Source organism: Nocardia sp. JMUB6875 (genome assembly GCF_041154655.1).
Taxonomy (GTDB): Bacteria; Actinomycetota; Actinomycetes; order Mycobacteriales; family Mycobacteriaceae; genus Nocardia.
In genome coordinates this window covers 1-45,701 of record NZ_BAAFGR010000051.1, presented here as the reverse complement: position 1 = coordinate 45,701, position 45,701 = coordinate 1, and the positions used below count along the sequence as shown (strand labels likewise).

Here is a 45,701-nt window from a genome sequence, read left to right as displayed (position 1 = left end):
GTCTGAGAGGGATCGATCGAGGCAGGGGCGATCCAGCCGATGCGCCCGGCATGCTCGGAACCCGGTGGCATCACCACCGTCTTCCACTTGTCCGGGCCTTCCCCGATCAACGAGTGGCAGGAATCGCACGCCAAAGTCAGGTTTTCGATGTCGGTCGGCCCGCCTTTGGCCCAGTCGGTGACGTGGTGGACCTGGCAGAGGGTGGCGGGGGCGTCGCAGCCGGGGCGGGTGCAGCCACGCTCGGCCGCGATCAACGCACGCCGCTGGTCGGCGTGGGCGAGGCGGTGGGCCTTGGCGTGACCGAAATGCAGTGGGCGGCCGGCATGGTCGAAGATCGTGAGGAACGGACGCGACTGCTGCGCGAGCTGCAGGGCCTCTTCCATCGGCACCGTCCCACCGGAAGCGGTGGTCGCGACCCCGGCGGCGGCTTCGACCTCGGCCAGGCTCATGGTGATGATGGTGGCCACGGGCAGGCCGCGGTGCTGGCCCAGGTTGGCCGGACCCATCTCCGGGCGCAGCAACGCCACGAGGGCGTCATGCTGACGCTGGGCGGTCGAGCGGGTGTCACGGCGCGCGGCCGCTTGGAGGGTGTCGGGGTGGATTCCCTTGGCGCGCTGCGGGCTCTGCGGGTCGTCGGGGTTGCACATGCCGGGCTGGGCCAGGTCGGCGAAGATCGGATCCAACAACGCGCGCGCCGCCGGGGTGAGCTGACCGGTGATGGTGCTCATGCCGTCCACACCCTGCTTGCCCAGGATGATCCCGCGCCGCGCCTGGCGGTCGTCCTCGCTGACGAGCTTCCCGTCGGGGTCGAGGAACCCCAGGATGCGGTCGCCGAGCTTCGGGAGATCATCGGGGATGGAGCGGGTGGCGAAGTGCGCCAATTCCATTTCCACCTTACCGACCAATTCCGGGTCGGTGACGGCGGGGATACGGCGCACGATCTGCACGATCCGGCGCGCGTGATCGGCCGACACCAAGCCCTGTTCTTGGGCGGCGGCCACCCACGCCAGGTTCGGCTCCAACACCTGTCCCATGACCTGGCGCTGCCCGAGCTGCTCGGCGGCATTCACGCGCGCACCGGCTTCGGCGTGGCCGAGGCGCAGCACCTGCTGCAGGTACTTGCCGGTGTGATTCTTCCAGCCCGCCTTCTCCGGCAGGTTGCGGGTGCGGACTTCGCCGACGAAGCGGTGGTCGACCGCGGCCAGGCGACGCTTGGCGGCTTCGAATTCCTGCATTTGCGCGACGAATTCGGTGTCGGTGTATCCGCCGAAAGTTTGGCTGAGCAGGGTGTCGGTGATCTGCGACAGCAGCGCGATCGCGTGGGCGATCGTGCCGTTGTCGAGAATCCCTTCACCGCTGGTCATGCCTCCATTCTACGCTTCTCGATCATGTTTTCGAATCGAATTACCAAGTGATATAAGGGTTTTCAAACTAGACCCCCAATGCCGCCGCAAACAATGGCCACGAATCATGAACATCGTCCTGCCAATACGGCCAAGCGTGAGTTCCATTGCGGTAAGCGACCTGTGCCGGAATCCCAAGCGAAGCCAGCCGCCCCACAAGCGAATCCGTGCAATTACGCACCACCGATTCCATGATCCCGCCGACCGCCACCCGATCTGCGAGCCCCGGCACATTCCCGGCGATGGAGGCATCGCCGATCCCTTCGTGGATACCCGGCAGCCCATTCCCGGCGGAAATGTAGAGCGCCACTCCGCGGAGCAGTTCGGCGTTGAGGACCGGGTCATGGGCGTTCCAGGCCGGATTGTCGTCAGCGCCCCACATATTGGCCGCATTCGCGCCGAACAAACCCAGTTCGGAGCGGACGTAGCCGCGCGCCACGGCATCACTGGTGCGGGGGCAGCCGCTGTAGGAGCCGACTGCTTGGTACATGCCGGGGGCGTCGAGGGCCAGGTCGAGTGCGGAGGTTGCGGACATGGATGCGCCTGCCACCGCGTTCCGGCCGGTCATTTGGAAGCGCGATTCCAGGAGCGGCGGCAATTCGTGAATCAGGAAGGTGGACCATTTGTTTCGGCCCAGGGTCGGGTCGTCGGCCACCCAGTCGGTGTAGAAGCTGGCTCGGCCGCCGATCGGGGTGATGACGTTGACCGGTTTGTCGGCGAAGAAATGGGCCACATCGGTGCGGTTGGTCCAGGGGCCGCCGTCCTCGCCGCCGTCGACGGCATTGAGGAGGTAGAGGGCGGGGGCCGGGAAGTCCGGGTGTGAAACCCATACCGGGATGGTTCGGTTCATGGCGGCGGAGTAGACGGTCACCTCGTACTGGCGGCCGCCCAATGGGCGCATGCCGACGATTGCGGAGCCGTCGCCCGGGTCGGCGGATGCGGTGACGGGCACAAGGGCAGCAAATGTGGCGATCAGGGTAAGGAGGGCGCGTGATAGCCGATGCATGAGTGGAGTATCCCGCCGTTAGAGCCTATTTCCTGGAATCACCGCGCGTGTTCGTCGGCGGAATGTGCGCGCAGGGCGGTGATCTCACCCGCCTCCGACTCGGGTACGCGCATCCGTTCAGCTATCGACCAGCGGAGTTTGCGGGGGAGATCGGGGGCGAGCTGGGAGAAGTAGGCGTAGAGCCAGTCGGAGCGCGCGACGAGGAAGGGGAAGTCGGTGCTCATCATCGCGCGCAGGACCAGCATGGGCAGGGGTGAATCCAAGGGATGGAAGTCGCGGTCCCAGAGACCCGGGACGCTGCAGCCGGGGTAGAACTGGCCGAGCATCATGCCCTGGGACACCACCTCGGTTTTGCGGTCGCGATGGACGGCGTCGATCAGCTCGTAGCGGGTGAGGCCGGGGAAAACGGTGACCAGCGTCAGGCCTCGTGTCTCGGCTGGATTCTGTTGCCGCAGTTCGCGGTACAGTTCGAACGCGTCATCCACGATCAGGTTCATGCGCTCCACGGGCAGCTCGTCGCCGCCCTCCGCGAGCCCTGCCCAGAACAGCCGGCGGGTCAGGCTGTGGCGGACGAACGGGCAGACCGGGCCCGGTCGCCCGAGGTCTGGGTGCGGATGCATGAGATGCTCGCTCACCCACCGCGTGAGCGTCCCGGCCGCGTCGCCCTGCTGCTCCCACAGCTCCGGATCCTGATAGACGTTGAACCATCGCACGCCCGTGCGCGATCCAGCCCTCATCCGCGGTCCTCGCGGTCCAGGTGCGCGGCGAGAATCGGGCCGATGACGGCGACGACGTCGGCATTCGTGAGCTGCGCGTGGGTGGCGGCCACCGGGTGCTCGATGAGCTTGCCCGTGACGTACGGCCGCCAGAGTCCGGAATCCAGGGAGTCGGTCATGCCGCGCGTGGCGGAGAAGTAGAGCAGGTCCCCGTCGAACACGGACGGTCGGTACCGCGCGGAGAGCTGCACACCGTCGACGTAGCCGCGATGCAGCCGGGTGAGTTGGTCGGCGGTCAATCCCGATCCGAAAGACGCTGCGGACGTGGCCAATTCGGCGGCGGCCTGCTCGGCGGTGACATCGGGGAGCTCGTCCGCGTCCTCGGGCTCGTCGCCGAGCAGGTGTGTCAGCAGATCGCGCATGCGCGGGGTCGGTGGGGGAGGCATGTCATCGGGGAACACGATGCTGTCGAGCATGGCCAGCGTCGCCACCTCCGCACCCTCGGCGCGCAGCCGCACCGCGATGGCGTGCGCGATCTGCCCTCCGAGCGACCACCCCAGCAGGTGATACGGCCCCTCCGGCTGCACACGCCGGATCTCCCGGACATAGCCGACGGCGAGTTCGTCGATGCTGGTGGCGGATTGCACATCGCCGCTCGGGCTCAGTGCCTGCAATCCGTAGACCGGCCGGTCCTTGACGTACTGGGCGAGGCCCGCATAGCACCAGGCCAGCGGGACGGCTGAATGCACACAGAACAGGGGAGTGCGAGAACCGTTGCGGCGCAGGGTGAGTACCGCGCCCAAGGCGTCATCGCTGGCAGTGCTGCCGTCGTGGCTCGTCAGTCGCTCCGCCAGCTCGGCGACGGTGGGTGCGGTGTACAACCATCGGACCGTGACCGGCAGCCCGGTGGCCGCCGACAACTCGGCCGAAACCGCCACGCCCAGCAGGGAATTACCGCCCAGCTCGAAGAAGTCGTCGTCCAGTCCGACCTGCTCGGTCTCGGTCGCGGCGGCGAATTGTTCGGCCACCAAATGCTCCATCTCGCTTTCCGGTGCCCGGTACGGGTGGTGCACGGCGGGTGCCGGAGGCAGGGCGGCGCGGTCCACCTTGCCGTGCGTGGTAATCGGAAGACGGTCCAGCTCGACCAGCTGCGCTGGGACGAGCGCCGCGGGCAACAGCGTGCGGAGGCGGCGAACGAGGGCGGTGGTATCGAGTGGCACTCCCGGTGCGGCGACGACGTAGCCGATCAACCGCGCACCTGTCGGCGCCTCCTCCACGGTGACCACGGCCTGCGAGATCTCCGGCAGCGTCATGAGCGCCGCCGCCACCTCACCCGCCTCGATACGCCGCCCCCGCACTGCGAGTTGATCGTCGGCGCGACCCAGGAAGTCCAGGTTCCCGTCGACCTCCGCGACGACGAGATCGCCGGTCCGATAAAGCCTCTCACCCGAGCCGAACGGATCGGCGACGAACCGCTCAGCGGTGGCAGCGGGCCGATGCAGATAGCCCTGCGCCACACCGGGACCACCCAGATAGAGCTCGCCCCGGCCGCCGGGCGGCACCGGACGCAGCCGGGCATCCAGCACGAGCGCCCGCACCCCGGGCAGCGCCGGGCCGATCGTGACGGGGCGGTCGGCGGCCAACGCGGCCGACTGTGTTGCCATGACGGTGGTTTCGGTGGGGCCGTACCCGTTGAAAAGCCGCAGCGTCGTCGCCCAGCGCCGCACCAGATCGGCCGGGCATGCTTCCCCTCCGACGACCGCCACCCGCAAGGTCGGGACCTCGGACGGGGTCAGCGTCGCCAATACGGCCGGGGTCGTCAGGAAGTGGCTGATCCGTGCAGCATTCAGCAGCTTGGTCAGGTCGGCTCCGGCGACGACGCCCGTCGGCTCGACCACCAGCCGCGCCCCCGCCGCGAACGCGGCCAACAACTCCAGCAGATGGGCATCGAACGATGGTGCGTGCGCGTGCAGTACATGCGAATCCGCGCTCACCCCATAGTGTTCGACGATGTAGTCCGTGAGCGACCCGAGCCCGCGATGGGTGACCACGACGCCCTTCGGCGTCCCGGTCGTACCGGAGGTGTAGATCAGATAGGCAGGGTGCTCGGCGTGCAGTGGCCGGGTCCGGTCCGTGTCCCGCACGACCGCACCGGATCGCTTCCGAACCTTCGCGCCGAGGAGTGGATCATCGAGGTCCAGCCAGCGTGGCCCATCCGGCAGGTCCGCATGCACCGACGACACCGTGATCCCCACCCGCGCACCGGAATCCGCCGCGACCGTCTGCAACCGCCGCGCGGGATCGGTGGGATCCACCGGCACGAACGCCGCTCCCGACTTGGCGACCGCCCACACGGCCAGCACCGACTCGGCCGAGCGTGGCACCGCGACCAGGACGAATTCGCCTGGCCCGGCCCCGGATTCGATCAGCTCGCGCGCCCACTGCGACGACAGCTCGTCCAGTTCCCGATACGTCCACACGCGGCCGCCGTCCTGGAGGGCGACCGCCTCTCGATCACCGGCCCCAACGAGATTGGTGCGCAGCAGATCCGGAAGCAGCCGGAAGGCCTGTCGGGCCGCGGCGACCGGCGGCGTCTCCGGCAGCTCGACCCCGGGAACCTGCCGGTCGAGCCCGGCCAGGAACCGCCCGAGATACTCCAGGAACCGCTCGTGATGCCAAGCCAGCGTCTCCCGGCTGTACACCTCCGGATTCGCCTGCATATCAACGGTGATCGTGCGCTCGTCCGGCCCTAGCTGATACCCGTTGACCAGCAGATCCTCCACCGGCCCCAGCGACAGCAGCCGCACCTCCCCGCTCAACGGCCCCACCCGCGGCTGCTCGACGAACCGCAGCATGTTCACCACCGGCCCGAAACTGCCCCGGACCGTATGGCTTTCCCCGCTGTCGCGCAGCATGTCCTCGTACCGGTACCGCTGGTGCCGCAGCGCCCCGACCACCTTGGCCCGCACCTGCTCGATCACCTCGGCCCCGGTCGAGGCGCGGATCCCGGTCAGCCGCAACGGCACCACATTCGACACCGTCCCCGCCGAGCGCCGCAGCGCCGCGCTCGGCCGGGCGGGCACCGGCAGGGACAGCACGATCTCGTCCGAGCCGGTCATCCCGGCCAGATAGCAGGCGAAGGCCGCGATGGTCACCTCGGGAAACGCGATTCCCGACTCTTGCAGCAACTCTCGCAGCCGGTTCGCGATCGGCTCCGGCACCGCCGCGGCGACTCGATGCGGCCGAGGTGCCGGGACGGCGGGCGCTCCGGCCAGCCGAACCGGCTCGCGCATCCCGCTCATCTCCCGCGACCAGTACTCGCGATCAATGCGACACCGCGCGGACCCGAGATACTCCCGCTCGTCCTCGAGGATCTCGGCGACCGTCAGGAAGGACGGCTCATTCCTGGGCGCGGCCTCCGAATCGAGTGTGGCGCTGTACAACTCGGTGGTGCGCCGCAGCAACGCCGCCGCACCCAATCCATCCAGCACAATGTGATGGCTGCGCAGATACAGCAGATGCCGTTCGGCCCCGAGCCGATACACGGTGGCGACCGTCAGCGGATCCGTCAGCAGATCCAGCGGCGAACCGTAATCGGCCTCCATCAATTCCAGTGCGGCCCCGAGCGGATCCGTGTTGTCGCGCAGATCCACGAACGGCGCGGGCTCGAACGCCTCCGGATCCGCGTACTGCCGCGGCAGTCCGTCCACCAGCCGGAATCGCAGCAGCGGCGACTCCAGCTCCCGCGCCGCCCGCGCCCCGCACTCCTGCAGCAGCTCCCGCTCCAGCGCCCCGGTCAACTCCAGGTACAGCGCCACGGTGTTCGGCACGGCCGGGAACAGTTGCTGGGCCACCCACCACCGCAATTGCGCCGCAGACAGGGGCAGGTCAGTGCAGACCGCCGTACCGCCCTCGCCGCCGGCCCGCGTCACCGCGCCTCCTCGCCTCCCGAATCGCCTGCCAGGACACATTCGGTGGCAAACCTACGGCATCAGGCACCCGAACCGCCCGGAAGCAGGGCCGCCGGGCGTGGTTTCGATGTGATCGGATCCGGACGCGGTACGACGCGGCGGTATTTCAGATCATGGCGCGCAGCGGTCCCTCGGGCTCGACACCCATGATGGTCAATGCCGTTGAGTGGTACAGCGATCCGGGCGTGTGGATCGCATGCTGCAGCCCCACATGCGCGTCCCGCCAGAATCGCTGCATGACATTCGCCCGCCGCACCGCGTTCCCGCCCGAGCGCGCGAAGATCTCGTCCACCGCCGACACCGCCCGCCACGCGCAGCGAACTTGATTGCGGCGCACCAGGGAACGATCGGCGAAGCTGATTTCCTTACCCGCCTCGGCCTGGTCGTAGAGGCGGCTGACGCCATCCAGCAGCTGGGTGCGCGAGGCCGCGATATCGGCGGCCGCCTCGGAAATCGCCGACAGCACGTACGGGTCGTCCTTGATCCGGGTTCCCATCGCGGTGACCCGGTCGCGCTGGTAATCCAGGTGCGCGGCGAGCGCGCCCTCGGCGATGCCGACCACCGCCGCGGTGATCCCCAGCGGGAACATGGCCCAGAACGGCAGCTTGTAGACGGTATCGGTGCGGCCCGCCCGCTCGGCCGCGGTCTCGCCCTCGGCGACCGCATCGAATTCGATGGTCCGATACGACGGAATGAACGCGCCGTCGACGATGATGTCCTTGCTGCCCGTGCCTTGCAGCCCGATCACGTCCCACGAATCGTCCACGATCGTGTAGTCCTTGCGCGGCAGCACCACGTGCATGACCTTCGGCGGCATCAGCGGCTTGCCCTCGGCGTCACCGGTCATCGCGCCCAGGAAGATCCAATCGCAGTGATCGGTGCCCGACGAGAACTGCCATCGCCCGCGCAGGACGAACCCGCCGTCGACCGGAGTCGCCACCCCCATCGCCGCGTACGGCGAGGCGATCCAGGTGTCCGGGTTCTCGCCCCACACCTCGTTCTGCAGCCGCCGGTCCATGAGCGCCATCTCCCACGGATGCACCCCGCCCACACCGCACACCCACCCGGTGGATCCGCAATGCTTGGCCACCGCCATGACCGCCTCGGCGAAGTCCCGCGGATGGGCGGCGTACCCGCCGAAATCGGTCGGCTGCAGCAGCCGCATCACCCCGGCCTGGCGAATGAGTTTCACGCTCTCGTCGGAGAGTTTCCCCAGCCGCTCGGTCTCGTCGGCGGTCGCCGCCAACTGCCCCGACAGTTCCTCGACCCGGCTCACTACCTCGTGCGTCATCGCAACTCCAGTCCGCTATTAGAACGCGTTCTAGGGGACGGTAGCGCCAATCCGGCTGCCCGCGAGGGAGTTTCCCGGTGATTGGTACCGGGCCTTGTCGCGGTCGCGGCCCCGTGTGACGCACGAGACGCCTAGATAGATTGTGCACAATCTAATTGCGGGCTACGTTGTTGGATGTGACCGATGAGCAGGCGTTGGAGAACCAGCTGTGCTTCGCGCTCTACGCGGCGTCGAGGGCGATGACCACCATGTATCGCCCGAAACTCGACGCGCTCGGCATCACCTATCCGCAGTACCTGGTGCTGCTCGCGCTCTGGCAGCGCGACGGCCGCACCGTGGGCGATCTGTGCTCGGCCCTCGACCTGGATTCGGGCACGCTCTCGCCGCTGCTCAAACGGCTCGAATCGGCGGGCTTCGTGCAACGCCGCCGATCCGCCGCCGACGAGCGCCGCGTCGAGATCAGCCTGACCGACCGGGGGCGCGAATTGCGCTCCGCCGCATGCCACATCCCGGAGCAGTCGGCCGAGATCACCGGCATGTCCCTGGCGGAGCTGTCCGAGCTCCGGGAAACCCTGCACCGCCTCACCGCGGCGCTGACCAACCACACCCGATCGAAGGAGAACGACCGATGAGCGTGCTCTACACCGCCGCGGCCCTGGCCACCGGCGACGGCCGCAACGGCCACGTCCGCACCGATGACGGCAAAGTCGAATTCGACCTGTCGATCCCCAAGGAGATGGGGGGCAACGGCCTCGGCACCAATCCCGAGCAGCTCTTCGCCGCCGGCTACGCGGCCTGCTTCCACTCCGCGCTGCGCACCGTCGCCCGCGCCACCAAGGAGAATGTGGACGACTCGGCCGTCGGCGCCAAGGTCGGCATCGGCCCCAACGAGAACGGCGGCTTCGGCCTGACCGTCACCCTCGAGGTGTCGCTGCCGCACCTGCCCCTGGACGAGGCGCGGGCGCTGGCGGACAAGGCGCACCAGGTGTGCCCGTACTCCAATGCCACCCGCGGCAATATCCCCGTCGATGTCATCGTGGTCGAGGACTGAGGAGGATGAGCATGCGTGCGGTCGTCATCGAACAGTTCGGCGAGCCCAAGGATGTGCTGAAGGCGGGCGAGCGGCCCGTGCCCGAGCCCGGTCCGGGTGAGGTGCGCATCGCCACCACGCTGGCCCCGATCCACAATCACGACCTGGCCATTGTCCGCGGCGTCTACGGCTATCGGCCGGAGCTGCCCGCGATTCCGGGCACCGAGGCGGTCGGCGTGGTCGACGCGCTCGGCCCCGACGTCACCGGGCTGGAAGTCGGTCAGCGCGTGACGGTTTCGGGTGTGCAGGGCGCGTGGGCGGAGTACTTCGTCGCCAAGGCCGCCGGTGTGCTGCCGGTGCCGGACTCGGTGTCCGACGAGACCGCCAGTCAGCTGCTGGCCATGCCGCTGAGCTCGCTCATGCTGCTGGAAGACCTCAATGTCGAGGCCGGACAGTGGATCGCGATCAATGCGGCCAACGGTGCCGTCGGGCGGCTGGTGAACCTGCTCGCCCGGGCGCGCGGCGTCAATGTCCTGAATCTGGTGCGCAGTGCCGCGGCCGCGAAGTCCTTGCAGGAGCTGGGTTTCGAACCCGTCCTCGACACTGAGACCGAGGGTTGGCAGCAGCGCGCGGGCGAACTGACCGGCGGCGAGCCCATCGTGCGGGCCGTCGACCAGGTGGGCGGCCCGGCCGCCAATGACCTGCTGACCCTGCTCGGCGCGGGCGGTGAGCTCATCACCTTCGGCGCGCTCTCGGGCCAGCCGCTGGTCCTCAACCCCGGCCCGATCATCTTCAAACAGGCCGTGGTGAAGGGCTTCTGGGGTTCCAAGCGGGCCGAGGAGATCGGCGGCGAGCAGCGCCGCCGCCTCATCACCGAGCTGGTCACCCTGGCCGCCAAGGGCGTACTGGACCTGCCCATCGAGACGACCTACCCGCTCGAGGAAGCGGGCGAGGCGGCCGCGGCCACCGAGCGCCCCGGCCGCAACGCGAAGATCGCGCTCCGCGCCGCTTCCAACTAGGCCGCTATCCGGCGATCAGTACCGCGGCGAGAGTGATCGCGCCCGGAATCGCCTGGGCGAACAGGATCCGTCGGCTGGCGGTGGCGGCACCGTAGAGTCCGGCCACCACCACGCAGGCCGCGAAGAAGACCTTCGCGGCCTGCCCGACCGGATCCGAGGCGATCAGCCCCCAGATCAGTCCGGCGGCCAGAAAACCGTTGTAGAGCCCCTGATTCGCGGCCAGCACCTTGGTCGCCTCGGCGAATTCGGCCGTACTCCCGAAGCTCGCCCGCACCCGCGGCGTCGTCCACAGGAACATCTCCATGACCAGGATGTACACGTGTAAAGCGGCGAGCAATCCAACGAGAATCTCCGCGACCAACCGCATGACCCGACCCGCCTTTCCTGAGGTGCTAGCCGATTCCGAACACCTGTGCCGCGTTATCGTGACAGACCGCGCGCAGCCAGTCGTCGCCGAGGTCCAGACGTTCCAGGGCGAACAGGGCGTGCGCGTAGGGGTAGGGGATGTTGGGGAAGTCGCTGCCGAACAGGATGCGGTCGCCGAGGTCGCGGACGCGGGGGAGTTCGGCGGTGGGGAAGTCGGCGGCGTCGAAGAAGTCGGTGAAGCTCATGGTGGTGTCGAGCAGGACACCGGGATAGGACTCGGCGAGGTCTAGGAACTCGCTGTACTCGGGGGCGCCCATGTGGGCGATGATCGGGCGTAGTCGCGGGAAGCGCCGCAGTAGTGTCCGCATGGGGCCGGGACCGGTGAATTCGCCTGCGGCGGGGCCGGATCCGCAGTGCATGACCACCGGGATGTCCGCGTCCTGGATCATGCCCCACACCTCGTCGAGACGCGGGTCGGCCGGGTCGTAGTTGCCGACCTGGATGTGCAGCTTGAAGATTCGGGTGCCGCCCTCGATCGCGGCGCGCACGTAGGCGGGCGCGGACGGCTCGGGGTAGAAGGTGGAGGTGTGCAGGCAGTCGGGCGTGCGCGCGGCGAAGTCGGCGGACCAGTCGTTGAGCCACGCCGCCATGTCCGGCTTGTGCGGGTAGACCATCGAGGTGAACGCGCGAACTCCGAAGCAGCGCAGCGTTTTCAGCCGCACCTGTTCCTCGTCGCGGTAGGTGATCGGCCATTCGCGGTGGCCGATCAGCGGCCCGGCGGCGTCGAAGTAGCCCCAGACCTTGCGCAGCACCTGCTCGGGCATGAAATGCGTGTGGACGTCGATGATCCCGGGTAGACCCAGGCGCTCGCGGAAACCGCTGATGTAGTCCAGGTCCTGCTCGTCGGTCACCGGCCGGTCTCGCCCTCCGCGAACTGCGTCCGCGCGTAGTCGCCGACCCGACTGATCAGCCGGTCGAAGAACACCTCCGGATCGGTGGCGACCACGATGTCCGCGTTGGGTTCTCGCCCCCACATGCCCGCCCAGTCGGCCACGGTGGTGGCCCGGGTGATGGTCCCGACCAGTTCCACGTCCACGGTCGCGGGCTTGGTGATCGCGAGACTCGGATCCAGCGCGACCGCCGCCGCGAACGGATCGTGCATATGCGCCAGATAGCCCTGGTCGTAGAGCTTGTGGAAGTCGAAGTAGAAGCGGATCGCATCGGTCAGGAACCGAACCAGCGGGTTGCTCGCCGCCGACCGCGCTTCGGGCGGATCGTTCTCGGTCACCAGCTCCACCGGCGTGCTCGCGGCCCGTTCGGCCAGCAGCGCCAGGTGTTTGGGCTTCATCTCGATGGTCTCGGTGATGTCGAGCGCGCACACGATGGGCCGCCGGTCCGCGGGCGCGGCGGAGAAGGCGTCGAAGACCTCCTTGGCCGCCTCCGGATCCACGTGCACATTCCACTCGTTGGTCGGGGTGGTGTTGCCGGGATGGTTGAACGCGCCGCCCATGATCACCAGCCGCCGGAGCAGTTGCGGCAGTTGCGGTTCCATGCGCAGCGCCAGCGCCAGATTGGTGAGCGGGCCGGTGCACAGGCCCACGATCTCGCCGGGATGCTCGCGGACCAGGTCCACCCACAGCTGCGCCGCCGAGCGGTCGGACAGTTTCCGGGTGGTCGGCGGCAGCTCGGCATAGCCCACACCCTGGGGTCCGTGCGTGTCCTCGGTGGTGCGCAGGGGAACCGCCAGGGGAGTCAGCGCCCCCTGGGCCACCTCGAGGTCCGGCGCGCGCACCAGGTCGAGCAGGGCGAGATTGTTGGCCGCCACCTGCGGCGCGGGCACATTGCCCGCGCTGGAGGCGATTCCGACGATCTCGGCCTCGGGGGAGGAGAGCAGGTAGAGCAGGCCGAGGGAGTCATCGATGCCGGTGTCGTTGTCCATCAGGATCTTCTGCCGCACGGGTTCGAGGGTAACGGGCACGGTGCCGCACGAACGTGGCAGCTGCCCGGCAATCTTGGAACACCTGTCTAGAACAATTGTCTAAGACGCTGGTAGGGTGGGGGCATGGGAAATCGAGAAGACCTGCTGGAGGGTGCGCGCCGAGCCGTTCTGGAGCGAGGCCTGGCGAAGGTGACCGCGCGGGATATCGCCAAGGCGGCCGGGGTGAGCCTGGCGGCCATCGGCTATCACTTCGGGTCCAAGGATCAGTTGGTCACCGAGGCGATCACGATGGGGGTGGGTGCGCGGATCGGGGACGATATGGATGCGGCCATTCGGGACGCGGGGGAGGGACGCAGCCTGTGGGAGTCGCTGGCCGCGACGTGGGACGGATTCGTCGATGTCGTGCAGCGCAATCGTGACGGGTTGATGCTCAGCGCGGAGAACGGAATTCAGATCGCCCGCGATCCCGAACAGCAGGCGTTCATGGCCGAGGCCAGCGCGGTGGCGCATCGCGATATCGCGACGATCGTGCACGAGGTGCATCCGGACTTGAGCGAGCAGCAGGCCACGGCGGTGGGGCAGGTGCTGTTCCTGATGTTCCAGGGACTGGCCATGCAGCAGGTCATCGCGCCGGGCAGTGAACTGCCGGGCGGGGATACGCTGCGGATCGCCGTCGAGGCCATGCGCGGCAAGTGAAGCCGGGCGCGGCAGGTGAACTGACCCGGCCGAACTAGCCCGGCGGCACGTGCCGCAGCCGGGAGATGGCGATGACGGCCAGCAGCAGGGCCGCCCCGGCGGCAATGGCCGCGGTGAGGTGCATCCCGGTCAGGAACGCGTGCTTGGCCGCATCGGCCACCGCGCCGCCCACCTTGCCCTGCAGGTTCCTGGCGACTTCCATTGCCGCGCCGAGCGTGTCGCGTGCGGCGCGGGCGTCGTTGTCGGGCAGCCCGTAGGGCAGCGTGACGTCGAGCTGGCTGCGGTAGATGGCGATGCTGATGCTGCCCAGAATGGAAATCCCCAGCGCACCACCGAATTCGGCCCCCGTCTCCGACAGGCCGGAGGCCGCCCCGGCCTGCTCCGGCGGCGCGGTGCCGACAATGAGCTCGGTGGTGATCCCGAAAACCGGTGCGAGACCGAAGGACACCAGCAACGAGGCGGCGACGGTGAGTTCCACGCCGCCGGTGGCGGTGATCCGGGTGAGCAGCAACAGGCCCGCGGCCGCCATGGCCATGCCCGCGCCGATCATGTACGCGGGCCGCATCACCTTCATGATCCGCGGCCCGAGCTGCGAGCCGATCATGAATCCGAGCCCGGCCGGAATGGTGGCGATCCCGGCCCGCAGCGGCGACATGCCCAGTACCAGCTGGAAATACTGGCCCACGAACAGCGCGTAGCCGAAGGCCACGAAGATCGCGACCATATTGATGGTCAGCGCGGTGCGGAAGCTGCCCAGCCGGAACAGCCGCAGATCCAGCATCGGCTCGGCGGTGGTGAGCTGCCGTTTCACGAAGACCGCGCCGATCGCCGCGCCGACCACCAGCGCCCCCAGGGCGGCCGGGCCGGGGCCGTCCTGCGCCGCCTGCTTCATGCCGAAGACCACCAGCAGCACCGCGCCCGTGCACAGCGCCGCGCTGATCAGGTCCAGGCGGCCCGCATCGGGATCGCGGAACTCGGGCAGCACTCTCGGGGCGAGCACGATCAGCAGCAGCATGACCGGCACGGCGAGCAGGAAAACCGAACCCCACCAGAAGTGTTCGAGCATGAGCCCGCCGGCGAGCGGGCCGATGGATCCGCCGACGGAATAGGAGCCCACCCACACCCCGACCGCGATGGACCGCTGGCCCGGATCGCGAAACATGGTGAATATCAACGAGAGTGTGGACGGCGCGAGGGTGGCCCCGGCCACCCCGAGCAGGGCGCGGCAGCCGATCAGCACCGGAGCGGTCGGTGCGAAGGCCGCGATCACCGAGACGGCGGCGAAGGCGGCGGCACCGACCATGAGTAGTCGCCTGCGCCCGATCCGATCGCCGATGGTGCCCATGGTGAGCAGCAGCCCGGCCACCAGAAACCCGTAAACGTCGATGATCCAGAGCAATTGGGAGCTGGTGGGACGCAGCACCTCGCTGATCTGGGGTACGGCCAGGTGCAGCACGGTGAGATCCATCGAATACACCAGGCAGGCCAGGGCCAGCACCGACAATCCGGCCCATTCCCGTCTCCCTACCGCGTTACCGGGGTCAGCGGCGGCGGTGAGCAAGGGAGCAGGTGTGTCCACGATGACGTCCTCCATCCACATGTCGACATAGGGGTCGACAATATAGGTGTCGGTTTCAGGGTCTCATTTATTAACGTCACGCGGGGGCCAAGTCCGGCGTGTCGAATGCCATTGATTACAAGCCGAATTCGCCTAATTCGCGGATGCACTTGCGGGTGTACGTGCATCTCGTTGTATACATTCCCGAGGGTCACAAACCGTCCGGTCGGGCTTTCCAGCTGAATGTGTCCGAACCGTAATCCGGGGCGGGCCAAGGATGGTCGTAATATTCGCTCAGCGCGGGCCGCGCGGTCGTCACCGCGCCGTGCGTGACCGCGTATCGCGGGTCGGGAAGCTGGGCCGGAGGATGATCCGGCGTCCGTCCCGGCTGGCTGAGCAGCCAGGATCCGGTGCGGGCCAGTGCCACTCGGACATCACGGCCGCGACCGTCGGCGCGGCGGGCGCGCAGCGCGTCCAGCACGCCCGCGGCGAGCAGATAGCCGCTGGCGTGATCGAGCGCCTGGGCCGGGAGCGCGCCCACGGCGGGTTCGCCGTGCGAATTATCATGTGCGCCTTCGATGCGGGAAATTCCCGATGCCGCCTGCACGATGCTGTCGAAACCGCGCCGATCGCCCCAAGGTCCCGATTCACCCCAGGCCGAAACTCGGCCGTGCACAATTCCGGGACGCATTTCCGCGGGCCGTACTCCGAGTCGTTCCAAGCTGCCCGGTCGGTAACCAGAGATGATTATGTCTGCATTGCTGATCAATTCGTGAAAAACGGGAAGATCGGTACGCAAATCGACTACAGTGGAGCGCTTGCCCTGGCAGGTGTCCAGGAACTGCCAGCCGATTTCGGGCAGTCCGGGCGCGTCGATGCGCAGCACATCGGCTCCGAGCAGGGCCAATGCCCGCGTCGCCACCGGACCCGCGATCACCCGGGTGAGATCGAGGACGCGCAGCCCGCGCAGCGGCAGCAGCGAGGTTGCGGCAGTGGGTGATTCGACCGGGCCGTTATCGTCACGTGTCTCGATCGCGACCAAGGGCCCGGAGGCGGCGGCCTTGCCCTGCGGACTGTCGGCCCACTCCTGTTCCGCGCGCACCCGCACCGCGATGGCGCCCTGCTCGGCGGCGCGCTGTTCGATGTCGGCGGCGGCCAGGGTCGCGATGCGGGCGGTGAAATCCGCGCGCGTGGCGGTGGCGGGCAGCTCGACCGCGGTGAGCAGTCGCGCACGGTGGTGCGGGTAGTTGGCGTGCGTGCGCACCCATGCGTCCGCAGCCCTGAAGAAGCCCGACAGCTCTGCGAAGATGTCCGGCCGCTGCCCGTCCAGCCGGAACAGCCGCTCGCTGGAGAAGGCGGCCGCCACCCGGCCCGGCTCGAGCACACTCCGCAGCGGTGTCAGGCCGCGGCTCTCGCGCCAGCGGTCCGCGGCGGTGGCGAAGGCGGCGACCGCGCCCCCGGCGAGCGCCCAGACCGGCAGCGTCGCAGCCAGATTCGCACCCGGTTCGAGCGGGGGCAGCGACTCCCCGGCAACCCCGATTCCGGATTCGTAATCGCGGACCAGCTCGTCATAGGTAGCCACGATCCGACTGTAATGCCGTGACCCACCGCGCCCGCCGTGGCGTGTGTCACGGCATACTCGATCGGGTGACTGTCACCGGAACGACCTGGCTGCGTGAACTGAAGTCCGATCCGAATCCGAGCACGGTGCTGGTGTGCTTCCCGCCGGGCGGCGGCTCGGTCACCGCCTATCGGGCGCTGGCCCAGCGGTTCGGTTCGGGGACCGCGGTATTCGGCGTGCAGTACCCGGGGCGGCAGGACCGGCTGGGCGACGCCATGGTGCCGGTGCTGACCGAACTGGCCGCGGCGGCCGCCGCCGATCTGCTGACCTGGCCGCGGGAGGTGCGCCTGGCCATCTTCGGGCACAGTATGGGCGCGACCGTCGCCTACGAGGCCGTGCGGCGGGTGGAGGCGGGCGGGCGCGAGGTGTCGCACCTGTTCGTGTCGGGCCGTCCCGCACCGGCTTTCGAGGTGACCGGCCGCCTGCACGCGGGCCCGGACGCGGATCTCATCGCCGAGCTGGAGCGGCTGTCCAACGATCCGGAATCGGTGCGGATCCTGCGCGAGGAGCCGAGCCTGGCGGAGTTGGTGCTCCCGGCCGTGCGCAGCGACTACCAGGCGGTGGAGACCTACCGGCACGAGCCGGGCGCGCCGCTGCGGACGCCCATCACCGCCCTGATCAGCACCGCCGATCCGACCACCACGGCCGCGCAAGCGGAGCAGTGGCGCGATTACACCGAGACCGATTTCGATCTGGCCACCTTCCCCGGCGGTCATTTCTATCTGGACCTGCCCGAAAACCTGCCCGCCATCGCGGATTTGATCGCTCGCGCGCTGGCGGGGGCGTTACCGGGTCGTTCGAGTTGAGGACCGCGCTGCGGTACGGGTAGCTTCCTCCCCTGCGTCTTCGTAGCATGAGGGAGTTTTCAATGCCCAGAACACAATTCGTGGCCGCTCCGCCGGAAGGCAGTGAGCTGAAGCGGATCAGCGGGCCCGCGACCCACTGGATTCCCCAGTTGCAGCGGCAGCGGCGCGATCCGGCCGCGGCCGCCTTCGAGGACGAGGCCACCTACGGCCCGCTCTACGTCCTGAACATGTTCGGCGAGAAGTGGATCATCGCCAACGGGCCCGACGCGGCGGCGCGCATCCTGATGAACAAGGAGCGGGTGTTCGCCAACGACCCGGCGTGGGGCCCGCTGCAGGGCCCGTTCTTCGAGCGGGGCCTGGTGCGGCTGGACTTCGACGAGCACCGCGGCCACCGTTCGATCATGCAGCAGGCCTTCGGGCGCGGGGCGCTCACCTCGTATCTGAAGGACATGCACGAGATCGCCGCGCGGCATCTGAGCAAGTTGCCCGAAGGTGATGTGGCGCAGGGCAATCCGGTGCTCATGCATCAGCATCTGCAGCGGCTCACCCTCGACATCGTGCTCGAGGTGTTCATGGGGGCGCGGCTGCCACAGGCGGAGGCTGCGCGGATCTGCGGGGCCACCATGGACATCCTGCACGCGGGCGGTGCGATCGTGCGGGTCGCGATTCCTGGCAATCGCTGGTGGCGGGGCATGCGGGCGCGAAAGACCCTGTCGGCGTTCCTGGCCGAGCGGATCATCGCCTCGCGCGCGAACCCGGGCACGGATCTGCTGTCCATGCTGTGTCAGGCCGCGAGCGAGGAGGGGGAGCGGTTCACCGACGAGGACATCGTGAACCACATGATCTTCCTGCTGGCCGCCGCCCACGACACCACCACGACCACGTTGTCCGGTGTCGTCTACAACCTGGCCAAGTACCCCGAATGGCAGAAGCGGGCGCGGGCGCGGTCGCTGGACCTGCCGTTCGAGCTGAGCTATGACGAGCTGGGCGAGCTGACCGAACTCGACTGGATCATCAAGGAAACCACCCGGTTGTGCACGCCGGTGCAGATCTTCCCGCGCGCGGTCATGGAGGACACCGAGGTGCTCGGCTACTTCGTGCCCAAGGGGTCGTTCGTGGTGGTCCCGATCAGCGTCAATCACCGCCGCCCCGACATCTGGTCGCAGCCGGAGGAATTCGATCCCGAGCGCTTCTCCGACGAACGCGCCGAGCACAAGGCGCACCGGGTGGCGTGGGCGCCGTTCGGGGCGGGCGCGCACAAGTGTCTCGGGCAGTACTTCGCGGGGCTCGAGATCAAGACGATCGTGCACCAGCTGCTGCAGAAGTTCGAGTGGGAGGTCCCGCAGGACTACGTGATGCCCCTCGACATGAGTGCGACGCCGCTGCCCAAGGACGATCTGCCCGTGACGCTGCGGCGTCGCTGAACCCGTTGGTGCCGAGGCTGATTCAGCCCAGGTACTCCGATTCGAGTACCCGGTCCTTGAGCAGGGACTGGTACTCGATGTGGGTGTCGTGCTCGATGGTGCGCCAGGTCTTGCCCTCGGCCTCGCGCATGTACTTCAGATAGTCCGGGGCGCCCGGGATGCGCATATTGTCGGCCACCACGATGGTGCCCGGGTGCAGCCATCCGGCTTCCAGGATGGTCTTCAGGTCGGCCAGGTAGGCGGACTTGTCGTGGTCGACGAACACGAAATCGACCGAGCCCGCGGTGATTCCGTACTCCTCGCCGAGCCGCTTGACGGTCTCGCCGCCGTCGCCGATGGTGCCCACCACCACGGTCACCCGGTCGGCCAATCCCGCGTGGTCGATGATGGCCCGCGCCACCTCGGCATTGGCGGCGCTGAACTCGACCGAGATCAGCCGCGCCCCCTCCGGCATGGTGTGCGCGGTCCGGACCGCGCTGTAGCCGACGTAGGTGCCCAGCTCCAGCAGCAGCTTCGGATTCGCCCTGCGCACCGCGGCGTCCAGCAGCAGCCCCTTCTCGTCGCCGACGTTCACCAGATTACTGCGCGTGCGCGCGAACCGGTCGATCGCGGCCAGCACACTCTCGGGGTTGCCCGGCTCGGCATTGGCCAGCACATGATCACGCACCGCGGCCTCCCGCCCGTCCCCGAACTGCCCGGTGCGCTGGAAGTTCCCGATGCCCCACACGGTGCTGATAGCGGTACGCACCGGATACACCACCCGCTCGAGCAGAACCGCCCCGATCGATGTGCCAGCCATGAAAACCCCTTCGTCGACTCATACAGCAAGCGCGATTATGCACGCCCCGCACCGGATTCGCCTCCGGCGGTCGCCGACGATCGCCGCGATCAGGACCGCTGGGCGAGCGCCCGCCGCTTGGTCAGCAGGTACAGGCCGACCCAGGACACCGCGACGCAGAGCACCACCAGGATCCGGACCTCCTCGAGCATGCTGCGTGGATACAGGACGCCGGTGATGTAGTGGTCGATGAACCCGCTGGACGGCAGGCCCACCTCGCCCGCGCGGTGCCGCGCCCAGTTCTCCAGGTTGGTCAGGGGACACTCGAACTTGAACAGCACCGTGCTGAAGCCCCAGGCGAAGGCCAGCAGGTGCAGCCAGATGGTGCGTGGCCACCGCCAGGCGAGGAAACCGCCCACGACGACATAGGCCACGAACGCGAAGTGCACGACCGCGGTTGCGTCGGCGAGCAGCCGGTAGAGCATGAACCCAGGATAGAAGCGATCAGCCCGAGACTGCCCCGACCGCTGACTTACCGGCAGCTGTTGTCGAGTGGGGCGCCTGCGAAGCGGTCCATCAGGAATGCCTGTGCGGCCGGGACGAAGAGGGCGCCGGCGATCAAATGGTTGGCGCCCGGATATTCGTGGTAGCGGACAGAGACGCCGCGGCGGCAGAATTCGTCGGCGAGTTCGCGTTCACCGGCGGCGACGATGACGCCGTCTCCGATGCCGTCGGCGTTGCCGGCGCCGAAGAGCAACGGTGCGGTGGGAGTGCCGGTGCCCATGTGGTTTTCGGTCAGGATGCGCGCGAAGCCCGGGATGGTTCGGTAGTCCTGGTATTCGGGGCGCAGCAGCTGGGACAGGCGCAGGCCGGGGAACCGTGGCCCATCGGATACGCAATGGTCCGCGATTCGGTCCATGACGTCGCGGCCGTAGTCGGACAGGTAGGGGGAAAGGTCGAGGTCGAAACCGCGTGCGGCGCCTTGCATGACATAAGGGAGCACCAGCGCCCACTCGGAGCTGCCGTCGACGTAATCGATGGTTGCGGCCATGTCGACAGGCATGCCGCCCGCGGCGACACCGACGATGTTCAGCTCGGGTGCGTAGGCCGGGGCCAGTTCGGCCGCGAACTCCGTGGCGATGGAACCACCGGAAAAGCCGGACATGCCGATCGGTGCCGGGCGCGGTGGCCCGCCAATGGTCCGGTCCGCGGTAGAACGGGTCGTCACCAGGTAGTGCGACCGCCGTGTCCGCCGACGCGGGTACCGCCGTCGCGGCTACCGACGACAGCGCGATGAGTCCCGCCACAAGCGCTGTGCGGCAACGGATTCGAATGACCATTCCCTCTCCTTCCACTGACCCGACACCGAACGGTACGGTGATGTACCAGGGTTGGGGGAGCCCCGACATATCGGGGCCATCAAGACGGAATCGACGGTTTCCGCAGCCGCGCAAGGGTTTCGGCGTGGATGGACGATCCATGGAGGATGCAAGGAGCACGTCGAAATGGGGTTTCATTCGATCGGGTCGGCGGCGGCGGGGTGCGAGACGACCGCGCAGGACCAGGTGAAGCCGACGCCCGCACTCAGCACCAGCGCGAATTCGCCCGGCGCGAGCAGGGATTCGTCGAGCAGGTCGGCTAATCCGGCGGCGAGATCGCCCGCGCCCAGATGCCCGGTGTCGCGTCCGAAATCGACCGGGGTGGCCGTGGTGAGCCCGGCGACCAGGGGCCGGTATGCGGTGTCGAGGGTGTCGAAGTGGAAGCGGGGCAGCACGACCCGGGTCAGGCGCGGGTCGTCACCGGTGAGGCCCGCGTCGTGCAACGCCCGGCTGATCACCTCGGTGACCTTGCGGCGTTCGATGCCCGCGTAATGGTCGCGGGGATATCGGCGCAGGAACGCCTTCTTCGTGGCGCGGATATCGATGGTGCCGCGCAGCCAGCGCGGGGCGGGGGAGGCCGGATCGTCGCCGCGGGTCATGGCCTCGAGTTCGGGCGCTGCGACGGTGGCGACGGTGTGCAGCCACAGGCGCGGTCGGAGTCCGGATTCGGTGGACAGCAGCACCGCGGTCCCGGCATCACCGTAGGCGACACCGTAATCGCCGGTCCAGCGCCGGAATCCGGGTTCGGCGAACCGATCCCCGGTGCCGATCAGGGCCCGCCGGGTGCCGGGTGTGCCCCGCAGGTAGGCGGCCGCCGTCTGCACCGCGGCCGCGCCGCCATTGCACATCTGCTGAATGCCCAGCGGCAGTGCCGTGTTCGCGCCGAGCCGGTCGGCCACGAAGTGGGCCGGGGACCAGAAGTCGTGTCCCTGATAGTGACTCCACGCGTAGCAGAGCAGGCCAAGCTCCGCGCCGTCCCAGCCCGCCTCGGCCAGCGCGCGCTGCCCGGCGAGCACCGCCAGTTCGGGACCCGACAGTGACTCCGACACCGCCAGCGCCGTGTACCCCGGATCCGCCGGGCGCACGGCGGGATCCAGATCGGCGGGCTTCTGCCGGACTTCGGGCAGCCAGTGGGTCGCGGCCATGATCGCGACCGGTTCGGTGAGGGGCATCGCTACTCCTGCCCGGTGCGCAGGGTGCAGGTCGCGGTGGCGAGCACCGTGTCCTCGACGCGGAGTTCCGCGCGGGTGCGCACCAGCCCGTCGGCGAGCGACTCGGCCTCGCCGTGCAGCGCCACCCACACCTCGGTGGGCACCGGTCCCCGGTATTCGACGGCCAGATCGGCAATCGCCAACCCCGCCAGCGAGATTCCGGCATCGGTCAGCGCCCGGTAGCCCGCCCAGCCCGCCACCTCCTCGAGCAGCACCGCCACGATGCCGTTGTGCAGTCGTCCCGGCGCACCGTGATACAGCGGATCGGCGTACCAGGCGGTCCCGACGCCCGGCCCCTCCGGCAGATACCGCAACAGCAGCCCGTCGGTGCGGACCGGCCCGCACGCCCAGCACGACGAGCCCGCCGCGATCGCGTCATTGAGCGTCTGTCCCTCGATCAGCTCCACAGCAGACCCCCGTTCACTTCCAAGATGTGCGAATTCACATACGACGCATCGTCACTGGCCAGGAACACCACCGACTTGCCCACCTCGTCACCGGTCCCGCTGCGCCCGGCCAGCAGCCGTCCGGCGACCTGCTCCCACACCAGGTCGTTCTCCGAGAGCCGCGCGCCCAGCCCGGTGTCGACGAAGCCGGGCGCGACCGCGTTCACGGTGATGCCGTCCGAGGCCAGTTCGGCGGCACAGGATTTCACGAACATCTCGATGGCCGCCTTGGACGCGCAGTACGCGCTGGCGCCGGGCGAGACGCGGGTGGACAGTGCCGAGGAGATGGCCACGATGCGCCCGCCGCCGCTGGCCCGCAGGTACGGGACGGCCGCGCGCACGCAGTAGAACGTGCCGATCAGATTGGTCTGGATGACATCGGTCCAGCGCTCGGGATCGATGCCGGCGATCATGCCGTCATTGCTCATCCCGGCGTTGCACACCAGCACGTCCAAGCGGCCGAAATGACGAACCGTGGCGGCCATGAGGTGCTCCACCGAGGCCAGGTCGCGCACATCGGTCTGCTCGAAATGGACTCGGTCGCCGCCGAATTCGCGAATCAGCTCCAATTCGCCGGCGGACCGGGCCGCGCACACCACCTTCGCGCCCTCGGCGAGCGCGGACTCGGCGATGGACCGCCCGAGTCCGCGGGTCCCGCCGGTGACGATCACGACTTTCCCGCGGAGCCGCATCAGATGATCCCGACCATCTGCGAGCCCTGCGGCACGGCGTCCCAGATCACGGCCTCGGGATCGCCGTTGCGCAGCAGGTTGGCCAGCCGCTCGCGCAGGATGATGTTGGTGCCGTCGGAGTGCAGCCAGATCGAGGCGTCGCGCAGCAGCTTCTCGATGCCGTTCTCCTTCATCACCCCGTGCCCGCCCCACAGCTCCATGGCCCGGCGCGCGGAGTCGAAGATGCGCTCGGAGGTAATGAGTTTCGGGGCCACGGCCAGCGCCGGATCGAAGGTCTCGGGCGTGCGCGCCTGCCAGGCGGCGCGCCAGATGTAGGTGCGGCTGACGTCCACGTTCAGGTACATATCGGCCAGATAGGAACCGACCGCCTGGTGCTGGATGATTGGGACGCCACCCTGGACGCGCTCGCGCGTCCAACGCAGGGTCCGGTCGAAGCATTCGCGGCCCACGCCCAGCGCGCAGGACGCGGCATAGGAATTGCTGGCTCGCAGCAGCCGCCCGACGCTGCGCAGCGCGGTGCCGGGCTCGCCGAGTACGTCCTCGTCGGGCACGAACACGTTGTTGTAGAAGATCTCCGCGTTGTTGGCGATGCGCTCACCGTTCTTGTCGTGCACGCGGCCGATGCTGAAACCCTCGGCGTCGGTGGGAACCACGAACGCGGTGACGCTCTCGGTGAGCGGACCCTCGCGGTCGGTGCGGGCGAAGCACAGCACGGTGTCGGCGCGGTTGGCATTGGAGATGTAGTGCTTCATGCCGTTGATGCGGTAGCCGCCCTCGACCTTCTCGGCGAAGGTCTGCATGCCGCCGCCGCGTCCGGTGTAGGGCAGCAGATTGTCGGATCCGGCCGACGGCTCGGTGAACGAGGCCGCGAACAGCCCGCGCGGATTGTCGGCATTGCGGGCGAGATGGTTCTTGCGCTGACCCGGGGTGCCCAGCTCGTTGAGCATCTGCGCGAACTTCCAGTGCTGGGCCAGCACCACCGCGGTGCCCAGGTCGGCGGCGGCGATCTCCTCGAGGATCATGCAGTTGGTGACGTAATCGGTGGACGCGCCGCCGTATTCGACCGGCAGCGGGGCCTGCCGCAGCCCGTGCTCGTTGGCCGCCTCGACCAGTTCCCAGGACCACGCCTGCTCGGGATCGGCCTGGGCGTCCAGGTGTGCGGCGACCGGCCGCACCACGGTGTCGGCGAAGGACCGGGCCTTGGCGCGCCAGGTGATCATCTCATCGGTCAGCGTGAATTCCATTGTGTTTCATACCTTCTCGGTCGAGCGTTGGAGCAGAACGGTCACGGCGGCCGCGACCAGTGCGCAACCCGCGGCGGCCCACCAGGCGTAGGTGATGCCGCCTTCGAGAGCCCGGGTTTGGGATTCGGTGGCGCGCAGGTGTTCGGTGTGGGAGGCGGCGAGGGTGATCATGGCGGCCAGGCCGATCGCGCCGCCGAGCCGGTAGGTGGTGGCGATGAGGCCGGAGGCGACCCCCGCCAGATCCGCCTCCACCCCCTGCGCCCCGGCCACGAACGACGCCGCCTGGGCGATGCCCCAGCCGACGGCCCAGATCACCGTGGGGCCCAGCACATCTCGCGCATACGAGCCCTGTGGCGGATGGGCCGCCAGCCAGATCAGGCCGACCGCCGCGATCACCAGGCCGCCGCCCAGCGCCCCGGCCAGGCCGAGGCGTCGGATCAGGCGCGGTACCGCGGTGGAGACCACGAACAGCGTCACACTGATGGGCAGGAACACCGCACCCGATTGCAGCGGCGTGTAATCCAGCACCTGCTGCAGGTACAGCGTCACGGTGAAGTAGGTGATCTGGCCGATCGCCCCCACCAGGGCGATGACCGTATTGCCCGCCGACACGCTGCGAAATCCGAAGATGCGCAACGGCACCAGCGGATCGCGCACCCGCGCCTCCCACAGCGTGAAACCGGCCAGCAGCAGCAATGCCACCCCGAGCAGTCCGGAGGTGGACCAATCCGTCCACCCCAGCCGCTCGGTGCTGATCACCGCGTAGGCCACCAGCAGCAGCCCGGTCGTGCTCAGCAGCGCGCCGAGCACATCCGCCCGGCCGACCGCGGGCAGCCGCCGATCGCCGGTATAGCGCGACAGCAGCAGGATCACCACTCCGATGGGCACATTGATCAGGAAGTTCCACCGCCACGAGGCGCTGGTCAGCACGCCGCCCAGCAGCATGCCGAGCCCGCCCGCGAGCCCGGACATGGCACCCCACCAGCCCAGCGCCCGATGCCGGGCCGGGCCGTCGAACTGGGCGAGCAGCAGCGTCATCGCCACCGGTGACATGATCGCGGCCCCGACACCCTGCGCGGCCCGCGCCAGCACCAGCGCGGTCGGGCCGGCGGCCAGCCCGCACCACAGCGAGGACAGCGCGAAAATCACGGTGCCCCACCGGAACACGCGTTGCGCGCCGAGCCGGTCCCCGAGCCGCGCGCCCAGCAGCAGGAGCCCGCCGAAGGGCAGCGCGTACCCGTTGACCACCCAGCTGAGGGTGACATCGCTGAAGCCCAGCTGGTCCCGGATGGACGGGAGCGCCACATTCACGATGGTGGCGTCCATGGAGATCATGAACTGCGCGCCGACCAGCACCACCATGACCAGACCGGCGCGCCGGGCGCCGGTCGGCGCGAGCGTGGTCGTCACGGCGCGTTCGGCCCGTCCGTAGTCGCCAGCGCCGCGATCTCCTCGGCGGCCGCGCGCAGCGACTCCGCGTTCAGCAGCAGTTTGGCCGGGACGGTGACGCCGAAGGCCTGCTGCAGATGGGACTTCACCTCGAGCGACATGAGCGAGTCCATGCCGATCTCGGTGGCCGTCTTGCGCGGGTCGATCTTGGCCGCGGGACGGCGGGTGACCGCCGCGATCTGTCCGATCAGGCTCTCCAGCACCGCTTCCGGAGTGGCCGCGCCGCGCGTTTCGGCCGGAGCCGGGGACGCAGCGGCCGGAGCCGGTGCGGGGGCGTCGACGACCGCGACCGACGGAGCGGGACGCGTTTCGGTCACCGTGCGGCCATTGGGTGCGGAGACAGGGGAGTGGCCGTTGGTCACCCGCGCGACCGGTACCGGGCTGGGCACCGGCGGGGCCGCGACCACGGTGGGCGCGACCGGAGCGGACGTGACGATCGGTGAAACCGGCACCGCCACAGCCGGTGTCGCCACCGGCTGCGCGACGGCCGTGCCGTCCGGGCGGAACGACAGGCTGCCCGACAGCTCCAGCACGGTCCGGCTGGCGGCGTCGCGAATGCTGAGCTCGCCGCGCAACTCGATGGTGAGCCCGCTCGCGATGCCCGCCGCGGCCGGGATCGCCGCCGCCGGGGTCTCGGGGAGCGCGGAAAGCTCCGGTAGCGCGGGGGTTTCGGATAGTCGGGGCGCGGTGGGACGGATGCGCAGACCGGTGAGCTCGGCCACGATGGACTCCTGATCATCGAAGACGGTGACATCGGCGATCACCGTGGAGGGTGTGGGGGAGGAGGTGACCCGCACATGGGTCCACCCCCGATGGATCGGCGTCTCGCCGACCCGGGCCAGTTCGAGATGATCGGCGATCATCCAGACCGGCTCGTCGAACAGCGCCAGCACCGGGGCGGCGCACGCCTCCAGCAGTGCCGGATGGGCCGGGGCCGCTTCGGGATCCGCGGCCAGCACGGGCGGCAGTTCGAAGCGGGCGAGCACCTCGCCCGGTCCGTGCCACAGTTCGGACACCGCGCGGAAGGACGGGCCCCACACGGTGCCGCCCTCCTCGGCCCAGGCGTAGAAGCCCGCGCCGGTGCACTGCCCGGTGAGCCGGGCGCGGATCTCGGCGAGCGGCCGATGCGCCTGCGGCGGAATCGATCCCGTGCGCACCGTGCCGCGGCAGTGCTCGACCGAGGGACCGCCGGGCCCGTCGGCGCCGGTGACCGAGAATTGCCACACGCCGAATTCCGCCGGGGTCAATTCGATGCGCAGCGAACGGGTTTCGCCCGGGCTCAACACCAGGGCCACGACGAATTCGACATCGGAGACCGCGACCGGCAGCCCGCCCGCGACCTCGCGGCCGAATTCGCGCACCCGGTCCAGGAATACGGTGCCCGGCACCAGCCGCACCCCGTTCACCACGTGCTCGAGCAGATACGGCGAGGCCGTCGTATCGAGCAGGAATTCGCGGGCGAACGAATTGGTCGTCACCGAGGCATCGGCGTCGGCGAGCCAGAACCGCTCGCGCTGCCACGGATAGTGCGGCAGCGAGACGCAGCGGCCGCCGGAATACAAGCGGGACAGTCGAACCGGCGCATTGCGGTCATAGAGCGTGGCCAGGCCCGCCAGCAGGGTGGCGCGTTCGGGCTGATCGCGGCGCAGCGAACCGACGGCCTCGCCTTCCACCCCCAGATCGGCGAGGTTCTCGCGAATGGCCTGCACCAGCAGCGGATGCGGGCTGATCTCCACGAACACGGTGGGCCGCTCGGCCGCGGCCGCCCGCACCACCTCGCTGAACCGCACCGGCTCGCGCAGATTGCTCGCCCAGTACGCGGCATCGAGTTCGGCGCCCGCCACGGGTACTCCCCGCACCGTGGAGTGCACCGGCACGGCGCCGGCCTGCGGCGTCACCGAGGCGAGCAGCTCGATCAGCTCGTCGAGGATCGGATCCATCTGCACGCTGTGCGAGGCCACGTCGACCTTCACCATCTGGCAGAACACGTCCCGGGCGTCCAGGTCGGCCTTCAGATCGGCCAGGACCTGCGGATCACCGGACAGCACAGTGGTTTTCGGGCTGTTGCTGACGGCCACCGACACCCGCTCCGACACGTCGGCGATCAGCTCGTGCGCGGCGTCGAGGGACAGGCCCACCACCGCCATCGCACCCTGCCCGGCGACGCGGCGCATGAGCGCGCTGCGCCGGCAGATGATCGCGGCGGCATCCTCGAGGCTCAGCACCCCGGCGATATGGGCCGCGGCTGCCTCGCCCATGCTGTGCCCGATCACCAGATCCGGTTCCACACCCCAGGCCCGCCAGGTCTCGGCCAGTGCCACCTCGACGGCCCACAGGGTCGGCTGCACCACGTCGATGCCGGTGAGTTCGGCGCCGCTCTCCAGCAATTCCAGGACCGACCAACCGGTCTCGGCGTGGATGGCGGCATCGCAGCGGACCAGGGCGTGCCGGAAGGCAGGAGAGACCTCCAGCAGCTCACGGCCCATGCCCACCCACTGCGAACCCTGCCCGGGGAAGACGAACGCCACCCGCGGCCGGTCGTGCGCCTCGAACTCGGTGTCGCCGTGCAGGACCGCGCGCAACTGCTCGATGAATTCGTCGTGGGTGGAACCGACCACCGCCAGGCGACGCTCGTGGTGGGTGCGGCGGGCCGCGGCCGTGTAGGCGATATCGCGAAGATCCTCGCGTCGCCCCGCGCCGCGCGGGCCCAGATACGTCAGATGGAAACGCACCAGATCCCGCAGCGCCTCGTGGGATTGGGCCGAGAGCGTGAGCAGCTGCGCGTCGCCGGACTCGACCAGGCTGGCATCGGTATGGCGCACCCGGGTCGCGGTGACGGGATCGGCCTCGGTCAGCACCACGTGCACATTGGTTCCGGAGACGCCGAACCCGCTGACCCCGACCGTCAACAGCTTGTCGTCGTCGAGCGGGGTGGCCACCGACGGCAAGGTCAGCGGCAGCTCCTCCCACGGGATGTTCGGATTGGGCGTGCGCAGATGCAGATTGCCGGGCACGGTCCGATGCCGCAGGCACAGCACGGCTTTGATCACGCCGATCAATCCGGCCGCGGCCTCGCTGTGCCCGATATTGGTCTTGTGCGAGCCCACCAGCAGTCGCTTGGCGCGGCCTGCGCCGAGCACGGTGCTCAGCGCCTTCAGCTCGACCGGGTCCCCGGCCTGGGTGCCGGTGCCGTGCGCCTCCACGAAATCCACGATGGCCGGATCGATTCCGGCATCTGCATAGGCATTGCGCAGCATGGCTTCCTGCCCGGAGACAGCCGGGGCCATGAACAGCCCGCTGCCCATGCCGTCGTTGCTGGACCCGACGCCGCGAATGATCGCGTGAATCGGATCGCCGTCGGCCAGTGCGGTATTCAGCGGTTTGAGGATCACCGCCGCGACGCCCTCGCTGCGGACGAAGCCATTGGCATCGCGATCGCCGAACTTGCAGCGGCCGTCGGGGGAGAGCATGCCCGCCGAGGAGAACGCCACGCTCTCCCACGGACTCAGCACCAGATGCGCCCCGGCCGCGACGGCCATCGAGGATTCGCCGCTGCGCAGGCTCTGCACCGCCACATTGAGTGCGGACAGCGAGGACGCGCACGCGGCGTCCACGGCCAGCGCGGGCCCGTTCAGATCGAAGGCGAAGGACAATCGGCCCGCGATCGCCGAGCGCGCGCCGCCGCCCATGACGCCGTAGATGGTGGGCTTCCCGCGATTCTGCAGCTCCCAGTAGTTGGAGCTGTCGGTGCCGACGAAGACGCCGGTCCGGCTCCCGGCCAGCTGCTCGCGGGTCAGGCCCGCGTCCTCGATGGCCTCCCAGGCACATTCGAGCAACAGCCGCTGCTGGGGATCCATGGCCTCGGCCTCGCGCGGGGAGATGCCGAAGAAATCGGCGTCGAAGCCGTCGATATTGTCGAGAAATCCGCCCGCGGTGGTGATGATTTTCCCGGCGGCGGGACCGCCGGGCTGATAGAAATTGTCGATGGGAAATCGGGTGAGGGGTACCTCGGTTATCGCGTCGATGCCATCGAGGAGCAGCTGCCAGAATTCGTCTACTCCGTGCGCTCCGGGTACATGACACGCCATTCCGATTATCGCGATCGAGCGCTCGTCCACCGCGGTGGAATCGAGGCCGGCGTCTACTGCACTGTGCCTTTTATTCAATTCTTCGCCCTTTCTGGGCAACCACTCGAACCGAGAACCGGGCGGGCGACGCCGGTGACGCCCGCCCGGTGGTGAAACTCAATCGACGGCGAGGACGACCTTGCCGCCGGGCAGCTCGCGCTGCCGCATCAACTCGACGACCTTGCCGAGATCGCCCCAGCCCGAGACGTGGCCGGGCGTCGTCGCCAGCCGCCCCGCCGTGGCCAGCGACACCAGGATCGCCAGGTCGCGGTCGTCGGGATCGGTTGCGGCATAAGAGATGTAGTTCTGCAGCCGCGCACCCTCGTGACCGATGAAGTTGTAGACATCGATGGGCGCCTTCTCGCCCGAACTGCTGCCCAGCACGACCACGGTGCCGCCGGGGACGAGCTTGGCGAGCGCGCCGGTGAGGGATGCGCCGCCGACCGATTCCAGGACCAGATCGAAAGGCCCGGTGGCGCTTTCGACATCTGTGACCACCTCGGCCGCGCCGAGTGCGGTCAGTTCCGCGGCCACCTGGCCCGCCTGGCTGGTGACCGCGCTGACGATCGCACCCGACAGCGCGGCGAGCTGGATCTGGAACCGCCCGACCCCGCCGTTCGCGCCGGTGATCAGGATCTTGCGGCCCAGCACACTGCCGCCGATGCGCAGTGTGCGCAGCGCGGTCAGACCCGCTATGGGCAGGGAAGCGGCCTGTTCCATGGTCAATTCGTCGCTGAGCGCGGTCAGGCGGGAGGTGGACACCGCCGCGCGCTCGGACCAGCCGGCCTGCTCGACGATGCCCACCACGCGGGTGCCCGGCTGCGGGCCGGAGCCGTCGGCGGCGCTCTCGATCACGACACCGGCGATGTCCTGTCCCGGCCGCCAACCCTCGGGCCGGATCCCCAGCAGCGCCAGCTCGCCGCGGTTGAGCGAGAACGCGCGGACCGCGACCAGCGCCTCGTGCGGCGCCGGTACCGGTTCCTCGACCTCTCCGATCGAGACCGGTGAATCACCGTTCGGATTATTGATTACAGCTCGCATTCGGGCCTCTCCTCTGCGTTGGCGTGTTCTCCTCGAATACTCACACCGGTTCTCGGGGCTGGGAAGAAAGGGGATTTGATCGGGTGATCACGAAAAATTATTGCCGCTGGCCAGCGGTATGTGATCGAAGTCACTGAATTTAATGAAATAGGGAGCGCGCACTCTCTTCGGCAAATAGACCGGCAGGTATTGTTGCTACATTGCAGACCGATCTATCTCATTTTTCGATGGTAGGATTTCGGAAAATCGGATACCGCAAAACGGGGGCGTGCATGGAACTCAGACATCTCGCGAGCTTTGTCACCGTGGCCGAGGAATTGCACTTCGGACGGGCCGCCCGGCGCCTGCACATCGTGCAGCCGGCCGTGAGTCAGCGGATCAAGGCCCTGGAGAACGAGTTCGGATTGCGGCTGTTCGATCGGACCGCGGCCGGAGTGGGTCTGACCCCGGCCGGGCATCGTCTGCTCGAGCAGGCGCGGGTGGTGCTGGGCGCCGCCGACCAGTTCACCAACCTGGCCGAGGAATTGGCCCATCGCGAGAACATGCAGTCGCACTTGCGAATCGGCACCGCGGAGGGCATGACCACCCGCCTGGAGCACATCCTGGCGCTGCTGCACGATCAGGCTCCGACGACACAGGTGGTGCTGGAGAGCCTGCCCGCCGCCGAACGGCTGGCCCGGGTGGCCGACGGTCGGCTCGATGCCGCCTTCATCCGCATGCTGCGGCCCATCTCCGGGCTGCGCGTCATTCCGCTGTGGTCCGACCGCCTGGTCGCGGCGCTGCCGGCCGAGCATCCGCTGGCGGGGGAGCCCACGCTGCCCTTCGGGCGGCTGGCGGCCATCCCGCTGCGGCTGTCCAAGCGGGAATCCAGCCGCACCTTCGTCGACACCGTGTTGCAGGCCTGTGGCTCAGCGGGTTTCACCCCGCGCCTGGGCGGCGCGTTCACCACCGTGCAGAACACCTTGGCGCTCTTGGGTTCCGGGCAGCCGTCGTGGACCGTGCTCTACGAGGAGGCCGCCACCGCCCTGCCGACCCGCCGCGTCGCCTTCCGGCGGCTGACCGATCCGGAGATCGTGGTCAAGACCTCCCTCGTGGTGCGCGAATTGTCACCCGCGGTAAGGCAACTCGTGGAGACCTGCCGGGGGAGGGGACCGGTGGACCCGGACGATTCCGAGGCTTCCTTCGTCGAAGCGGTAGCCGGTTGAGGTCGTAGGAGAGCGGGGCGACCGAGGCCCCGCTCATACGGGGTAGAGGAGGCAGCGCGGATAGTTAACGCAAGAACATACATACCGTTACGGAAATATGCGCATCTAAACATGAATCGCCTTTTTCGGACATCGGCACGTCACAGCCCCCTCACCTCAAAAGCCACCTAGAGGGGAAGGGGCCGGTCTCGTTCGTGCGGTGTGGCTACCAGTTGGAGGGTTCGTAGTCCTTGAGGAAGCAGCCGTACAGATCCTCTCCGGCTTCGCCGCGCACGATGGGGTCGTAGACCCGTGCGGCGCCGTCGACCAGGTCGAGGGGTGCGTGGAAGCCTTCCTCGGCGAGGCGGATCTTGGTGTAGTGCGGGCGTTCGTCGGTGATCCAGCCGGTGTCGACCGCGGTCATGAGGATCTGGTCGGTCTCGAACATTTCGCGGGCGCTGGTGCGGGTCAACATGTTCAGCGCGGCCTTGGCCATGTTCGTGTGCGGGTGGCCGGGGCCCTTGTAGCCGCGCGCGAAGACGCCTTCCATGGCGGAGACGTTCACGACGTACTTGCGGCGGGCGGCCGCGGCGGCCATGGAGTGGCGCAGCCGGGAGATGAGGATGAACGGCGCGACCGAGTTGCACAGCTGGACTTCCAGCAGTTCGGTGGCGTCGACCTCGCCGACGGCCTGCACCCAGCTGTTGGTGTGCGCGAGGTCGGGGACCAGGCCGCCCGCGTCGATGGCGACGCCCTGTGAAATGCGTTCGGGCGTGGCCGATCCCGCGACCAGGGCGAGGTCGGTGATGTCCGCGCCGGACAGGCTGGGGGTCAGTGAGGCGGTGAGCGAGGCCGGGTGGGCCTGCATGGTCTTGCCGAAGCTGATCATCTCGGGCAGTTCGCCGGCGGGCAGCGGCCCGTTCTCGGCTTCGACGAGGGCACTGTAGGCGCCGGTGCTGCGGCGGACCGTCTGGGCGGCGTTGTTGATCAGAATGTCGAGGGGGCCTTGGGCGGCAACGTCATCGGCGAGGGCGACGACCTGGGCCGGATCGCGCAGGTCGATGCCGATGATGCGCAGGCGGTGGATCCAGTCGGCGCTGTCGGGCTGGGCGCTGAAGCGGCGGATGGCGTCGTTGGGGAAGCGGGTGGTGATGGTGGTGTGGGCGCCGTCGCGCAGCAGGCGCAGCGCGATGTACATGCCGATCTTGGCGCGGCCGCCGGTGAGCAGGGCGCGGCGGCCGGTGAGGTCGGTGCCGGCGTCGCGTTTGGCGTGGCTCTTGGCGGCGCAGCCGGGGCAGAGCTGGTGGTAGAAGGCATCCACTCGGGTATAGCGCTGTTTGCATATGTAGCAGGGGCGCGGTCGCAGCAGGGTTCCGGCGCTGGCGCCATTGGTGGTGGAGCTGATCGGGATTCCGGCGGTTTCGTCGTCGATGCGGTTGGGTGAGCCGGTGGCGGTGGCGGCGACGACTTCCTTGTCGGCCGCGGAGATGGCGTCGCGAGCGGCGATGCGCTTGGTCTGCTTGAACTTCTTGAACATGTGCCCGACGGCGCGCTGGACGGTGATGGAGTCCGGGTGCTGCTTGTCGAGTTGTCCCGCTTGTTCGAGGACGCGCAGGCAGATGGCCAGCTCGTCGGGGTCGATGGCCGGTGCGTCGGTGGGTGCTGCCGTGGTGGTCTGCTCGGCCATCGGTGAGAGGTTCGGTCCTTCGTGCGGGGGTGTTTGACCGAGCCATTCTCCCATTGCGCCGGGCTCGGGGGTTTCAGGGGTGAAACCCCCGAGGGCTTCGGCGGGTGTGGGGTTCCTAGTGTGCGGCGGCCGCGATGGGTTCGAGTTCGCCCGCATCGTCGTCGCGTCCGAGTTCGCGGGCGCGTTCGGCGAGCAGGGTGAGCAGGCGGGCGGGGATCTCGGCGCGGACCTGAATGAGGGCCTCCCACACCACGTTCGGGGTGTCGGGGGTGAGGGCGGAGAGGAATTCCTCGATGTCGTCCATGCCGTCGATGAGGTCCAGGACGCGGGCGCGGCCCTGCTGGTCCTGGGCGAGGGCGATGTCGACGAGGGTGTGGATGTTGTCGCCGCGGGAGGCGGTGAGGATGGCCGAGAGCAGCTGTTCGCGGGTGAGGTCGCCGATGAGCGAGGCGAGCGTCGGCTTGGTGGCCTCGGGTAGCGCGTCGACCAGCGGCAGCACCTGTGACCAGAGGTCGTGGTCGGCGGTGGCGGTGATGATGGCGGTGAGGACTTCGGGTTCGCCCATGACGGGTAGTCCGGCCAGGCGGCGGCGGTTGTCGTCGTTGAGGGCGAGGGCGACCGGGATCATGGCGGACCAGAGTCCGGCGGTGTGGGCGTCGCGGATGAGGTCGCCGAGCCGGTCGTCGTCCTGGTCGCCGACGCGGGCGGCGATGAAGGTGAGTTGTTCGGCGGGCAGGTGAGAGGCCAAGGGCAGCAGGTTGACCCATTGGCCGCCGTCGAGGGCGGCGTCCATGATGGCGGCGAGGACGGTTTCGTCGTGGACGGTGGGTCGTTCGGCGAACAGGCGCAGGCTGTGTTCGCTCATGGCGCTGGTGATGGGGAGCAGGGTGGCCCAGGCGTCGAGTTCGGCGACGGCGGTGATGAGGGCGTCGAGGACTTCGCCGCCGAGTCCGGCGGTGATGTCGCCGATCCAGGCGCGGTTGTGGGGTGCGATGGAGTCGAGCAGGTCGATGCCCTCGGCCCACATGCTTTGTTCGTGGGCGGCGCGGATGACGCCGGCGACGCGGTCGGCGACGATGTGCAGGACGCGGTCGATGGCGGTCTTGTCCTCGAGCAGGAAGCCGATGCGCAGCAGGTCCGGGTCGCTCATGACGGGTGCGGCGGCGCGGAGGGCGGGTTCGGGGACGACGTGGACGAAGCGGCCCATGGTGATGTGGTCGCCGCGGGAAAGCAGTTCGCGCGCAACGTCGGTGACCATTTTGGGTGGGACGGCGGCGATGATGTCGGCGGTGCGGCGGGGGTCGAGTTGGACGGCGCATTCGGCGAGGAAGCGCGGGGTGAGGTTCTTGGCGATGTCGACGGCGCGGTGGGGTTCGACGGCGCTGGCGACGGCGGCGCAGAGGACGGGTCCGAAGGCGCGTTCGGCCATTTTGGAGCTGAGGGCGACGGGGACGATCTTGCTGGCGGCGGCGATGCCCTTGAGGCGTTTGGTGTCGCGGTCGAAGAGCCGGTCGGTGACGCGTTCGCGGTATTCGCGGATGGCGGCGGGTGGCAGGTCGACGAGGAAGTCGAGTTCGGTGGGGTCGGAGATGCCCAGTACGCGTGCGAGTTTGGTGGTTTCGGCGACGGCTGCGAGGTGCTCGCTCATAGTCCCAACGCTTTCTTGATGGCCGGGCGCATGAGGCGCGGGACGATGTCGAGGGAGTCGGTGATGGCGGCGTCGAGGGTGTGGCCGCGGCGGGTGAGGGCCTGGGTGAGGAGGCGGTCGAGTTCGGCCAGGTCGGTGTCGGTGAGCTGGTCGAAGGCGGCGGGCAGGGGTGCCTGCAGGGTGTCGCTGAGTTGGCGTGCTGCGTTGGGCATCGGCGTCTTTCCGGTTGTGCGTACTGCCGGTACGGGAATCGATACTGGCAGTACGGCCCGTCCGAAATCAAGTGGGATTACGGTCACGAGCTGGCGTACCGCCGGTACGTGTATGCTGTCGCGGTGGCTCGGAGCAATGCCGGAACGGCGCGAATGGTGACCCGTGAGGACATTGTGGACGCGGCGATCCGGGTGATCGATCGCGCGGGCCCGCGCCCGAGCATGGACGACATCGCGCGCGAAGCGCAGATCACCAAGCCCCGGCTGTACCGCCAGTTCGCCGACAAGGGGGATCTGTTCACCGAGATCGCGGCGCGCATGTCGCGGCAGGCGTTCGCGGCCGCGGGCGCGGATATGACGTTGATGCTGCAGCCGCCGCGGCAGGCGTTGCGGCGGGTCTTCACCGAGTATTCGCGGGGGATCCTGGAGCACCCCAACGTTTTCCGCTATCTCGGTCAGGCGCCGGTGTTGCAGCAGTCCGGAACCGGTGTGCTGCAACTGGATCTGGGACGTGATGCGGCGCGGCGGCTCGAGAAGCTGGCGCGTTCGGTGGCCGAGGCGGTGCCGCTGGATACGACGGGCCTGGACTATCTCTCGCGGGCGCTGATCGGGGCGGTCGTCTCGATCACCGATCTGTGGCTGACCGATTCGGATACGCCGTCGCCGGAGCAGACTTCGGAGTTCGTCGATCAGGCCACCGAACTGGTGTGGGGGCTGATCGACGGGTTCCTGCGCCGCCAGGGCATCGAGGCCGACGCGGACACTCCGATCTTCACGACGTTCGCCGAGGTGCAGCGCTCAGCGGGCGGCGAGGACGGACAGGGAGTGCAGTAGGCCCTCCCAGCTCTGCCGGTCGTTGGCGGTATCGGCGTGCGGGGTGCGGAATCCGTGTGTGTAGAGCGCGACTTCGGTGAGGTCCCAGCGCAGGCGGTACAGCTCGAGCATGTCGTGTCGCACCGGGATTCCGGTCCGGTCGGTGTAGGCGGCCAGGACCGACGGGTCGCCGGGAGCCAGATCCCACAGGTCGCGTTCGGGCGGGGCCAGTTGGGTCGACTCCCAATCGATGAGGACGTAGCCGGTGGCGGTGCGCATCGTGTTGGCGGCGTGGGGTTCGCCATGGGTGAGCACGGCGCGATCCGGGTGCGCCCGGGCGAGGGCGGCGAGAGAGTCGTAGTGCGCCAAGGCGTCTCGAATGTGCACGCGATGCAACTCGATCGCCTCGGCCGTGCGGCGAGCGTACGGTCCCGTGCTCGGGATCTCGTCCGCGTCCAGGGCGGCATCGAGTGCGTCGCGGCAGTCGATGCCGAAATCGTCGACCGGTGCGTCGGTCCAGAGCTCGCGGGGTGAAACATGCAGCGCCATCAGCATCCCCAGCACCGCGTCGCGATGCTCAGGATCGTCGTACTCGCCGAATTGGAAGCTCTCGCCCTCGAGATACCGGTACAGCGAGACCGCGAAGCGTGCGCCCAGGGCGGCGACGACGGAATCATCGAGTCCGGCAACGGGTGCCGCGACGAAGTCGTAGCCGTGCTCGTGCAGCCGCCGCGCGATGCCCAGGGCGGCGGGCAGGGTGGCGAAGCGTGGCGAGCTGGATTCGTCGACGTTGACGAACCAGTGGTGGCCGTCGCCGTCGGTCATGTCCCAGTGGTGGGTTCCGAACCCGACGGCCCGGTAGGTCAGGTCGGCGGGCGTGATCGCCCAGTGCCGTTTCAAGGCGGTGGCCAGGTCGGTGTCTGTCAGTCCGGTGGGCGGATTCAGCACGTTTCGAGCCTAACCGCCGACATTGTTGACACGCCGCCAATAGCCGTGCACGCTGAGGGGCGAGGCGCTGCGGCGCACCCGCACGGACGCGAAGGAAGCACACGATGGCACGCCCCGCATGGAGCGACGACGAGGTCGAGGCGGTACGAGGTCTGGCGACCACCTTCTTCGAGAAGGAGGTGATCCCGCACACCGAGAAGTTCATCGCCCAGGGTCATCCGGACCGCAAGCTCTACAACCGGGCCGGTGAACTGGGTCTGCTGTGCGCGGCCATCCCCACCGAATACGGCGGGGGCGGCGGCACTTTCGCGCACGAGGCCGCCATCATCGAGGCTCAGACCCACGCCGGGGACGGTTCGCTGGGCATGTCGGTGCACTCCTCGATCATCGCGCCCTACATTCACGAGTTCGGGTCCGAGGAGCTCAAGCGACGCGTGCTGCCCAAGGCGGCCAGCGGTGAGATGGTGCTGTCCATCGGCATGACCGAACCCGGTACGGGCTCGGATCTGCAGAACATCAAGACCCGCGCGGTGCGCGAGGGCGACGAATACGTCATCACCGGCTCGAAGATCTTCATCTCCAACGGCTGGCTGTGCGACGGCATCATCATCGCGGTCAAGACCGACCCCACCCAGGGCGCGGCCGGCGTCTCGCTGATCTTCGCCGAGGTTTCCGACGAGACGCCCGGATTCAAGCGCGGCCGCATCCTGTCCAAGATCGGCGGCAAGGCCCAGGACACCGCCGAGCTGTTCTTCGACGGCCTGCGCGTGCCCGCCTCGAACCTGCTCGGTGAGGCCGAAGGGCAGGGCTTCTATCAGATGATGCAGATGCTGGCCCAGGAACGCCTGGTCACCGCCATCCTCGCGGTCGCCATGACCGAGAAGGCCGTGCAGCTGACCGTCGACTACACCAAGGGCCGCGAGGCGTTCGGCAAGCCGCTGTTCGCCATGCAGAACACCAAATTCGAGCTCGCCGAGTGCGCCACCATCGCCAAGGTCGGGCGCGTCTTCCTCGACGACTGCATCAGCAAGCACCTGCGCGGAGAGCTCGATATCCCCACCGCGGCCATGTCGAAATACTGGTTGACCGATCAACTCGGTAATGTGGTGGATCGCTGCCTGCAGTTCTTCGGCGGCTATGGATACATGACCGAATACCCGATTTCCCAGCTGTACACCGGCGCTCGGGTCCTGCGAATCCTCGCGGGAGCCAACGAGGTGATGAAGGATCTCATTGCCCGCTCACTCTGACATCGCCCCGCCTCCAAGGCCCGGCGGTAACACTGACACCGACATCGAGCCGACCGCGTCCGAGGACACCTCGGACGCCCCGTCGCGTCGCCGCCGGCTCGAACCCGACGAACGCCGTGCGCAGATCCTGTCCTGCGCCATCGACATGTTCGGCGAACGTCCCTACGCCGCGGTGTCCACCGCCGAGCTCGCCCAGCGGGCCGGGGTGGCGCGCGGACTGATCAACCACTACTTCGGCAACAAGCGCGACCTGTACCTGGCGGTGGTGCGGCGCATGGTGACCCTGCCGCGCCCCGACCGCATGGTCGTGCCGTCCGGGTCGACGCGGGATCGGGTGGACGCCAGCGTCTCCTGGCTGCTCGACACCATCAGCGAGCACGGCAGCACCTGGGTGAAGGTCACCGGCCACGAAGGAGTCGGCGACGATCCGGAGGTGCAGCGCATCCTCGACGAGGCCGACTACGCCGCCGCCGACCGCATGGTCCAGATGATGGGCCTGTCGGAATCGCTGCATTCGGCCGAATTGCGGGCGCTGGTGCGCTGTTACGGCGGACTGGTCAAAGCGGCCGGGCGCGAGTGGATCGTGCGCGGCAGCCTGACCCGCGAGCAGGTGCACCACCTGCTCGCGGACGCGCTGCTCACCCTGGTCCGCGACACCTTCCCGAAGGTGGACGCGGGCCACTAGTTTCGCGCCGGGAGCTCCTCGACCTGCCATTTCACCCCGGACAGGGCCAGCCGGTCGAGGAAACTCGCGGCGTCGAAAGCCTGTGCCGGAGCCAGGGTTCCGGCGGGGGAGCCGTCGGCGACCAGGCGGCGGGCGGCCTCCACGGCGATGATCGCGGTGGAAGTGTAGGCGTCGAAACCGGTCACCCAGCCGCGAGCGCGGCTCCCGTCGGCGGCGATCGCCTCGGCGAGCATCATCCACCGCGAGGCCGCCAGCTCGGCCGGGTCCGGGATCTCCGGAATCGATTCGGCGACTTCACCACTGAGCCCGGCGAACAGCTCCCCGACCTCGGCGCGGATCAGACCGCGCACGTTCGGGGTGTCGATGTGGCGGGGGATGGTGTAGACACCGGGCAGCGCCAGCGCGGTCACCGGCACCGGCTCGGTCTCGCCGGGTTCTGCGATGGTCAGGGCGTGCCCGTCCACCGGTTGCCAGCTGCGGTCACGGTATTCGACCTGGTCCAGGACGACGATGGCGGCCATGGAGCGGGCGGTGCCGCGCGAGGCGGCCCCGGGTCGGCGCAGATCGGCCAGGCGGATCTCGGTGATCGGGGCGTCGAGGCGGGCGGCGGCCAGGGCGGCGATCAGGTCACCGGGCACCCCGTCGTCGGTGACGCCCGGAATGACCGCGATCCCGGCCTGTTTCGCGGGCTCGTCGTAGGTGGTCAGGATCTTCTGCAGGTAGGCGGGTTCTCCGGTGGTGTCGAGGTAGGGGCGGCGCGCGGCGAGGGCGGCGCGCACCACCGGCTCGCCCCAGAGGGTGAACGGTCCGGCGGCATTGAGGACCGCGTCGCAGTCGGTGAACGCGGCGGCCAGGGCGTCGATGTCGTCGAGGGTGGCGACGCGGATCTCGGCCTCGGGTGCGCCGGACCGCTCGGCGACCCGGCGCAGACGCTGGGCGTCGCGCCCGACCAGGACCGGGGTGAGATCGCGGCGGACGAGTTCGGCGACGATGAGCGAACCGGTGAAACCGCTCGCGCCGTGCACGGCAATACGCATGGCAGACAACTCCATTGGGTGAAGGGACCGAGCCGGAATCGGCTCGTCATTCACGCTATGGGCCGCGCTCGGGACGATCCATGCTCGATGATCCGTCGCTGATGTCCGATCGTCCGGCGCCATGGCCACCGCCGGTACGGTGAGAAGGTGGACATTCTCAGCGATGTGGTCGCCGCGATGCGCACGGGCGTCCCGCATTCCAACCGCACCGTGGTGCGCGCGCCCTGGTACACGCACTTCCCGGCGCAGGGCAACAGCGCGGGATTCCATGTGGTGCTGCAAGGTTCGTGCTGGCTGCTGCCCGACGACGGCGAACCGGTGCACCTGCAGGTCGGGGATGTGGCGTTCCTGCCCCGCAGCCGCGGGCACGCCATCGCCGACCGCCGCGACGGCGAGCCGGGGCACACGGCCGCGGGCAGGGGTGTCGAGACCGTATTGCTGTGCGGCGCTTACTCTCTCGACAGTTCCCGCGAGCATCCCGCCGTGGGTGAGCTGCCCGATGTGGTGCACCTGCCCGCCCGGGTCGGCCATTACAGTCCGCTGCGCGCCGCGATCGATCTGCTCGGCCACGAAATCGACACCCGCGACGGGTCCGGCGCGATCGCGCCACTGCTCGAGGTGTTGCTGTTGTTCATGCTGCGCGCCTGGTACGAGTCGCACCCCGCCGACTCCGGATGGGTTGCGGCCCTGCGTGATCCGGATATCTATGCCGCGCTGGCCGCCATTCACTGCGAGCCGGGCGCGCCGTGGACGGTGCAATCCCTGGCCGCCCGCGCCGGATTGTCGAGATCGGTGTTCGCGCAGCGCTTCACCGCCACCCTGGGCACCGGGCCGCTGACCTATCTGACCTGGTGGCGCATGACGGGTGCGGCCAAGCTGCTGCGCGAGACCGATGTACTGCTGCGGGTGATCGCCGAAAAGTCCGGGTACACCTCCGAATACGCGTTCGCGAAGGCGTTCAAGCGCGAATTCGGGGTGGCACCCGGACGATTCCGCGCCCAAGGGCGGGCCGAGGCCGCCTAGGGCAGCAGCACCAGGCGGCCGCGCACACCGCCCTTCTCGAAGCGGGCGTGCGCCTCGGCGGCCTGGGCCAGGGGATAGGTTTCGGCGACCCGCAGGGTCAGCGTGCCCGCCTCGACCAGGTTCACCAGCTCGGCCAGGCGGCGGCCGTCGGGGGCCTGCTGGACGGTGGTCACGGTGATATCGCGCTCGGCGGCCGGCGCGAACGGCGGCAGCACCGCCACGAACGCGCCCCCGTCCCGCACTACCGGCAGCAGCGCCGCGCCGACCAGCGCCGCGTCGATGACCGCGTCGACACTGCCCGCACCCAGACGCTGGGCCAGATCGTCACCGCGGGCGGCGAATTCGCTCGCACCCAACCGGCGCACCAGATCCTCGTCACCGGGCCCGGCGACCGCGATCACCTTCGCGCCCAGGGTGGCGGCCAGCTGCACGGCGTAGCCGCCGACACCACCGGCCGCGCCGGTGACCAGCACCGTCTTGCCCGCGGCCGCCCCGGCGTGGGAGACGGCCAGATCGGCGGTGATCGCGTTGAGCGGCAGGGTCGACGCCGAGGTGAGATCGACATTGGTCGGGGCGGCCGCGACCAGATCGGCCGAGATCACCAGGTAATCGGTGTAGCTGCCGGCGAAGGTGGCCAGCCACGGGATCAACCCGACCACCGGCTGCCCGACCTGCGTACCGTCGACGCCCGAACCCACCGCTTCGATGCGTCCGGCGAACTCGAGACCGGGCACCCAGTAATCCTGCTCGGGCAAGATCGCCGAGAACGCGCCGGCGCGCACCCCGATATCGACCGGATTGACCGGGGCCGCAGCGACTTTCACCAAAACCTCACCGGGGCCGGGCGCCGGGGTGGCGGTCTCGATGACCTCGAGGACCTCCGGCCCGCCGAAACGGGAAAAGGCAACAGCAACCATGGAAATGCTCCTGAGACTTGCGAAGGGATGAAGGTCCACCGGTGGAACGCCGCCGCGCCGAATCGGTCGGTGCGGGGCGTGGTTTCACCGTAAGGCGGGCCGGACGCCCTCGACCAGTAGGCACCTGAAAGTACCCAGGTCACCACCGGGAGAGCGCAGGCGCCAAGCATTCGGCGCACCGGGAATCGGGGCGGGAATAAAACTCGACGCGAGCAAATGGGAATGCCCACCACCGCCCGCATCGCTGTAGCGATAGTGACGACCACCACCGCCGCTCAACGCCGGGAACAGGCCAAGGTCGACTACAACGCCTTCCTCGCGGCCTGCCCCACCAACAAGCTCCTCGACACCCTCAGCGACAAATGGGTGTGCCTGATCCTGTCCGCCCTCGCCGACGGGCCCTGCCGCTACGGCGAACTCGGCGCCACCGTCGCCGCGGTCAGCAACAAGATGCTCACCCAAACCCTGCGCACCCTCGAACGTGACGGCCTGGTGGCGCGGCGCATGACCGCGCAAGTGCCCGTGCGCGTGGACTATTCGCTCACCCCGCTCGGGGAGAGCCTGCTGCCGATCCTGTCCGAACTCAAGGACTGGGCCGAAGGGCACATGGACGATGTCCTGCTCGCCCGCGCCGAATTCGATCACCACAACGGGAATGCCGGTTGATCGCGGCATGTTGCGAGCCGATATGGCATTCGACAACTTGGGAAAGTTCGGTGTGTGGCAGCCGTATCCGCAACTCACCCCCGAAACGGTGCGTGAACTCGAAGAACTCGGGTACGGGACGGTCTGGCTGGGCAGCTCCCCGCCCGCCGACTGGGACGGCTACGAGGGTTTGCTCGCGGCCACCGAGTCGCTGGTCGTCGCCACCAGCATCGTCAATGTGTGGGGGTCCGCGCCCGAAACGGCGGCAGAGACGTATCTGCGGCTCGAGGACAAGTTCCCCGGCAGGTTCCTGCTCGGTGTCGGCGTCGGGCACCGCGAGCACACCGGCACCTACGCCAAACCCTATGACGCGCTGGTCCACTACCTCGACGTCCTCGACGCACGCGGCGTCCCGCAACACGGGCGGGCGCTGGCCGCGCTCGGACCGCGCGTGGCCCGGTTGGCCCGCGACCGCACCGCCGGGGCGCTGCCGTACCTGACCGTGCCCGAGCACACCGCCGAACTGCGCGGCATCCTCGGACCCGACGCCTTGCTCGCGGTCGAACACAAGGTGGTGCTCGACACCGATCCGGTGCGCGCCCGCGCCGTGGGCCGCGAACGCGCGGGCTTCTACCTGGGCCTGAGCAACTACGTGAACAACCTGCGCCGCTTCGATTTCGACGACGCCGATCTGCAGGCGCCCGGCAGCGACCGCTACGTCGACGCCGTGGTCGCCCACGGTGACGCCGCCGCGATCGCCGACCGGCTCGCCGAACATCAGCGCGCCGGAGCCGATCACGTCGCGGTGCAGGTGCTCGACGACGACCTCCTCGCGACCCTGCGCACCCTCGCACCGGTCCTGGCCGAACGCCTGAAATAGGCCTGCTTCAGGCAGTTTCGAGGCTCTCGAGTGCTTTCTCGAGGCGGGAAGCCCGGGTTTTCGGGCTTCTCGCCCTGTATAGCTCGAGCACGAGCAGATACTGACCCGTCCGGTCCAGCGCCTCGTAGGCCACGCGGGCCGCGGGCCGGTTCTGCAGCGCCAGCGCCAGATCCGGCGGGACGGTGAAGTTCGCCTGCGAGGGATAGGCCGCCGCCCAACGGCCGTCCGCCTGGGCCGCGGCCACCTCGGCCAGGCCGGGCGCGCGCATGCGACCGGCGGCCGTGAGCGCCGCCACCTTGTCGACATTGACCTGCGACCAGTGGCCGCGCGGGCGGCGCGGCACATACTTCTGCAGATAGTGATCGGCGTCGAAACCCTTGCGCTGCCCCGAGATCCACCCCCAGCACAACCCGACATCGACCGCCTCGTCCTCGGTCAGCGACGCGATCCCCGACCCCTTCTTCGCCATCAGGATCCACACTCCTTCCGGGCGTGCGTGATTGGCCTCGAGCCAGCGGTCGAAGGCATCCGCGTCGGCGAAGGGCACCGCATCCATGGGAACACTGTGGCAGACGGCACCGACATCCCGGCGGCAGGCGGCATCGGAATCCTGACCGAACATCGCCGCCGAAAATTGTCCCAGACACATCTTGTCCGTGACATGGTGTCGCGGCTACCGTGAATCGATGACGACCTCCAGCTCCACCGCCGCAGCCGGACTTCCCGCCGGAGTCGGCGGCACCGCCGACCCCCGATTCGCCGCCGCCGTAAGAACTTTCGCCCGCGTCTTCGCCGGCCGCCGCGGCAACGGCGGCGCGCTGGCGGTCTACCAGCACGGCGAACCGGTCGTCGACATCTGGGCCGGGTCCGCCGACGCGCACGGCACCCCCTGGACCGCCGACACCGGCGCCATGATCTACTCCGCCTCCAAGGGTGTCTCGGCCACCGTCCTGGCCCGCCTGGCTGACCGCGGCCTGCTCGACTACACCGCCCCGGTCGCCCACTACTGGCCCGAATTCGGCGCGAACGGCAAGGCCGCCATCACCGTCGCCGAAATGCTCAGCCACCGAGCCGGACTCTCCGCGCTGCCCGCCACCACCCCGGCCGAGGTCCTCGACCACGAACTCATGGAAGCCCGCCTCGCCGCCGCGAAACCCGATCACCTACTGGGCAAACCGATCTACCACGCCCTCACCATCGGCTGGCTCATGACCGGCCTGGCCCGCGCCATCACCGGTCACGACATGGCGCGGCTCTACCGCAGCGAGATCGCCGACCCCCTCGGCGTCGACGGCATCCACCTGGGCACCCCGCCCGCGGGCGCGCGCACCACCGCCGCCGACCTCGTCCGCTCGGTCAAAACCCTTGCCGAACACAGCATCCCGACCCCCGTCGCCACCGCCGTCCCCCGCCTACCCCGAATCCTGCGCTCCCCGCTGTCCTCCATCTACGTCCCCGGCCTGGAATCGATCTTCCGCGGCGACCACCCCGCCATCCTGGCCACCTCCCTGCCCGCCGGCAACGCCGTCTGCACCGCCCGCGGCCTGGCCAAGATGTAC

General features: G+C 68.8%; 41 protein-coding genes. 14 read left to right on the top strand and 27 right to left on the bottom strand.

Annotated features, from left to right (window positions below):
- The 5 genes from ACAM49_RS15565 to ACAM49_RS15545 all read right to left on the bottom strand — a co-directional run.
- Positions 1 to 1,364 (bottom strand): DUF222 domain-containing protein (locus ACAM49_RS15565; protein ID WP_369636210.1); only part of this gene is annotated, 1,364 nt, incomplete at its 3' end.
- Positions 1,365 to 1,431: 67 nt separating this feature from the next.
- Positions 1,432 to 2,409, bottom strand: a complete 978-nt coding sequence (locus tag ACAM49_RS15560; protein ID WP_369636209.1) for an alpha/beta hydrolase — start codon at positions 2,407 to 2,409, stop codon at positions 1,432 to 1,434.
- A gap of 38 nt (positions 2,410 to 2,447) precedes the next feature.
- Positions 2,448 to 3,146, bottom strand: a complete 699-nt coding sequence (locus tag ACAM49_RS15555; RefSeq protein ID WP_369636208.1) for a DUF6875 domain-containing protein — start codon at positions 3,144 to 3,146, stop codon at positions 2,448 to 2,450.
- Positions 3,143 to 7,057, bottom strand: coding sequence for an amino acid adenylation domain-containing protein (locus ACAM49_RS15550; RefSeq protein WP_369636207.1), 3,915 nt, complete (start codon positions 7,055 to 7,057; stop codon positions 3,143 to 3,145). Before ACAM49_RS15550 ends, ACAM49_RS15555 begins: the two co-directional genes overlap by 4 nt.
- A gap of 145 nt (positions 7,058 to 7,202) precedes the next feature.
- Positions 7,203 to 8,387: an acyl-CoA dehydrogenase family protein gene (locus tag ACAM49_RS15545; RefSeq protein ID WP_369636206.1), complete on the bottom strand. Its 1,185-nt coding sequence runs from the start codon at positions 8,385 to 8,387 to the stop codon at positions 7,203 to 7,205.
- 176 nt (positions 8,388 to 8,563) lie between these two features.
- Between ACAM49_RS15545 and ACAM49_RS15540 the strand changes: the two genes are divergently transcribed.
- Genes ACAM49_RS15540 through ACAM49_RS15530 form a run of 3 tightly spaced genes read left to right on the top strand, consistent with a single transcriptional unit; the run spans position 8,564 to position 10,436 of the window.
- A complete protein-coding gene (locus ACAM49_RS15540; RefSeq protein WP_369636205.1) occupies positions 8,564 to 9,019 on the top strand; it encodes a MarR family winged helix-turn-helix transcriptional regulator in 456 nt (151 codons plus the stop codon).
- A complete protein-coding gene (locus ACAM49_RS15535) occupies positions 9,016 to 9,438 on the top strand; it encodes an organic hydroperoxide resistance protein (RefSeq protein ID WP_369636204.1) in 423 nt (140 codons plus the stop codon). The genes ACAM49_RS15540 and ACAM49_RS15535 overlap by 4 nt, the downstream gene beginning before the upstream one ends.
- An 11-nt stretch (positions 9,439 to 9,449) precedes the next feature.
- The gene (locus ACAM49_RS15530) at positions 9,450 to 10,436 is read left to right on the top strand and encodes a zinc-binding dehydrogenase (protein WP_369636203.1); all 987 of its coding nucleotides are present in this window, start codon (positions 9,450 to 9,452) and stop codon (positions 10,434 to 10,436) included.
- 4 nt (positions 10,437 to 10,440) lie between these two features.
- On the opposite strand, the gene ACAM49_RS15525 is transcribed toward ACAM49_RS15530, so the two are convergent.
- The 3 genes from ACAM49_RS15525 to ACAM49_RS15515 are packed head-to-tail and all read right to left on the bottom strand — an operon-like array spanning position 10,441 to position 12,741.
- Complete coding sequence (locus ACAM49_RS15525; RefSeq protein WP_369636202.1) at positions 10,441 to 10,803, bottom strand: DUF1304 domain-containing protein; 363 nt, start codon at positions 10,801 to 10,803, stop codon at positions 10,441 to 10,443.
- A gap of 25 nt (positions 10,804 to 10,828) precedes the next feature.
- Positions 10,829 to 11,713: an amidohydrolase family protein gene (locus ACAM49_RS15520; protein WP_369636201.1), complete on the bottom strand. Its 885-nt coding sequence runs from the start codon at positions 11,711 to 11,713 to the stop codon at positions 10,829 to 10,831.
- On the bottom strand, positions 11,710 to 12,741 hold the full coding sequence (locus ACAM49_RS15515) for a nucleoside hydrolase (protein WP_369636213.1): 1,032 nt from the start codon (positions 12,739 to 12,741) through the stop codon (positions 11,710 to 11,712). The genes ACAM49_RS15520 and ACAM49_RS15515 overlap by 4 nt, the downstream gene beginning before the upstream one ends.
- A 123-nt stretch (positions 12,742 to 12,864) precedes the next feature.
- Between ACAM49_RS15515 and ACAM49_RS15510 the strand changes: the two genes are divergently transcribed.
- Positions 12,865 to 13,437: a TetR/AcrR family transcriptional regulator gene (locus tag ACAM49_RS15510; RefSeq protein WP_369636200.1), complete on the top strand. Its 573-nt coding sequence runs from the start codon at positions 12,865 to 12,867 to the stop codon at positions 13,435 to 13,437.
- Between the two features lie 34 nt (positions 13,438 to 13,471).
- On the opposite strand, the gene ACAM49_RS15505 is transcribed toward ACAM49_RS15510, so the two are convergent.
- Positions 13,472 to 15,016 carry an MFS transporter gene (locus ACAM49_RS15505; protein WP_369636199.1) on the bottom strand — a complete coding sequence of 515 codons (1,545 nt, stop codon included), beginning with the start codon at positions 15,014 to 15,016 and terminating at the stop codon, positions 13,472 to 13,474.
- A gap of 190 nt (positions 15,017 to 15,206) precedes the next feature.
- Positions 15,207 to 16,577 (bottom strand): CoA transferase, encoded by a 1,371-nt coding sequence (locus ACAM49_RS15500; protein ID WP_369636198.1) that lies wholly within the window; start codon positions 16,575 to 16,577, stop codon positions 15,207 to 15,209.
- Between the two features lie 65 nt (positions 16,578 to 16,642).
- On the opposite strand from ACAM49_RS15500, the gene ACAM49_RS15495 reads away from it, so the two are divergent.
- Both ACAM49_RS15495 and ACAM49_RS15490 read left to right on the top strand, forming a co-directional pair.
- A complete protein-coding gene (locus ACAM49_RS15495; RefSeq protein WP_369636197.1) occupies positions 16,643 to 17,422 on the top strand; it encodes a thioesterase II family protein in 780 nt (259 codons plus the stop codon).
- Positions 17,423 to 17,484: 62 nt separating this feature from the next.
- Positions 17,485 to 18,846: a cytochrome P450 gene (locus ACAM49_RS15490; protein ID WP_369636196.1), complete on the top strand. Its 1,362-nt coding sequence runs from the start codon at positions 17,485 to 17,487 to the stop codon at positions 18,844 to 18,846.
- A gap of 22 nt (positions 18,847 to 18,868) precedes the next feature.
- On the opposite strand, the gene ACAM49_RS15485 is transcribed toward ACAM49_RS15490, so the two are convergent.
- The 10 genes from ACAM49_RS15485 to ACAM49_RS15440 all read right to left on the bottom strand — a co-directional run bounded on the left by ACAM49_RS15485 (position 18,869) and on the right by ACAM49_RS15440 (position 31,213).
- Positions 18,869 to 19,645 (bottom strand): O-methyltransferase, encoded by a 777-nt coding sequence (locus ACAM49_RS15485; RefSeq protein WP_369636195.1) that lies wholly within the window; start codon positions 19,643 to 19,645, stop codon positions 18,869 to 18,871.
- 89 nt (positions 19,646 to 19,734) lie between these two features.
- Positions 19,735 to 20,109 carry a DUF2784 domain-containing protein gene (locus ACAM49_RS15480; protein WP_369636194.1) on the bottom strand — a complete coding sequence of 125 codons (375 nt, stop codon included), beginning with the start codon at positions 20,107 to 20,109 and terminating at the stop codon, positions 19,735 to 19,737.
- Positions 20,110 to 20,156: 47 nt separating this feature from the next.
- On the bottom strand, positions 20,157 to 20,852 hold the full coding sequence (locus ACAM49_RS15475; RefSeq protein ID WP_369636193.1) for a lipase family protein: 696 nt from the start codon (positions 20,850 to 20,852) through the stop codon (positions 20,157 to 20,159).
- A gap of 285 nt (positions 20,853 to 21,137) precedes the next feature.
- On the bottom strand, positions 21,138 to 22,175 hold the full coding sequence (locus ACAM49_RS15470; RefSeq protein ID WP_369636192.1) for a ketoacyl-ACP synthase III family protein: 1,038 nt from the start codon (positions 22,173 to 22,175) through the stop codon (positions 21,138 to 21,140).
- Between the two features lie 2 nt (positions 22,176 to 22,177).
- Positions 22,178 to 22,621: a PaaI family thioesterase gene (locus ACAM49_RS15465; RefSeq protein ID WP_369636191.1), complete on the bottom strand. Its 444-nt coding sequence runs from the start codon at positions 22,619 to 22,621 to the stop codon at positions 22,178 to 22,180.
- Positions 22,612 to 23,352 carry an SDR family NAD(P)-dependent oxidoreductase gene (locus ACAM49_RS15460; protein ID WP_369636190.1) on the bottom strand — a complete coding sequence of 247 codons (741 nt, stop codon included), beginning with the start codon at positions 23,350 to 23,352 and terminating at the stop codon, positions 22,612 to 22,614. Before ACAM49_RS15460 ends, ACAM49_RS15465 begins: the two co-directional genes overlap by 10 nt.
- Positions 23,352 to 24,596, bottom strand: coding sequence for an acyl-CoA dehydrogenase family protein (locus tag ACAM49_RS15455; RefSeq protein ID WP_369636189.1), 1,245 nt, complete (start codon positions 24,594 to 24,596; stop codon positions 23,352 to 23,354). The genes ACAM49_RS15460 and ACAM49_RS15455 overlap by 1 nt, the downstream gene beginning before the upstream one ends.
- Positions 24,597 to 24,602: 6 nt before the next feature.
- Positions 24,603 to 26,006 (bottom strand): MFS transporter, encoded by a 1,404-nt coding sequence (locus tag ACAM49_RS15450; protein WP_369636188.1) that lies wholly within the window; start codon positions 26,004 to 26,006, stop codon positions 24,603 to 24,605.
- Positions 26,003 to 30,163 carry an acyltransferase domain-containing protein gene (locus ACAM49_RS15445; RefSeq protein WP_369636187.1) on the bottom strand — a complete coding sequence of 1,387 codons (4,161 nt, stop codon included), beginning with the start codon at positions 30,161 to 30,163 and terminating at the stop codon, positions 26,003 to 26,005. Before ACAM49_RS15445 ends, ACAM49_RS15450 begins: the two co-directional genes overlap by 4 nt.
- A 126-nt stretch (positions 30,164 to 30,289) precedes the next feature.
- Positions 30,290 to 31,213, bottom strand: a complete 924-nt coding sequence (locus ACAM49_RS15440; RefSeq protein WP_369636186.1) for a zinc-binding dehydrogenase — start codon at positions 31,211 to 31,213, stop codon at positions 30,290 to 30,292.
- 272 nt (positions 31,214 to 31,485) lie between these two features.
- Here ACAM49_RS15440 and ACAM49_RS15435 point away from each other — a divergent pair, with 272 nt between their 5' ends.
- Positions 31,486 to 32,418: a LysR substrate-binding domain-containing protein gene (locus ACAM49_RS15435; RefSeq protein WP_369636185.1), complete on the top strand. Its 933-nt coding sequence runs from the start codon at positions 31,486 to 31,488 to the stop codon at positions 32,416 to 32,418.
- 205 nt (positions 32,419 to 32,623) lie between these two features.
- Here ACAM49_RS15435 and ACAM49_RS15430 read toward each other — a convergent pair whose 3' ends face one another.
- The 3 genes from ACAM49_RS15430 to ACAM49_RS15420 form a co-directional block, all read right to left on the bottom strand.
- Positions 32,624 to 34,084, bottom strand: coding sequence for an SDR family NAD(P)-dependent oxidoreductase (locus tag ACAM49_RS15430; RefSeq protein WP_369636184.1), 1,461 nt, complete (start codon positions 34,082 to 34,084; stop codon positions 32,624 to 32,626).
- Positions 34,085 to 34,199: 115 nt separating this feature from the next.
- A complete protein-coding gene (locus ACAM49_RS15425) occupies positions 34,200 to 35,732 on the bottom strand; it encodes a hypothetical protein (RefSeq protein WP_369636183.1) in 1,533 nt (510 codons plus the stop codon).
- Positions 35,729 to 35,944 carry a hypothetical protein gene (locus tag ACAM49_RS15420; protein ID WP_369636182.1) on the bottom strand — a complete coding sequence of 72 codons (216 nt, stop codon included), beginning with the start codon at positions 35,942 to 35,944 and terminating at the stop codon, positions 35,729 to 35,731. Before ACAM49_RS15420 ends, ACAM49_RS15425 begins: the two co-directional genes overlap by 4 nt.
- Before the next feature lie 123 nt (positions 35,945 to 36,067).
- Between ACAM49_RS15420 and ACAM49_RS15415 the strand changes: the two genes are divergently transcribed.
- Positions 36,068 to 36,778 (top strand): TetR/AcrR family transcriptional regulator, encoded by a 711-nt coding sequence (locus tag ACAM49_RS15415; RefSeq protein ID WP_369636181.1) that lies wholly within the window; start codon positions 36,068 to 36,070, stop codon positions 36,776 to 36,778.
- Here the strand turns inward: ACAM49_RS15415 and ACAM49_RS15410 are convergent.
- The gene (locus ACAM49_RS15410) at positions 36,743 to 37,705 is read right to left on the bottom strand and encodes a hypothetical protein (RefSeq protein ID WP_369636180.1); all 963 of its coding nucleotides are present in this window, start codon (positions 37,703 to 37,705) and stop codon (positions 36,743 to 36,745) included. The two genes, ACAM49_RS15415 and ACAM49_RS15410, sit on opposite strands and share 36 nt — an antisense overlap.
- A 104-nt stretch (positions 37,706 to 37,809) precedes the next feature.
- Here ACAM49_RS15410 and ACAM49_RS15405 point away from each other — a divergent pair, with 104 nt between their 5' ends.
- Complete coding sequence (locus tag ACAM49_RS15405) at positions 37,810 to 38,955, top strand: acyl-CoA dehydrogenase family protein (RefSeq protein WP_369636179.1); 1,146 nt, start codon at positions 37,810 to 37,812, stop codon at positions 38,953 to 38,955.
- 43 nt (positions 38,956 to 38,998) lie between these two features.
- Positions 38,999 to 39,640, top strand: a complete 642-nt coding sequence (locus ACAM49_RS15400; protein ID WP_369636212.1) for a TetR/AcrR family transcriptional regulator — start codon at positions 38,999 to 39,001, stop codon at positions 39,638 to 39,640.
- On the opposite strand, the gene ACAM49_RS15395 is transcribed toward ACAM49_RS15400, so the two are convergent.
- The gene (locus ACAM49_RS15395) at positions 39,637 to 40,677 is read right to left on the bottom strand and encodes a trans-acting enoyl reductase family protein (RefSeq protein ID WP_369636178.1); all 1,041 of its coding nucleotides are present in this window, start codon (positions 40,675 to 40,677) and stop codon (positions 39,637 to 39,639) included. The two genes, ACAM49_RS15400 and ACAM49_RS15395, sit on opposite strands and share 4 nt — an antisense overlap.
- Positions 40,678 to 40,824: 147 nt before the next feature.
- On the opposite strand from ACAM49_RS15395, the gene ACAM49_RS15390 reads away from it, so the two are divergent.
- Positions 40,825 to 41,700: an AraC family transcriptional regulator gene (locus ACAM49_RS15390; protein ID WP_369636177.1), complete on the top strand. Its 876-nt coding sequence runs from the start codon at positions 40,825 to 40,827 to the stop codon at positions 41,698 to 41,700.
- Here the strand turns inward: ACAM49_RS15390 and ACAM49_RS15385 are convergent.
- Positions 41,697 to 42,617, bottom strand: a complete 921-nt coding sequence (locus tag ACAM49_RS15385; RefSeq protein WP_369636176.1) for an NADP-dependent oxidoreductase — start codon at positions 42,615 to 42,617, stop codon at positions 41,697 to 41,699. The two genes, ACAM49_RS15390 and ACAM49_RS15385, sit on opposite strands and share 4 nt — an antisense overlap.
- A 255-nt stretch (positions 42,618 to 42,872) precedes the next feature.
- On the opposite strand from ACAM49_RS15385, the gene ACAM49_RS15380 reads away from it, so the two are divergent.
- Positions 42,873 to 43,283, top strand: a complete 411-nt coding sequence (locus ACAM49_RS15380) for a winged helix-turn-helix transcriptional regulator (RefSeq protein WP_369636211.1) — start codon at positions 42,873 to 42,875, stop codon at positions 43,281 to 43,283.
- A gap of 22 nt (positions 43,284 to 43,305) precedes the next feature.
- Complete coding sequence (locus tag ACAM49_RS15375) at positions 43,306 to 44,142, top strand: LLM class F420-dependent oxidoreductase (RefSeq protein WP_369636175.1); 837 nt, start codon at positions 43,306 to 43,308, stop codon at positions 44,140 to 44,142.
- 7 nt (positions 44,143 to 44,149) lie between these two features.
- Here ACAM49_RS15375 and ACAM49_RS15370 read toward each other — a convergent pair whose 3' ends face one another.
- A complete protein-coding gene (locus ACAM49_RS15370; protein ID WP_369636174.1) occupies positions 44,150 to 44,698 on the bottom strand; it encodes a YdeI family protein in 549 nt (182 codons plus the stop codon).
- Positions 44,699 to 44,828: 130 nt separating this feature from the next.
- Here ACAM49_RS15370 and ACAM49_RS15365 point away from each other — a divergent pair.
- Positions 44,829 to 45,701 (top strand): serine hydrolase domain-containing protein (locus ACAM49_RS15365; RefSeq protein ID WP_369636173.1); only part of this gene is annotated, 873 nt, incomplete at its 3' end.

Coding starts and splice junctions, on each gene's coding strand:
- ACAM49_RS15560 (WP_369636209.1), bottom strand. CDS start 2,409: ATGCATCGGCTATCACGCGCCCTCCTTACCCTGATCGCCACATTTGCT.
- ACAM49_RS15555 (WP_369636208.1), bottom strand. CDS start 3,146: ATGAGGGCTGGATCGCGCACGGGCGTGCGATGGTTCAACGTCTATCAG.
- ACAM49_RS15545 (WP_369636206.1), bottom strand. CDS start 8,387: ATGACGCACGAGGTAGTGAGCCGGGTCGAGGAACTGTCGGGGCAGTTG.
- ACAM49_RS15535 (WP_369636204.1), top strand. CDS start 9,016: ATGAGCGTGCTCTACACCGCCGCGGCCCTGGCCACCGGCGACGGCCGC.
- ACAM49_RS15530 (WP_369636203.1), top strand. CDS start 9,450: ATGCGTGCGGTCGTCATCGAACAGTTCGGCGAGCCCAAGGATGTGCTG.
- ACAM49_RS15525 (WP_369636202.1), bottom strand. CDS start 10,803: ATGCGGTTGGTCGCGGAGATTCTCGTTGGATTGCTCGCCGCTTTACAC.
- ACAM49_RS15515 (WP_369636213.1), bottom strand. CDS start 12,741: ATGGACAACGACACCGGCATCGATGACTCCCTCGGCCTGCTCTACCTG.
- ACAM49_RS15510 (WP_369636200.1), top strand. CDS start 12,865: ATGGGAAATCGAGAAGACCTGCTGGAGGGTGCGCGCCGAGCCGTTCTG.
- ACAM49_RS15490 (WP_369636196.1), top strand. CDS start 17,485: ATGCCCAGAACACAATTCGTGGCCGCTCCGCCGGAAGGCAGTGAGCTG.
- ACAM49_RS15485 (WP_369636195.1), bottom strand. CDS start 19,645: ATGGCTGGCACATCGATCGGGGCGGTTCTGCTCGAGCGGGTGGTGTAT.
- ACAM49_RS15480 (WP_369636194.1), bottom strand. CDS start 20,109: ATGCTCTACCGGCTGCTCGCCGACGCAACCGCGGTCGTGCACTTCGCG.
- ACAM49_RS15470 (WP_369636192.1), bottom strand. CDS start 22,175: ATGCCCCTCACCGAACCGGTCGCGATCATGGCCGCGACCCACTGGCTG.
- ACAM49_RS15460 (WP_369636190.1), bottom strand. CDS start 23,352: ATGCGGCTCCGCGGGAAAGTCGTGATCGTCACCGGCGGGACCCGCGGA.
- ACAM49_RS15455 (WP_369636189.1), bottom strand. CDS start 24,596: ATGGAATTCACGCTGACCGATGAGATGATCACCTGGCGCGCCAAGGCC.
- ACAM49_RS15440 (WP_369636186.1), bottom strand. CDS start 31,213: ATGCGAGCTGTAATCAATAATCCGAACGGTGATTCACCGGTCTCGATC.
- ACAM49_RS15435 (WP_369636185.1), top strand. CDS start 31,486: ATGGAACTCAGACATCTCGCGAGCTTTGTCACCGTGGCCGAGGAATTG.
- ACAM49_RS15430 (WP_369636184.1), bottom strand. CDS start 34,084: ATGGCCGAGCAGACCACCACGGCAGCACCCACCGACGCACCGGCCATC.
- ACAM49_RS15425 (WP_369636183.1), bottom strand. CDS start 35,732: ATGAGCGAGCACCTCGCAGCCGTCGCCGAAACCACCAAACTCGCACGC.
- ACAM49_RS15420 (WP_369636182.1), bottom strand. CDS start 35,944: ATGCCCAACGCAGCACGCCAACTCAGCGACACCCTGCAGGCACCCCTG.
- ACAM49_RS15405 (WP_369636179.1), top strand. CDS start 37,810: ATGGCACGCCCCGCATGGAGCGACGACGAGGTCGAGGCGGTACGAGGT.
- ACAM49_RS15395 (WP_369636178.1), bottom strand. CDS start 40,677: ATGCGTATTGCCGTGCACGGCGCGAGCGGTTTCACCGGTTCGCTCATC.
- ACAM49_RS15385 (WP_369636176.1), bottom strand. CDS start 42,617: ATGGTTGCTGTTGCCTTTTCCCGTTTCGGCGGGCCGGAGGTCCTCGAG.
- ACAM49_RS15375 (WP_369636175.1), top strand. CDS start 43,306: ATGGCATTCGACAACTTGGGAAAGTTCGGTGTGTGGCAGCCGTATCCG.
- ACAM49_RS15370 (WP_369636174.1), bottom strand. CDS start 44,698: ATGGATGCGGTGCCCTTCGCCGACGCGGATGCCTTCGACCGCTGGCTC.